Here is a 56,029-nt window from a genome sequence, read left to right on the forward strand (position 1 = left end):
GGTGGCCACCTCCGCGTGCGAGCCGTCCTTGACGCGCCCCTGCTCCCTGGTGAAGGCGTCCCAGGAGGAGGGCCCCCGGCCGTCGGCCGTCGGCGAGCCCTCGATCTGGAAGGCGGAGGCGGAGACCCCCCAGCGGAAGCCGGCCGGAAAACGGGGTACGGGCGGTACGGATGCGCTCATGCGGACTCGCTTAGGTCGGGGACGCGCGGGATCCCCGGCACGGGTGCGGGGACGCGCCGGCGGGCGCGCTGCTCACGGCACTTTCGGGTCCCCGGACCCGCCCTGTCAATGGAAAGTGAACAATTCTCAACTTTTACCGTGCCGCGTCGAGCAGGGCCAGCTGCTCCGAGCCGGCCTCCTCCATCTCCCCGGCGAGCTCCCGCGCCTCCCCGGCCCCGCCCGAGGCCCGTTCGCCCGCGCAGAGCAGCAGGGACTGGGTGAGGTGTGCGCGCAGGGCGGCGGCGTAGACCCGGTCGAATTCCTCCCCCGACAGCGCCCCGGCCCTGCGCACGGTGTCGGCGGTGACCATGCCCGGCATGTCGTGCCCCTCGTGCGGGCGGGTGTCGGGCGCCGCGGACCGCGCCAGGAGCCCGCGCAGATCAGCCAGTTCGGCCCCCTGCCTTTGTGCCGCCCGCTCCGCGAACCGGGCCAGCGCCGGATCCCCGGCCCGCCCCGGCGCCAGATCCGTCAGCAGCCGGGCCCGCTCGTCCATCGGGATCATCAGCTGGATCCAGGAGATGTCGGTGGCGTTGAAGGCCGCTGCCCGCGGCGGCCCGCTCACCGGCTGCGCAGCGCAGCCGGCGAGCAGGAACACCGCGAGCAGGGCCCACGCCGGCCGCCGGGTCAGAACGTACCGGCGGAGTTGCACTTGGCGCTCTGAACGACGCAGTCCTTCACACGCTGCCCGAGGGCCGCGTTGTCCCAGGCGTTGAAGAAGTCGCCGTGGATGGAAGAGGCCATGCCCGAGGCCAGGGAGAGGCCGTCCGGGTTTCCGCCGGTCGGATAGCCGATCACGAAGGAGACCGAGGGGATGGCCACCGGATAGGCGCCCCCGCACTTGCCGTTGTAGGTCGTGAAGGACACGTGCGACTTGTGGTCGGGACTGTCGAGGTGCTTGCCGTCCCAGCAGTCGGGGAAGACGAGCTGGTACACGAGCGTGGCCTTCGGCGCGCACACCGGCCAGTTGCCGTCCGAGCTGCGGCCGATCTCCCCGCCCTCGCCCGCACAGTAGAACTGGTTGACCGAGCCGGCCGGAGTGGGCACCTGTGACTTGGCGTTGCCCGCGATCATCCGGAAGCCCTGGGGGAACGGCACCGTCGCCGTGGGATCGGGCAGCCGGGACCCGTAGTAGACGACCATGCCCTCGGGCTCGACGGCGTTGCCGCGCTCGTACAGGGTCGGAATCCAGTAGCTGGACAGGTCCTTGGCGGGGGTGCAGCTCGTCGCGGTGTGCGACAGCAACGACTCCGTCGTGGTGAACGCGTCCGTGCTGCGGTTGCCGAAAAAGCTGTGCATGTGGGAGGCGCCCGGCAGCCCCGGGGCCACGATCGGGTCGTCGGGCTTGGAGTGGCTGTAGACGCAGGTGGCGTTGAACTCGGGTACCCGGACGGAATTCGCGGGCACCGGCGCGGGGGTCATCGCCCGGAACTGGGCCAGTTGGGCGTCCCACTTCGCCTGGTCGATCGACACCCAGCCCGGCGAGGAACCGGCTCCGAACGAGAACCAGTTGACGTTCACGAAGTCCCCGGCCCCAGTGCTGCGCATGACCGCGAACACCGACTGGGAGCCGGCGGGATGGGTGGCCACGTCGGCGGTCCGCGTGGCCCAGCTCTGCCAGCCACCGGTGGCCGCGATGTCGAACTGTGCGAACAGCGGGCCCGTCGGAGAACCGGTGCGCAGCTCGATGGCGCCGGGACCGCCGATGGCCGAGGCCACCCGCGCCGAGACCGTCAGCGGGCCGGAGGCGCCCAGGTCGACGTTGTCGAAGCGCATCCAGTCGCCGTTCGCGAGGTACGCGGCGTTCTGGCCGCCACCCGTGTCGCCGGTCGTTTCGAGTCCTACACCGGACTGCGCCGCGTAGGACTCGGCCTGGACCAGGACGGTGTCGGCGGCCCGGGCGGGCGCGCTGGTCACCGTGGCACCGAGGCTCGCGGCCAGGGCGGTTGCCAGTGCGCCCGCGAGGAGGGCGTGGAGCGTGAACCGGGGTTTTCGCATGACGATTCCTTGTCTGTCGGTGGGGGAGGGGAAAGGGGCTGCCGATGGTGGCCGGGCAGCCCCGGCGGGTCACTGGTAGACGCGCACGTAGTCGACGAGCATCCGGGCCGGGAACGGCGTGGTGGCATCCGTCGGACCGGGCCAGTCACCGCCCACCGCGAGGTTGAGGATCATGTAGGAGGGGTGGTCGAAGACCCACGGACCGCGGGTGCGTTCCACCGTCTCCTTGTCGAGGGTGAAGACGGTCCGCCCGTCCAGGCTGTAGACGATGCCCTTGCTGTTCCAGTCGGCGGCCCAGACGTGGAAGTCGTCGGAGAAGTCGGCGTCCTGGGGCAGCTTGTACGGGCCGCCGATCCCGCCGCCGCCGTTGTAGGCGGGCGCGTGGACGGTGGAGTACGAGGTCTTCACGTCCTTGCCGAGGACCTCCATGATGTCGACCTCGCCGTTGTACGGCCACGGCCGCCCGGTCAGGAAGTCGCCGCCCATCATCCAGAACGCCGGCCACAGCCCATTGCCCTTGGGGACCTTGATCCGGGCCTCGACGCGCCCGTACGTGAACTGGAAGGTGGCCCCGGTGTTCATCCTGGCGGAGGTGTACTGGCAGGTCGTACTGCCGGTCAGCGGGTCGGGCGGGCAGCCCTTGCCGGGCGTGGCCTCCTTGCGGGCCTCCATGACGAGGTGGCCCGCTCCGTCCATCGCGGCGTTCTGGTGGTCGGTGTAGTACTCCAGCTCGCCGTTCTGCCCGGTGCCCGGGTCCGCCCTCCACTTCGCCTGGTCGGGCTTGCCGGCCGCGGGGCCGTCGAACTCGTCGCTCCACACCAGCCTCGGCGGGTTCGCCGGGTCCGGCGGGAGCGGCGGGGGAGTCACCGGGGCGCCGCCGGTGCCGTACACCTGGAACTCCCACAGGGAGTATCCGTACGGGGTCGCGCGCTCGGTGCCGTACATCCGCACGTACCGTCCGGAGCCCGAGACGGTCAGGGTCTGCTTGAAGCCCGTGCCCGCCGTCGTGGAGTAGACGGACGTCCACGTGTTCCCGTCCGGGGAGACCTGGATCTGGAAGGACTTGGCGTACGCCGGATCCCACTGGAGGGCCACCTTGTGGATCTGCGCGGGCGCGCCGAGGTCCACGGAGATCCAGCCGGGATCCGTCCAGCCGGTGGTCGGGCTGGTCGCCCAACGGGAGGCGGGATCACGGTCGAAGGCCCTGGCGGGCGTGCACTCCCAGCAGTTCCCGTCGGCCTGCGCGGAGGATGCCGCGCCCGTCCTGCCGTAGGAGAGGAGCGCGTCGCCGCCGCCGTCACCGCTGCCGGGGGTTCCGTAGACCTGGAACTCCCAGAGCGAGTAGCCGTATCCGGTGGCGCGCTGGGTTCCGTACATCCGCACGTAGCGGCCGGTTCCGGACACGGCCAGGTTCTGGGCGCCGCCGGCGCCGGAGGTCGTCCCGTAGACCGTGGTCCAGTTCGTGGCGTCGGCCGAGACCTGGATCTGGAGCGCCTTGGCGTAGGCGCCCTCCCAGTTGAGGGAGACCCTGCTGATGGCGGCGGTGGCCCCCAGGTCCACCTGGATCCACTGCGGGTCCGTGAAGGCGCTGGACCAGCGGGTGCCCTGGTTCCCGTCGACGGCGCTCGCGGGGGTGTAGCCGGGCTCGCTGCCGGACACGGTGACCGGCTTGCCCTGCGACAGGAGGGTTTCGGCGGCCCGGGCGGGGGAGGCGGGGAGGGTGCTGAAGGTGAGGAGGGTGAGCGCGACGGCGAGGAATAAGCCGAGGCGGCGCAGCGACGGAGGCACGGCGGCTCCTGAAGGCGAGGGGGGAAGAGTCGAGGGGGGAGGAAGTGATGGGGGAGGAAGTGATGGGGAGGAGACGGAAGGGCGGGGGATCCTGAGGGCGCCGGGGAGCGCTCCCTGAGGGGTGAGGATGGGGCGGCCCCTCAGAGCTGTCAAGGTGTCCCGTCATCGCGTGGAAATACCGGCGGCACCGGTTCGTTGCCTGATGGAGCGTTCTCTCAGTACCCGCACGCCCCACGGTGAACCGGCTGACCAGCGAGAAGCCCGCACAGTCGGCTCCCCGACCTGTGGCTGAAGGCAACACCCGCCAGGCCGCATACTGTTGACAGTCGATCAGGCGCCGGGCCACCATCTCCGGAGAACGCTCCCCCGCGGGCCGGCTGCCCGACCCGCAGGCGCCACCGAACGAACGGGCCGGAATGAGAAGACCCACGCTGGAAGTGGTCGCGGCCCGTGCGGGCGTGTCCAGATCGAGCGTTTCCCGTGTGGTCAACGGCGAGACCACGGTCGCGCCCGAGATCCGCGAGGTCGTCATGCGGGCCGTGCGCGAACTGGGCTACGTGCCCAACGCCGCCGCCCGCAACCTGGTCACCCGCCGCACCCACGCGGTGGCCGTGGTCGTCTCCGACCCTCCCCAGGGAGTGCTCTCCGACGACCCCCTCTTCTCCACCGTCGTGCGCGCCGTCAGCAGGGAGCTGGAGTCCGCCGGAAAACAGGTCGTGCTCATGCTCGCCGAATCCGACCGGAGCCGGTCCCGGGTCGAGGAGTACGTGGCCGGCGGGCACGTGGACGGCGTCATGCTCGTCGCCCTGCACGGCGCGGATCCGCTGCCCGCCGCGCTGGCCAGGACCGGCCTGCCGGTCGCCTCGTTCAACCGCACCTCCGCCCAGGACGTGCCGTACGTGGAACTGGACAACGCGGCCGGCGCCACGCTCGCCGTACGCCACCTCTTGGAGCGGGGCCGGCGCCGGATCGCCACCATCACCGGGCCCCTGGACCTCTTCGAGGCGCGCGAGCGTCTCGACGGCTACCGCGCCGCCCTGCGCGACACCGGCCGCCGGTCCATCGTGGCGCTGGGCGATTTCACCAGGGCCTCCGGGGCCGAGGCCATGCGGCAGCTGCTGGAGGACGACCCTGCGCTGGACGCGGTGTTCGCGGCGAACGACCTGATGGCGATCGGCGCCCTGCGCACCCTGCGACAGGCGGGCCGCCGGGTCCCCGAGGACGTGGCCGTCGTCGGCTTCGACGACATAGAGGCCGCCGCGTACACCGTCCCAGCCCTCACCTCCGTACGCAGCCCCATGGCCGACCAGGCCACGGCCACGGTGCGGCTGCTCCTGGGGCTGATCGAGGGGGGCTCCAGGGAACCGGTGGTCATGCCGAACGCGCTCGTGATCCGCGAATCGACCTGACCGCACGCTCCTCGCGGCCGCCCGGGGGGGCTTGGCCGTACGGTGCGCACGGCCGCACGGCGGGCTTGGCCGTTGCGGGTGCGCGTGGCCGGCGGCTCGCTTCAGGCGGCCGGGATCCGGACCCGTACGGACTTCCCGCACCCGTGGGCCACGACGGAGAGCCGGCCGCCCGTCTCGGCCGCCGAGAGCTGGACGATCAGCAGGCCGCGCCCGTGTTCGGCTTCCGGGTCCGCCGCCTCGGTGCGGAGGTGCGGCAGCCGGGGGAGCGCGGCCGCCCCGTCGGCCACCTCGAGCTCGAGCCAGCCTCCTCGGAGGGAGAGTCCGACGCGCATGAGGGCGGTGGCGGCGGCAGCGTGCAGGACGACGTTTGTGACGAGCTCGCTGACGGCGAGCAGCAGTACCTCGGCGATCTCGGCGGAGACCCGCCAGCCGTCGAGCGCGGCTCGGACGTGGGAGCGCAGGAGCGGAACGCTCGCCGCGTCGGGATCGGCTGTCCAGTGGGCGAAGCCGCAGGCGGGAGGACACGTGGAGGTGAGCATGGGGGACTCCCGTAGGGGAGGGGGAAGGGAGGGGCACGTGTGCGGCGCCCTCGTTCATGGCTCGTGTAACCAGGGGTGAACTCGCACCGCCGATGGTCTTGTGGTTCGCGGAGCCGTGTCGCTAAAGTCGTGATTACACGTGTAACACGTTAGTTCCGGCCGAGGGTCTCACGCAAGCATTTGGGACATGCGTTACGAATCCGTGCCCCTGACGTGCCTCGCCGTCCTCCGCTCCCTCCCCCGAAACCACGCAGAACTGGATGGGCCGCAATGACGCAATCGCCTCCCGCCGCACTCGACCTCGCCGATATGACATGGCCGCCTCCGCCCTATCGGACCCCCGACCCCGCGGTGACGGACGAGCACGGGATCCGGCGCCACGACGGGCTCACGTACGCGACCACGCCGGGCTTCCGCCCCCGGCTGCTCGACGTCCGGGTCCCGGCGGGGGAGGGTCCCTTCCCGGTCGTGATCTGGATCCACGGCGGTGGCTGGCTGGACGGCGACCGCCGCTATCCGCCGCCGACCGTCCCCGTGGAGCTGCTGCACGGATCGGTGCTGGGGGCGGGGCTCGCACTCGTCTCGATCGACTACCGGCACAGCCTGGAGGCGCCCTTCCCGGCCCAGTTGCACGATGTGAAGGCCGCGATCCGCTACGTCCGCAAGTTCGCCGCCGCCCTCGGCCTGGACGGTGACCGGATCGGCGTATGGGGTGAGTCCGCGGGCGGCCATCTGGCGGCCCTCGCAGGCCTGGTGGGCCCGGACAGTCCGGCCCTGGAGGGCACGCAGGGTGTAGGGAGCGGTGACACCGGAGTGCTGGCCGTCGTCGACTGGTACGGGGTGTCCGACCTGATCGCCCTCGCCGACCACCCCATGCCCGAGATGCCCGGCGGGCCGGACTTCCCCGACCCCTACGCGGCCCTCCTCGGCGGCACCGTAGCCGAGCGTCCGGCGCTGGCACGGACCGCGAGCCCGGTCACGCACGCCTGCCTGCCGGGGCTGCCGCCGTTCCTGCTGATCCACGGAACGCAGGACGGCCTGGTCCCGTACAGCCAGAGCGAACAGCTCGCCGAGGCCCTCACCCAGGCCGGGGGCGAGGTCACTCTGCGGCCGGTGGAGGGCGCCGACCACATCTTCCTGGGATCCCCGGACATCGAATCGATCGTCACGGAGAGCGTCACCTTCCTCGGCCGCCACCTGGGCGCGGGCGTCTGAATCAGCGACTGTGCTTCCTGTGCCGCCGGTCGCGGCACAGGAAGCCGCCGGCTCAGACGGAGAAGCCGGTGATCCTCCGCGGAGTCACCCGGACGATCAGCCGGAGGACGTCGTCAGCCTCGGCGATCGGGTCCTCGCCGAGGTACTTCTGCGAGAGCTCGCGCGGAAGGGATTTCTCCCGGTCCTCGATCAGTTCGGCCGTGCCGCGGATGTCCACGGAGTGGTACGGGTTCTCGGCGTCGTAGACGGTCAGGCTGACCCGCGGGTCCCGAGCGAGGTTCCGGGCCTTCTGCCGCCCCGCCGTGGTGGAGAACAGCACCGTGTCCCCGTCCCTTGCCATCCAGACCACCGAGGTGTGTGGCCCGCCGTCCTGGTCGAGCGTCGCGACGGTGGCGAAGTTCCTCCCGTCCAGAAGCTTGCGCGTCTCCTCGTTGAACGCCACGGACATGGCCTCCCCCTTCTGCCTGGCAACCCGGATGGTCACCGCTTGCGTAGAACAGACGCGAGGGCCGGGTACTTCCCGACGCAGGGTCACATGGCAGAAAACCAGGGGCTGTTTCCTTGACGAGCTAGGGACGCCATTCCTGGCGGTGGGGGTCGGTCAGTCGGACGAGGCGATCTCCGTTGGACCGTAGAGGGCCGAGGACTCCCCGGTGATGAAGGACCAGTAACGGTCTCCGAAGGACCAGTGCCACCACTCCGTGGGGTAGTTCACCAGCCCCGCGGCCGTGAGGGCGGCGCCCAGCAGCTTCCGGTTGGCGCGAGTCTCCTCGCTGATGCCGGCGGCATCGGTGTAGCAGACGCCTGTGCTCTCCTCCGGGTCCGCGTTCATCCGTGTGCCGAGGTCCAGCTCGCGACCGTCGGCATCGGCCAGGGTGAGGTCGACGGCCGCGCCGGCGCAGTGCGGAGCGATGTCGGGCGGTGACACGTACCGGCTGGCCGCCGAGTCGATCTGCTCGGTGGACCAATCCGGGTGGATGGCTCGCAGCTGACCGGCGTACTCCTCGAAGTACTCGCGCTGGAGGGAAGGGGGCCGGTACCCCTCGACGAACAGCAGCCGCAAGCCTTGCGGAAGCGTCGCCTGGGCCTTGAGCAGCCGCTCCAAAACGCCTTCCCGCAGGTACGCGAAGGCGTCTGCCGGGTCCTGCTTGCGCACGTCGACCAGCAACGAGCCGCAACGGCGGACATCCACAAGATGTTCACCGCACTCGGCAACAGGTATGGCGGCGACCTCGGGTCCGACATCAACACGATCTCAGTCATGACGTGATCATTCCGCATGGCGCAATCCGGCGAACGTTCCCGGTCAATGCATTGGCCGGGGCCGGGCTGGGTGGTGGTGCCGTGTCGGTGAGGAGGGCATCGCGTCAACACGGTGCCGGTTGGTCATCCCTCGGGCCGATATCGATTCGGCCCGGGCCGCAGTTGGCCCGGAGTGCGATCGGTCGCGTGCGCGCGTGCGCTCCGGATCATGGCGGCTGCCAGCATGCCGGTGCGGGCGACGGAACCAAGCCAGCCGTCGCGTAGGCAGATAGGTGGGAACGTGACTGCTCAGGCGGTGGACGGAGCGACCCGGGTGCTCCCCTCGAGGCAACGCCCGCAGGACGCCGGAGAGGCTCCGCCGGACCCGGGCAGGTCCGAGCAGAGCGACGGCGCGGCCTCGACCGACCGGACCGACATCGCGGAACCCACCGACCGCGCGGATCAAACCGCCCGCACCGACGCCGAACTCCTGCTGGCCGCCTCCGTGCTGCTGGCCGACGCCGCTCTCACGGCGAAGCAGGCGGGTGCCGAGCTGGCGGGTGCGCTCAGCAGCTGGCGGCTCGGGCTGGAGGCATTGCGGCGTCCCGGCTGGGCCCTCGGTACGGCTGTGTCGTGCGCCCGGGCGCTGACCAGCCCTTCGGGGCTCGGCTTCGGCGCCAACGGCGGACTGGGCGGGGAACTGGCCCGGATCGCGGGGAGCATGACGTACCGGCGTCCGGCCGCCGTGGCCATGGCCGTGGACGCCTTCGCCCTGCGGATCAGGGCGATCGCCTCGGACCACCCCAACCTGGACTCGCCCCTCGCCAGGCGGCTGACCGAAGCCGTGGTGGCCGGGAACCGGCTGGAGGCGCTGCGCGCCATGTACGCGCTCGTCGAGCACCTCGGGGTCACCCGCGCCCTCACCACGGTGAGCCCCGTGATCATGGAAATGCTGGCACTGCTGGGCCTGCTCGACGAGAATCCCGTCAACGACGGCTTCTCCTGGGTGACGCTCGCAGGCGGAGTGCCGACCACCGATCCGTTCCTCGGGCTGCCGAGCACCCTGCTGAAATACCTCAACCCCGGCCCCGGTAGGGCCGAGCGGGCGGACGCCGACTCCATCCTGGCCAAGGTGCTGGCCACGTCCGGCAACGACATCGTCAGCTACGTCAACGACATCGGCGCCCTCGGGAACCACGGGCTGGTGCTGCTGCGCCGCGTCGAATGCGCCGACGGCGCCGTCCGGTACGTCCTGCTGCTGCCCGGAACGAGCTTCGGCCTGCTGAGCAACAGCACCCCGCAGGACCTGGTGGGAGCGTTCGACGGGCTGCTGCGCACCGATACGACGTACACCCGCGCCGCACGCAAGGTACTGCTGCGGGCCGGGGTGCCGGCCGGGTCGGAGCTCATGCTCGTCGGTCACAGCCTGGGCGGGCTGACCGCGATGAACCTCGCGGCCGATGTGGAGGTGTCCTCCCGCTACCGGGTCACGCACGTCATCACGCTGGGCTCGCCCATCGACGGCAAACGGCCCGCCGACCACACCACCCGGGTGATCAGCCTGGTCAACAACCACGACGTGATCCCGATGCTCGACGGCCGCGGCCCCGCCTCGCCCAACGACATCCCCGACAGCTGGGTCGAACTGGCCTGGCTGGACGAGTCGTACGACTACCCGCTGTCGCACGCTCCACAGGCCTACTCGGACACCTTGCGGGGTCCCATGGCGCACCACCGGGAGAAGGTCAACGGGCTGATCGGCGCCTACGACGGCCGGATCGCCGGCAACCAGCCCTACATGCTGCGCGACAAGTGACCACGGGAGAGCCTGAGATGACCCCTGACCACGGCGACGGGACGTCCACGACGACGTCGACGACGACGTCCACGACGACGTCGACCGCGACGACGATGCCCGCACCGCGACTCCCCGAGACCGCCTGGGCCCTGGAGAACGCCGTGTTCAGCGCGGCCATGGTCGCCCAGCGGCTGCCGTGGACCGACGCCGCGGCCCGTGTGCTCGGCCTGGACGCGCTGACCCGCGAAGGAGTGACGCGCTCCCTGCTGGAACACCTGCGGCGGACCCGCTCCGGGCGCCCGGTCCGTGTGTGCACGCCCTTCGGGAACTTCCTCGTACCGCTGACCCCCGCGGTGTCCGAGGCGCTCCTCGTCCGGGCCGACGGTGAGGGGGCGCTGGAGGCCGCCGAGGGGCTGACCGCCGGCGGGCACCGGTACGGGCTCTCCCCGCACACGGAGTTGGCCTGGGAGGTCATCGCGCCGGGAGACGAGCTGTCCGCCCGCGTGGCCCGGGACGTGGACGAGGCCGTCGCGGGCCGGAGGGGGGACGGCACCCTGGAGTGGCAGGCCTGGTACGAGGTGATGACACGCTTGGGCCGGTGCCTGGTGGCGGGCGAAGCGGCCGCCGAGGACACCCTGCTGAGCGAGATCGTCTCCCGGGCCGCGGCCGCCGGGAGCCGCAGCGCCCGCGAGGACCTGACGGCCTCCCTGGGGCGCCGGACGGCCCGCTATCTGGAGCGCCCCGACCCCGCCTCCCTGATCGGCCGGCTGGCCGCGGCGGGTACCTGCCCCGACACCGTGGTCGCGGCGGCCGCCCATGTGCTCGCCCTCGTTTCCGAGGCCGCCACCACCACGGTCCTGCAAGCCCTGGCCCTGCACACGCTGGAGCCGCAGGCCGCCCCGGAAGCGGCCGTGGCCCGGGCGTTGCGCCACTATCCGCCGGTGGCCGCCACCGTCCACCGGGTACGGACGCCGTTCGTCTGGGAGGGTCTCGCGATCGGCGCGGGTACGGAGATCCTGTGCGCGCCCGGCTGGCTCTCGCCTCCGAAGGACGGCGCCGCCGGCCCGGGCATCTGGCCGTCGGCGCTGTGCGGAGCGCCCGGCGCGTGCGCGGCGACCCGGTTCGCGGTGCTGGTCGCCGAGGAACTCGTACGCGGGATCCACGCGGTGGCCCGGCCCTTCGTGGTCCACCCGGGGCTGACCGCGGGTCGGCTGCCCGGCACGCTCGACCCGCGCGCGATGCTCTTGGCGCTAGCGGAACCCTCCGGCGGCCCCGGCGACGGGCGGGTGACGGTCGGCAGCCCGGCGGCCGTACCGGTACCGGTACGCGGTTGCACGCCAGCGTCGTACGGGGCCCTCGCGCGGGCCAGCGCGGAGCGGCTGTCGGCGCACGCGCGGAGCCTCGCGGCCTGCGCCGAAGCCGACGGCTGGGACCGGGACGAGGCGGGGGAGAAGTTCCGCATGGTCCTGCTGGACCACGCGCAGCGGTGCGACCACGCGGCCGACGGCGTACGGAGGGCGGCGCACCGGCTGGCGGACTGAGGAGTGAACGGCCCTGCCGTCCCGGTCGGCTCCCGGGACGGCAGGGGGCTACCAGAAGGGCGTCGCACGCCTGCGGCGTTCCCTGTCCACCAGGGACTGCACCGCGTCCTGGGCCTCGCCGCACAGCCGGCGGGCCGCGGCCGACCGGGCGGCGAAGGACTCGGGCCGGGGCGGCGCCGGGATCGGCTCGCCCACGGTGATGAGCCACTTCGAGGGCAGCGGGAAGAGCGTGGTGAGCGGGAAGTAGGGGAGGTCGAACAGGCGGGCCAGGGCCGGGACCTCACCGACCTTGGGACAGGCCTCCTCGGCTCCGATGACGGACACCGGAATGACGGGCGCTCCGGCCTGGACGGCGGTCACGGCGAACCCGGGGCTGAAGGGGCGCAACCGGTAGCGCTCACGGAAGGGCTTCTCCAGGCCGGAGGTTCCCTCGGGGAACACCCCCACGAGTTCCCCGGCGGTCAGGTGTTCCAGTCCGAGCGTCGGATCGAGAGGAATGGCTCCCACTCTCCGGGCGTACGAACCGATGACTGGAAATCGAAAAGTCAGCGATGCGGCCGGAATGCGCAATGGTCGGTTCAGATTGCGGGCAAGCGCTTTGACGAGTACGAACGCGTCGAGTCCCCAGGCCCCCGAATGGTTGGCCACGATCACGGCGGGCCCCTCCGTCGGGATATTCTCCCATCCCGTGATGTCGAGCCGGAAATAGTCGTCCATCAGCCAGTCGAGAAGCCGGTCCCAGGCGCCTCCTCCCGCCTCTTCGAGCCGTTCCTTCACGTACCTGAGTTCGGCGGCGCCCGCCTCGATCACATCATTTACGCTTTCCGACACGAGTATTCTCCTTTACTCCTGGGTCATTGGCGCCACCCTGGCGCAAAGGCCGCACTACCGCAAATGAGAGATGCCATGACGACTTCCGCAACCGAATCCACGATCAACATGATCAGCGAAATCCTCATCGAAATGTTCGAATTTCCCGCCGAGGAGGTCCAGGGCCACACCCGGATGCAGGATCTGCTGACCGACTCGCTCATGGTGGTGGAGATGGCGATCGTCCTTCACGAGCGGCTGGGCCTCAAGGTCGACGAGGAAGAACTCCGCGCCTTGACCCTCGCCGAGTTCGCCGGAGCCCTCGACGCGCGCCGTACCGCTCTCTGACAGGACAGGACAGGACAGGACAGGACAGGACGGGACAGGGCAGGGCAGGACACGGGCCGGTCCTCCGGCCGGTCCTCCGGCCGACCGGAGGACCGGCCGGCCGGAGGCGGCTCCGGCGGTTCCTAGCGGGCGCCCGCCGAGGCGTGGGCCGGCGGGGCGGAAGCCCCGGCCGCCGCCTCGGAGGAGGCGTGCACGGTGTCGAGCTGGGCCTCCATGTCGTCGAGGGCGCCGCGCACCGCCGCGATCCGCAGGAGGAGCTCGTCGGCGGCGTCCGGCGCCGTCTGCTTCGCCGCGAGCAGGGCCCGCTGCTCCACCCGCTCGGCTTCTTCCTCCATCTCCCGAGCCTCCTCGAGGGCGTTGAGGACCACACCGATCAGGACGTTGACCAGTACGAAGGAGCCGAAGAGCACGTAGGAGGCGTAGAAGAGGATGCTGAGCGGCGAGATGGCCAGCCCCGCGTGGACGGCGTCCCCGAGCCCTTCGAGCGTCATCAGCAGGAACAGGGTCAGCCCGGCCCGGCCGATGGACCCGTAGTGCTGGGGGTCGTGACCGGCGAAGCAGATCCAGCCGATCATGGCGTACACGTAGACGATCAGCGCGCCCACGAACAGGAAGCTCACGGTGCCGGGCAGGCTGCGGGCCACCGCGACCAGAAGGATTCGCAGCTGGGGCATGAAGCGGGCGGTCCGCAGGACCCGCGCCAGTCGCAGCAGCCGCAGGAGTGTGGTGTTCTCCCGGAGGAACGGGATGAAGGCCGAGGAGACGACCAGCAGGTCGAAGACGTTCCACGGGTCCCGGAAGAAAGCTTTCGGCCGGTCGGCGTGCGCGCCCAGGCGGATCAGCATCTCCAGGGTGAAGGCGATCACGCAGAAGCGCTCGGTCACCGAAAGGAGGCTGCTGTACTCGGCGGAGAGGCCGCTGTACGTCTCGGCTCCCAGGAGCGCGGCGTTGAAGAGGATCACCGCGAAAACGGTGAGCGAGAACGCGGGCGCCTCACACACGTCACGGCAAGGTGCGGCAATCCTTCCACGCCAAGTGTCCACCGCGGTCGGGTCGGTCATCGTGCTCCCTCGTACGGGCCACCGGCTGCCCCGGCCCGCACGCGCCGGCTGCGCCGCGACGGAAGACGAGGCAGCCGAGGCGATCTTCATGTTCCGGGTCGTGTAACGCCGGAAGGGCGAATTCGAGACGCCCTGAAGCGCGGCATCGCCCGATCGGGGACCCCGCACACCCCCCACGGCCCGCGGCGCGGCGGCAGGATGGGCCCATGACGAGTCGTGACGGTGGGACCGGACAGGCATGGGCCGCGCTGGGCGGCACCGGGGAACTGGCGGGCCGGGTCGGCTACCAGGGGGCGGCCGGCGGGCTGGGGGACGGGCCGTTGCCCGTAAGGGAACTCGCGCGGGCCACGGTGGGCGTGTGCGCGCTCGCCGCGGCGGAACTGGCCGCCGTACGGGCCGGGGGCGGTGCGGACGACGTGGCTCCGCTCATGGTCGACGAAGGGGCCGTGGCCTCGGCGTTCGTCAGCGAGCGGCACCTGTTGGTGGACGGCCGGGCGCCGGTGACGTTCGCGCCGTTGTCCGGCTTCTGGCGGGCCTCCGACGGGTGGGTGCGCACCCATGCCAACTATCCCCACCACGAGGCCGCGTTGGTACGGGTCCTGGCGGCCGGGACCCGGGAAGGCGTGGCCTGGGCGATCGCCCGGCGCCCGGCGGTGGACATCCAGGAGGAGGTCTACGCGGCCGGCGGTCTGGCCGTGGCCGTGACGGAGGAGTACGGCGCGCCGCAACCGCTCGTGGAACGGACGGAGTCGGGGGTGCGCGGGCGGGCCCTCGGGGCGACCGGGGCGGGCCCCGGGCTGCCGATGGCCGGGGTGCGGGTGCTCGACCTGACCCGGGTCATCGCGGGACCGGTGGCCACCAGGACGCTCGGACTGCTCGGCGCGGACGTCCTGCGGATCGACTCCCCGGCGCACCCGGAGTCGGACGACGCGTACGCGGACACCGGCTTCGGGAAGCGGTCCGCCCTCCTCGACCTGGGCGCGGCCGACGACCGGGCGGTGTTCGACGGGCTGCTGGCCGGGGCCGACGTGGTGGTGACGGGGTACCGGCCGGGAGCGCTGGAGCGGTACGGACTGGGAGCCGAGGAACTGCTGGCGCGGCGGCCGGGGCTGGTGGTGGCCGAGCTGTGCGCGTGGGGATGGCGGGGCCCCTGGGCGGGGCGCAGGGGCTTCGACTCGCTCGTGCAGGCGGGGTACGGGATCTCCGCGGTGTGCGGGGAGGGGCGCGGCCCGGGGGTGCTGCCGGCGCAGGCGCTGGACCACGGCACGGGCTACCTGATGGCCGCCGGCGTGCTGCGGGCACTCGCCGAGGGCGGCGGGCAGGCGCTGCGGTTCTCCCTGGCGGGGACGGCGTCGTGGCTGGTCCGAGAGGTCCCCGGGGCCGGCGCCGCCGTGCCGGGGTACGTATCGGAGCCGTGGCTGCGGGAGACCGGATCGGGGTACGGGACGCTGCGGTACGCGGCCTCGCCGCTCGGGGGCCGCGCGTGGGAGCGGGGCCCCTCCCGCTGGGGGACGGACCGGCCGGCCTGGCTCTGAACGGGGCGGGTACAGGGGCAGGGGCCCGGGAAGTCCGCCGCCCGGCCGGGCCGGGGCCGGCCGGGCGCGCCGAAGGCGGGGCCTTGGCCGGGGTGTCGGCCGGGGCCCCGCCGGGTGGTGCCGGCCGCCCCCGGGGTGTGGAGGCGGCGGCATCGGGCCTGGTGGACCGGGTCAGGAGGTCCGGAGGCGGATCAGCGGATCAGAGGAGCGGACTAGAAGTAGACGTTCCAGGTGACGCCGACCGACGAGGACTTGCCCGCGGCGTCGGTCACGGTCAGGGTGCTGGTGCCGAAGCCCCAGGTGCTGGGGGAGCCGGTGATGACGCCGGTGGCCGCGTTGATGCTCAGGCCGGCGGGCAGGCCCGTGGCCTTGAAGGCGTACGGCTGGGTGCCGCCGGTGGCCTGGAGGGCGAGGGTGACGGGCTTGCCGATGTAGGCGATCTGGTTGCCCGGGCTCTTGAGGACGGGGCTCGTGCCGGTGACGGTGCTGACGGTCCAGGAGAAGGCGGCGGACGCGGTCTTGCCCGCGTTGTCGGTGGCCGTGACGGTCACGTTGGATGTCCCGGCCGTGGTGGCGGTACCCGTGATGGTCCCGGTCGTGGAGCCGATGCTCAGGCCGGCGGGCAGGCCCGTCGCGGACCAGGCGTAGGGCGCGGTGCCACCGGCGGCCTTGACGGTGAGGTTGGCGGCGGCGCCGACGGTGGAGCTCTGGCCGCCGGGGTTGGTCACGGACAGGGCCGTACCCGCGGTGGTGATCGTCCAGGAGAAGCCGGTCGAACCGGTCTTGCCTGCGTTGTCGGTGGCGGTGACGGTCACGTTGGAGGTTCCGGCCGAGGTGGGGGTACCGGTGATGGTGCCGGTCGCGGAGGCGATGGCCAGGCCGGCGGGCAGGCCCGTGGCGGACCAGGTGTAGGGGGCCGTGCCGCCCTCGGCGCTGTTCTTCAGCTCGGCTATCCGGGCGCCGATGACGCCGCTTTGGGCCGAGACGGCGGAGACGGTGACGTTGCCGGGCTGCGGGGTGGAGGTGACCAGGGCCAGCTTGAAGGTGGTCAGGGCCTCGATCACGGGCTGGAAGATGGTGAACTTCTCACCGCTGCCCGAGGTGCAGGTGGCGCTGCCGCCGCCGGAGTGGAGGCCGGCCGCCTTGCCGCCGGTCGCCGTGACGTACGAACCGCCCGAGTCGCCGCCCGCGGAGCAGGCGTTGGAGTACGACAGGCCGTTGATCGTGACGTTGCCGTAGTCCACGGTCTGGTCGACCTTGGTGACCTCCCCGCACCGCATGCCGGTGGTCTGCCCGGAGCGGCAGATCGCGGTGCCGACCACGGCGTCGGCCGAGCCGGTGACGGTGACGGCGGCGTGGGACGCGTCGCCCGCGACGGTGGGAGCGAGGTTCCACCCCGACTGGTCCACGTCGACGAGGCCGAAGTCGCCGGCGGGGCCGTTGACGCTGCTCTGGCCGTCCTTGTTGGACGTACCCATGCGGGTGCCGTCCTTGCCGTAGGACGGCTGGTTGACGTCGTTGGTGCAGTGGCCGGCCGTCAGGAACGTCTTGCTGCCTCCGGTGACCCGGGTGGCGGAGAATCCGATGGAACACGGGCTCTCGCTGCCCGGTACCCACTTCTCGCCGCCGGTCACGTCCGCCTGCTGCCGCGGGCTGTCGGAGGTCTCGGTGACGTGGACGATCCCGCCCAGGGCGGCGACGCGGGCCACGAAGGCGTCGGTGGAGGCTTCGCGCGCCGTCCGGTTCACCGTGATGTCGATCCGGTTGTTGCGGACGTCGGGACCCCACGCCACCACGCCCGGCACCCCGGCGCCGACTTCGCGCGAGACGGTCCGGGCGGTGGCGGCCAGTTCGGCCGGGCTGTACCGGGCCTGCCGGGCCACGGCGCCCGCGTCCCGTACCAGCGCCGCGTCCGCGGCGCCGGAGACCGCCGCGGTCAGCCGCCCGGTGGAGGCGTCGAACCACATGCCCGCCACCCGGTCGCCGACCCGGCCCCGGATGAGGGTGGCCGCCCGGCCGGCCGCCGCTTCGTCGGCGACCCGCTCGCGCACCTGGTCGGCGGAGAGGCGGAAATCGCGCTGCATGGCCTGGAGGAGCTGCGGGGACACGGACGGTCCGGGCTGCGCGGTGGCGGTGGCGTGGGCGGGCAGGGCGCCGAGGCCGCCGAGCGCCACGGCGGCCGAGACCGAGGCCGCGGCGACGGAGGCCCAAGTGGACCTGTTTCGCAGATTTCGCACGGAAATCCCTTCATGGAGGGCTGTACCGGAGGGGTAGGCCGGTACGCAGGCACGACCCGTGGGGGAGCACGGGGGCTCTTCTCGTCCCCCGTAGCCCCGCATTCGGCGAGCCGCGGATACGGGCTCCGGGGTGGCCAACAGACTGATCCCGGCCCGGTGTCGGGAGCATCGGAGGAATCCCTTGCTGCCCGCGGGGGCTCCCGGTCGCACCGCCACTGGTCTCCGGCACCGCCACCGGCCCCTCGCAGGCCCGCCCGTGAGCCCGTGCGCCCATGGGCCTATGCGCCCACCCGCCCGCGCCCGCGCCCGCGTCCCCGCCCGCGCCCGCGCTCTCGCCCCAGCCCACCCGCCGGGCGACCCGGCGGCCGAGCCCGCGGGCACCCGGCTACCCCGCGACGGCGCCGGCGCGGGGTACGGCGAGCCGTCCGGGCCGCGTCCCCCGCTCCTCCCGTGGAGGGCCGCGGTGCTCCAGGTCTGCCACCCCGCACCAGGAGCGCGGGCGGCCCGCCGTCGCACCACCATCGCCGGGAGCAACTCCCCTTGGCATCAGGGGAAACCCTTGATCCCCCCGCCCGGCGGCCCCGGCCGTTGTCAGGCCAACCGGCGCCGCCTACGGTGCCTCCTCGTGAGGCCAGACAAGGACTTCGACAGCGCCCCGGCACTCGCGGGGGGCCGGCATGCGGCATCGGGTGCGGCGGCCCACGCCCTCCGCGTACTGATGCGCGAGGGGAGGGTGGCCCTCGCCGGTCCCTGGGGCGCGGGCAAGACCACCGCCCTGGAGGAGGTCCTGCGCGCCCTGTCCGCGGAGCCCCTGTCCACCGAGCCCCCGTCCACGGAGCCCCCGCGCAGGGTGCTGCGGGTGACCACCGTCGAAGAGGACCGCGGGCACGTCTTCGGCGCGCTCGCGCAGATGCTGTCCCACTGCGGTGCGGCCGAATTCGCGCAGCTCTCCACCCGGCAGCAGGAGGTCGTCGACCGGCTCCTGCACCGCGGCGCCGACGAACCCCTCGCCGCGTCCGAGCAGTTGCCCGCCCGGCTCGCGGTGACCGCGCTGCTCGCGGCCGGCCTGTGGATCCTGGCCGTGGACGGCTCCCAATGGCTCGACCCGGCCAGCGCCGACGTCCTCGGCTACGCCCTGCGCACCCTCCCCGCCCCCGGGCTCGCGGCGATCGTCACCGAACGCGTGCAAGGGCGGGCGCAGGCTGCCGCCCGGCTGCTCGGCGGGCACCCCGCCCAGGTCGACGTACTCCCGCTCGACGCCGAGGAGACGGCCGCGCTGCTCGACGCGCACGCACTGCCCACCCGTTGGGCGGGCCCCCTGCAGAGCCACTGCGGCGGACACCGGCTGCTGACGTCCGTGACCTGTACGGAACTCGCACGGCTGCCCGCGGCGCAGCGCCGCCGGCCCGCCCTGCCCGAGCAGACGGTCGACGCGGCTGAGGCCTGGCTGCGCGCCACCCTCGGCGAACCCGCCCGCCACACCCTCATGCTGGCCGCCCTCACGAGCCACCCCGCCCTGCCGCTGCTCCTGCGGGCGGGCCGCTCCGACGCCGAGGAGCACCTGGCCCGGGCCCAGGCCGCCGGAGTGCTGCGCGTGGACCCCGCCAGCGCCGTCCACTTCACGGCGGCGGCCCTGGCCCGGGCAGCCGCCCGCTCCGAGGGCCGGCCCGGGAGGGCGGCGGCCCACCTGACGCTCGCCCGGGCCGTCGGAGACCCGGTCCACGAGGTCCGCCACCGGGCCCTGGCCGCGGACCTGCCCGACCAGGGGCTCGCCGAGGACACCGAGTCCGCCGCGGCCACCGCCCGGGAGGCCGGCGAGCGGGCCCTGGCCGCCGAGCTGTTCCTCCTCGCCGCCGAGATCACCCCGCCGGCCCGGTCCGCCGTGCTCATCCGCAGGCTCTCGTACGCGGCCCAGGAAGCCGCCTGCGCGGGCTCCGTCGACATCGCCCGGCAGGCAGCCGACGCCCTGACCGCCAGCCGGGCCGAGCCCGCCGACCAGGTCACCGCGCTGCTCGCCGTCGTCGACGCACACGGCCAGGCCATCTCCGACCTGGAACCGCTGCTGGCCCGGTGCCGGGAACTCGCGACGGGCCACCCCGGTCTGCTCGCCGCCGTCGAGCTCCGCGCGGCCATCGCCGCCAACATCGCCCACCACGCCCCCGACCGGGCCCTGCGCGCGGCCGGCCGGGCCGCCGAACTCGCCGCCGCCGGCGGCCACCGGCCCCTGCAGGCCGCCGCCCTGACGATGCGCGCCCGGATGGAACGGGTCCTCGGTGCCCCCGACGCGCCGCGCACCCTTGCCGAGGCCCTCGCCCTCGGAGTCCCGGCCCAGCACTCCGGCATCCGCAACAGCGCCCAGTACCTCGCCGCCCGGCATGCCGTCTTCGACGACCGCCTAGCGGAAGCGCGCGAACGGCTCCTGGAACTCCTCGCCCTCGCCGAGCACGAGGGGGAGGCCGAGGACCTGGTCGACATCTGGCGCAGCCTCGCCGAGGTCGACACCCGCCTCGGTGCCTGCGCCCCCGCGCTCGCCTGGGCGGACCAGGCGGTACGGCGGTCCACCGCGGCCGGCCTCTCGATGGGACCCGCCTGGTACACCGCGGCGCTGACGCAGAGCGCCGCCGGATCGTTCGCCGCCGCCCTGCGCACCGCGGCCTGCGGCGCCCGTGCCTCGCAGGAGGAGGGCGACGGCCTGTACGTCTCGCGCAACCTCTGGGTCCTGGGCGCCGTGCAGCTCCACACCGGGGAGGTGGCCGGGGCCGTGGCCTCGCTGACGGCCGTGGCCGAGGCGCAGCGGCACGTCCCGACGGCCGACCCCGGGATGTTCCGCTGGCAGCCGGACGCCGTGGAGGCCTTCACCTGTGCGGGCCGGCTGGACCTGGCCCGGGAGCTGCTGGAGCGCGTACGGCCCGTCGCGGGTCCGCCCGGCGCCGACTCGGGACCCGGGTCGGCGCTGGACCGGGCCCGCGGGATCCTGCTGGCCCGTACCGGGGCCGGGGAGGAGGCGAGCGGTGTGCTCCACGGGGCCGCGGCCGCCTTCGGTCGCATGGGCCTGCCGCTGGAGCAGGGCCGTACGCTCCTCGCCCTGGGCCGGGTGGAACGGGCCCGTCGGCGCCAGGCCGCCGCCCGCTCGGCCTGGGAGGCGGCCCGGGCGGTCTTCGAGGAGACCGGCGCCCGCCCCTGGCAGGAACTCACCCGGGAGCTCCTCGAACGCGCGGGCGGGCCGGCTTCGGCCGCGGGCCCGGCCCCGGGCCCCGGCCGGCTGACCGAATCCGAGGCACGCCTGGCGGACCTCATCTGCCAGGGGGCCACCAATCAGCAGGCGGCCCAGCACATGTTCATCTCGGTCAAGACCGTCGAGGGCATGCTGAGCCGCGTCTACCGCAAGCTGGGGGTCCGCTCGCGCACCCAGCTCGCGGCGGCCCGCGCCGCTGCCGTTCCGGGCCCGGACGTACGGACGCCCCCCGGGTGACCTCGGGTCACTCGGGGGGCGTTCGCCGCATCGGGTACTGCGGGGCTCCGGGGGATCAGACCGCCGGCGCCGGGTAGGTCGGGTACTCGACCCCGGAGACGTACTGGACGACCCGGACGACCTGGCAGGAGTAGCCGAACTCGTTGTCGTACCAGAGGTAGAGGATCGCGTTGTCCCCGTCGACCTTGGTGGCGCCCGCGTCGACGATCGAGGCGTGACGCGAGCCGATGAAGTCGCTGGAGACCGCGTCGGGCGCCGTGGTGAAGTCGATCTGGCGCTTCAGCGGCGAGGTCAGCGACACGTCGCGGAGGTATTCGAGCACCTCGTCGCGGGTGGTCTCGCGGCCGAGCCGCAGGCTGAGGATCGCGATCGAGACGTCCGGCACCGGGACGCGGATCGAGCTGCCGCTGATCGGGGCCTTGAGGTCGGGCAGCGCCTTGGCGACGGCGGAGGCCGCGCCGGTCTCCGTCATGACCATGTTGAGCGGCGCGGAGCGGCCGCGGCGGTCGGCGCTGTGGTAGTTGTCCAGCAGGTTCTGGTCGTTGGTGAACGAGTGGACGGTCTCCACGTGGCCGCGCAGGACGCCGTACTCGTCCGCCATCGCCTTCAGCGGCGGGACGATCGCGTTGGTGGTGCAGGAGGCGCAGGACAGGATCTGCTCGTCCGGCTTGATCGTGTCGTGGTTGACCCCGTGCACGATGTTGGGGACGTCGCCCTTGCCCGGAGCCGTCAGGACGACCTTGTCGATACCGGGGCGCAGGTGCTTGGAGAGCCCCTCGCGGTCGCGCCACTTGCCGGTGTTGTCGATCAGGATGGCGTCCTTGATGCCGTACGCCGTGTAGTCGACCTCGGATGGGTCGTTGGCGTAGATCACCTTGATCTCGTTGCCGTTGGCCACGATCGTGCTGGTCGCCTCGTCCACGGTGATCGTGCCCTGGAACTGGCCGTGGATCGAGTCGCGGCGCAGCAGCGAGGCGCGCTTGACGAGATCCGCCTCGCCGCCTCCGCGGACGACGATGGCGCGCAGGCGCAGGCCGTTGCCGGAGCCGGTCTTCTCGATCAGCAGGCGGGCGACGAGGCGGCCGATGCGGCCGAAGCCGTAGAGGACCACGTCGCGGCCCTCGCCGCGCTCGATCTTGTTGTCACCCGTGGCGCCCGAGACGGCGCCGGCGGTGAACTCCTCCACCGACAGGCCGCGGTCGTCGGCCGCGTACGTGGCGGCGAGCATCCCGAGGTCGATCTGCGAGGGACCGAGGTCGAGCGTGGTGAGTGCCTGCAGGAACGGCATGGTCTCGGTGACCGAGAGCTCCTCGCCGGCTATCTGGCGGGCGAAGCGGTGGGTCTTCAGGATGCTGACCACGGACTTGTTCACCAAGGAGCGGCTGTGGAGCAGGATCGTGACGTCCCGCTCCCGGTGCAGCTTTCCGATGATCGGAATCATCGACTCCGCGATCTTCTCGCGGTTCTTCCAGTTGGTGAACGAGTCGTCATTGACAGTCACAGAATTTATCTTTCGAGCTAGGCGGCGCTCATATGCTAACCCGCCTCCCGAGCGTCCGTTCGGGCACCCCCTGAACAGGCAGTCAGCCCTCGGCCCGCTGGGTCACGGGCGCGTTGCTCTCGTCGCCCAGGAACTCGTACCAGCGGCGCTGGAGGCAGAGGTATCGGGTGTCCGCCTCGGCGAGGGCGAGGAAGGAATCGACGGTGTCGGCCAGCCGTTCGCGCAGGCCCGGGTCGGTCAGCTCGCCGTCCCCGCCGAAGGCCGAGTGCGCCATCGCCAGGCTGAACATGTCGGGGTACACCCGGGTCCCGAGGTGTTCGAGCGGAACGCGCAGCGCCCAGAGTCCGCGGTTCCCGCCGACCAGCGACGGGGAGGCGGACACCAGCAGGGTCTGCTTGTCCTTGAAGGGCTGCGGCCGGAACCGGGACACCCAGTCGACGGCGTTCTTCAGGACGCCGGGCACGGAGGCGTTGTACTCGGGCGAGGCGATGACCAGGGCCTGCGCCGCCAGCAGCCGTTCGCGCAGCGCGATCGCCCCGGCGGGCGGGCCCTCGGCCTCCTCGGCGTCACCGTCGTAGGTGGGCATCACGAAGTCGCCGATCCGGGCGAGGTCCGCGACGGCCCCGGACCGCTCGACCTGACCGGCGACGAGCGCGGCCAGCCGGGCGTTCACGGAGCCCTCGCGGGAGGACCCCGCGAGGACGAGGACCCGTAGCGCGTCGGGTCCGGTGGTGATGTTCAGGTCGTCCGGGCCGGCCGGATCCGTAGGGGGCGTCGGGTTCTCGGGCTGGTTCGCATCGGTCACGTGCGGGACCGTACGGGACCCGCCGGGTGTCCCCATGGCACGGCGCACGGGCTGTCACCCGGACGGGGTCAGTTGGCGCCCCAGCCGCCGTCCAAGGGGAGGGAGGAGCCCGTCATGTAGCCGGTGTGCGGACCGCACAGCCAGACGGCGGCCGCCGCGACCTCCTCGGGCTCGATGAGCCGCTTGATCGGCGACCGGGTCAGCAGTACCTCGGAGAGCACGTCCCCGGCGCCGATGCCGTGCGCGGCGGCCTGGTCCAGGATCTGCCCCTCGACCAGCGGGGTGCGGACGTAGCCGGGGCTGATGCAGTTGCTGGTCACCCCGTACGGGGCCCCCTCGATCGCGGTCACCTTGCTCAGCCCCTCGAGCCCGTGCTTGGCCGCCACGTAGGCCGATTTGTACGCGCTGGCGCGCAGCCCGTGGACGCTGGAGATGTTGACCACCCGGCCCCAGCGGGCGGCGTACATGTGCGGCAGCACGTGGCGCAGCAGCAGGAAGGGCGCCGTCACCATCACCTGCTGGATCAGGGCGAAACGCTCGGGCGGGAACTCGGTGATCGGGGCGACGTGCTGGAGTCCGGCGCTGTTGACCAGGATGTCGACGGCGGCGGGCAGCCTCCCGATCGCGGCGGGATCGGCCAGGTCGGCGACGTGGGCGTGCCCGCCGACGAGGCCGGCGACGGCCTTGGCCGCCGCCGCGTCGATATCGGCCACGTGCACGGTCGCCCCGGCCTCGGCCAGGGCCAGCGCGCACGCCCGGCCGATGCCGCTGCCGCCGCCCGTCACCAGGGCGACCCGATCCCGCAGCAGGTCGGGGGAAGGAAGTTGGCTCGTCATGGCTGGAAGCGTAGGGAGGGCCCCGGGCCGCGCCCACGGTGTCGCACCCCATACTCGGCGACGCCCGTATGGAGCCGGTCACCATGCGGGCCGACGGCGTACGCGACCAGGGGTGACCGCGTACGGAATCAAGGGCGACCGCGTACGGAACCAAGGTCGACCGCGTACGGAACCAAGGGCGGTGGCGCATCACGAGCGGTACGCAACCGCGGGCGTCCTCAGGTGTCGAGCGGGCAACTGGTCAGCAGGGTTTCCGGAGAGGCCGCCGGATCCCGGGGGACGGTGTGGCCGCGCGGCGGCCGCACACCGCGGCCGATCCAGTCCTCCAGCGCGGTGAAGGCGGCGCGGTGGCAGGGGGTGAGGGGGCGCAGCCGGTCGGGGAAGGCGTCGACGAGCGAGTCCACGTGGGTGCCGCCCTCGATCCGGTAGTAGCGCAGCAGCGAGCCCCGGCCGGCCCGGCGGACCATCTCGGCGTAGACGTCGGAGTCCCGGGAGATGGGGAGCAGGACGTCGAGGGTTCCGTGCAGGGTGATCAGCGGTTTGCCGATCCGGCCGGTGAGCGCGACCTTCGCGACGGCGCGGCGGACCGCCGCCGGCCGGTCGGCGTAGACGTAGTCGGCGTCACAGGCCGGGGTGCCGGGCGAGCAGAAGGGGGTCCCGGCCTCGGTGGGGCCGTCGAAGCCGGGATCGAACTCCTCGCGGTAGATCCGCTGGGTGAGGTCCCAGTAGTAGCCGTGGTGGAAGGGCCACAGGAACTCCGAGCCGGCCGGGAAGCCGGCGGCGAGCATCGCTTCGTGCGCCGGGCCGGCCTGCGGGCCGCCGGCCGCGTAGGCGGGGTAGGCGGCCAGCGCCGGGGGCAGGAAGGTGAGGAGGCCGGGTCCGTCGGCCCGCCACAGGGTGCCCTCCCAGTCCACCCCGCCGTCGTAGAGCTCGGGATGGTTCTCCAGCTGCCAGCGCACCAGGTAGCCCCCGTTGGACATGCCGGTGGCGAGCGTCCGGTTCGGGGCCCGGTGGTAGCGCTGCGCGACGACCGCGCGGGCGGCCCGGGTGAGTTCGGTGACGCGGGTGTTCCACTCGGCTACGGCGTCCCCGGGATCCTGCCCGTCGCGGTGGAAGGCGGCCCCGGTGTTGCCCTTGTCGGTGGCGGCGAAGGCGTAACCGCGCGAGAGCACCCAGTCGCCGATGGCACGGTCGTTGGCGTACTGCTCGCGCACGCCGGGGGAGCCGGCGACGACGAGGCCGCCGTTCCAGCGGTCGGGCAGCCGGATGACGAACTGCGCGTCGTGGTTCCAGCCGTGGTTGGTGTTGGGGACGGCGCCGGGCGTGGCGGTGTCTGGGAAGTAGCCGTCGATCTGGATGCCCGGCACGCCGGCGGGCACGGCCAGGCCCTTGGGGGTGAGGCCGGCCCAGTCGGCCGGGTCGGTGTGCCCGGAGGTCACCGTGCCTGCCGTGGTCAACTCATCCAGGCAGTCGGTCTGTTGGTGCTGCGCCCCCGGTACGTGGAGCTGGGCGCGGCGGGCGCAGTGAGCCCCGGCCCCGCCTGCCGCGGCCGGGGGAGCGGGGAGCGCCAGCAGGGCGGTGGCCAGGAGGGCGACGGCTGCGGTCATGGTGGCGGAACGGATGGCCGGTGGCATGGGAAAGCCTCCAGAGGGCTGGTCGGGACGGGGACTGGGCCGGAGGCTACGGCCGGCCGGCGGGGCCCCGACACGGCTGTGCCCGCCATGTTCGCGGGAGCCCCGATGGGGTCCGCAGCCATGGCGGGCGGCCGGGGCGCTGGTCACGGGCTCCGGAAGAGGTGCGCGTGAGGGATGCGCGGGAGGGGCCCCGTCGGGTGGTGGAAGGGCCCCGGAGCGCGGCTTGGGCGGGAGTCGGTGAGTCGGGCTCGGGGCAGCCGGTGAGGGCGGCTCAGGGGCAGCCGGCGTCGGCGATGACGAAGTAGCCGGCGGGCGCTTCCTTCAGGGTGTGCGTGACGAAGAGGTTGTAGAGGCCGAGGTTCTGGCCCGAGCCCCTGGCGTACGCGTAGCTCCCGTCGGTCGTGGCCCGGCCGGCCTGTACCTGCTGGTAGTTGTTCGCCTTCCAGCACGCCGCGGGCGCGCCGGTCGTAGTCGCCGTGACGGGCGTGGAGCGGGCCCCGGCCGTCCCCGCGCCGTCGCGGGCCGCCACGGTCCAGGCGTGCCCCGTGCCGGGGGCGAGCCCGCCGTCCGTGTGCGGAGGGCCGGCCGGGGCGGCGACCTGGATCCCGTCCCGGTAGACGGCGTAGTCGAAGGCGCCCGCCACCCGTCCCCAGGTGAGGGTGACGCTGGTGTCACCGATGGCGGAGACGGTCAGGCCGGTGGGCGCGGGCAGGGTGCCGGGGCCGGTCGGGGAGCCGTCCAGGCCGAAGAACTTCGCGATCCAGTGGCCGGAGCAGATCGAGGCGAGGAAGTACGCCGTCGTGTGCCCGCACTGTCCCGGGCCGGAGCCCGGATCGACCGGGGTGCCGTGCCCGATGCCCGGGACCCGGTCCACCTCGACGGCCACCGTGCCGTCGGCGGCCTGGTACTCCTCCTGCCGAGTCGCGTCCGGCCCGATGGTGGAGGTACGGGTGGGGGTCTGCGGGAGACCGTGCAACGCCGTCCACTGGTCGCGCAGTTCATCGGCGTTGCGGGGTACGACGGTGGTGTCCGCGTCGCCCTGCCAGATCGCCACCCGGGGCCAGGGACCGGTCCACGCCGGATAGGCGTCTCGGACCGACTGGGCCCAGACGGCCGGGGACTTGTCCACCCCGGGGTTCATGCACGTATAGGGGCTGGTCCCCTTGGCGCAGTCGTAGGGGAGCCCGGCGATCACCGCCCCGGCCGCGAACACGTCCGGGTAGGCCGCCAGCATCACCGAGGTCATGGCGCCGCCGGCGGACAGACCGGTGACGAAGGTGCGGGCGGGATCCGTGGAGTAGGCGGAGGCGGCGTGGGCCGCCATCTGCCGGACGGACGCGGCCTCACCCTGGCCGCGCCGGTTGTCCACCGTCTGGAACCAGTTGAAGCACTTGTTGGGGTTGTTCGCGGAGGTGGTCTCCGCGAGGACCAGCAGGAAGCCGTCGCGGTCGGCGAGTTCGGGCAGTCCGGAGTTGTCCGCGTAGGTCTGGGCGTTCTGGGTGCAGCCGTGCAGGGCGATCACCACGGCCGGGTCGGCCGGGAGGGAGGCCGGCCGGTACACGTACATGTTCAACTGCCCCGGATTGGCCCCGAAGGATGCGACCCGCTGGAGGGTGACGGCCGCACGGGCGGGGGAGACGGGACCGGCGAGGACCCCGCCCACGGCCAGCAGCGCCAGCGCGAGCAGCCGTACGAGGGCCCGGCGCGGGCGCCCGTACGGCTGCCCGGCGGCGCGCCGCCGGCCGGCGGCCCGGGTGTCGGATGATCTGCTGCGCAAGGACATGGCGGCTCCTGGAGGGGCGGGCAGGGTGCGGGCCCGTCGTCCGGGGCCCGCGGTGCCCGCCACGGTAGGAGCGGCCCCGGTCGCGGCGGCATGGCGCGGAACGCCATAGTCCGGCGCCCGCTTGACCGGTCCGTGAGGGTTGCGGGGGCTCCGGGCCGCTGCTACCGCGCCCTCTCGCGGCTCAGGCCGTCGCCGTCGCCGCCTCCACCTCGGGCCCGGTCGGCGCCTCCGCCTCCGCGCCCCGCCCCACCGCCAGGCCCGCGTCCGTCGCCGCCCGGACCTCGTCCAGACCGACCCCGGGAGCCAGTTCGCGGAGCAGGAACCCCTCCGGGGTGATGTCGAGGACCGCCAGGTCGGTGATCACCCGGTGGACGACGCCCCGCCCGGTCAACGGCAGCGTGCACCGGTCCACCAGCTTCGGCGTGCCGTCCTTGGCGGTGTGCTCCATGAGGACGATCACCCTGCGCGCACCGTGCACCAGGTCCATGGCGCCGCCCATCCCCTTGACCATCTTCCCGGGGACCATCCAGTTGGCCAGGTCGCCCGAGGCGGACACCTGCATGGCGCCCAGCACGGCCGCGTCCACGTGCCCGCCGCGGATCATGCCGAAGGACAGCGCGGAGTCGAAGCAGGAGGCCCCCGGCCGGACCGTGACCGTCTCCTTCCCCGCGTTGATCAGGTCCGGGTCCACCTCGTCGGCCAACGGGTACGGGCCCACGCCCAGGATGCCGTTCTCCGACTGGAGCAGCACCTCGATCCCCGGCGGCAGATGGCTGGGAATGAGGGTCGGCAAACCGATCCCCAGGTTCACGTACGTACCGTCGGACAGTTCGCGGGCGGCGCGGGCCGCCATCTGCTCACGCGTCAGAGCCATGTCACACGCCGCCTTGCCGTTGGGGGAGGAAAGGAGTCCGGACCGTGCGGCGCTCGACGCGCCGCTCGCCCGCCGGATCGCCGGGATCCACGCGGACCACCCGCTGGACGAAGACGCCCGGCAGGTGGACGGCGTCCGGATCCAGCTCCCCCGGCTCGACCAGCTCCTCCACCTCGGCGATGGTGATCCGTCCCGCCATCGCGGCGAGGGGGTTGAAATTGCGCGCCGAGGAGTGGAAGACGAGGTTGCCGTGCCTGTCCCCGGCCGCCGCCCGCACCAGGGCGAAATCTGTGGTGATGCCCTCCTCCAGGAGGTATTCCCGGCCGCCCCAGCTCCGCAGCTCCTTGGGCGGCGAGGCCACGGCGACGCCCCCGTCGGCGCGGTAGCGCCACGGCAGGCCGCCCTCCGCGACCTGCGTACCGGCCCCGGCCGGGGTGTAGAACGCCGGGATGCCCGTGCCACCGGCCCGCAGCCGCTCGGCGAGGGTGCCCTGCGGGACCAGCTCGACCTCCAGCTCACCGCTCAAGTACTGCCGGGCGAACTCCTTGTTCTCACCCACGTACGAGCTCGTCATCCGGGCGATCCTGCCCGCGCGCAGCAGCAGCCCCAGGCCCCAGTCGTCCACCCCGCAGTTGTTCGAGACCACGTCTAGGCCGTGCAGCTCCGCGCGCTCCAGCAGTGCGCCGATCAGCACGCCCGGCACCCCGCAGAGCCCGAAGCCGCCCACCGCCAGCGAGGCCCCGGCGGGAATGTCCGCCACCGCCTGCGCCGCGCTCGCGACCTCCTTGTCCAACCCCATCGCACACCCTCCTCCACCCCGCCCCGGGCCGCCGGTCCCCGAACGGGCCGACGCGCGGCCGGGCCGGCCCGACCGACCCTAGGAACCCCCGGCCCGCCCTGGCCATGGCGGCCGGGCACACACCGGACCACCCCGCTGTGTGGCCCCGGCGCACCGGGGAACCGGCAGCGCCGGGAGTACGTCACAGCCGTGCCGATCCGGCACCGGACAACGAGGGGGACCGATGATGCGGGGAACCACCGCAAGACACCTGCGGGTTGTGGCGAACGGAGCCGTGACCGCGGCCGTGAGCATGGGCGCCGCCGCCGTGCTGCTCACCGGCTGCGGAAAGACCGTCGTGGCCGGCCAGGCAGGTCACGGCCAGGACCCCGCCCCGCCCGGGACGGCCCAGCCGTGCCCGGTGACCGACCCCGCCGCACCACAGGCCGCGCCCACCCAGATCGACGGCACCCCGGCCAACACCCCCGAGGGAGAACGGCTCTCGCAGGCCATCGGGGACCAGGGCTATGGTGCCTTCGCCGACGTCTACTCCACCCAGATCACCGACCACCCGGCCGGCCGGGTCGCGCTCTGCGTCACCGACCTCGCCCGCGGACGGCTCCTCGTGGCGGCGGCGCACGCGGCGGATCCGCAGGCGGATCCGGCCCGGGCCGACCTGTACCTGAGCACGTACTCCCACAAGACCCTCCAGGCCGCCGGCGACAAGGTCATCGGCCTGGAGGCCGGATTCCCGATCTACACCGTCTCCGGCAGCCACGGCGCGGCGGTGGAGGTCACCACCACCGAGGAGGGCGCCGCATCGCCGGGGTTCAAGGCCCGGCTGGAGAAGGCCACCGGGGGCATTCCCGTCACTGTCACGAAGGGCCCGCAGCCGCTCCCGGCCTTGGACGCACCGAAGACGGCTGCTCCCTGACCGGGCGCGGCCGCGGGCCGGCGACGGCGCCGAGGGCGACCTGCGGATGCCAGTCTGGGGCGGTGAGGCCGCAGAAGCCGGATCACCGGCGCACCGCCCCGGCCAACGCCCCGGCCAGGGCCGCCGCGTAGGGGTGAGGACGGCGCCGGCGCGGTGACAGCAGCCCGATGTGCCGTGCGGGACACGGGGGTTCGACCGGTACGACGCTCACACCGTCGGCGGCCGAGGAGCCGGTTCGGTCCCCGTCCCCCGACGGCAGTGCGATCCGGGGGATCAGCGCGACGCCGACGCCGGCCTCGACGAGGGAGCGGGCGAAGAAGTAGTCCGTGGTGGAAGCCGCCACCCGGAGGCCGAAACCGGCCCGCTCCGCGTACCGGCGCAGGTACGCCTCCGTCTTGAGGCAGCCCAGCACCCAGCGGTCGGAGGCGAGTTCGGCGAGGTCGGCCGACTCGCGCCCCGCGAGCCGGTGACCCGGCGGCAGGACCAGCGCCAGCGGATCCTCCATCAGCGGCAACCAGTCGAGCGCCACCTCCGGCCGCAGCGGCAGCGGTCCGTCGAAGTGGTAGGTCAGCGCGAGATCGGCCGCGCCCGCGCGCACCATGGGCACCGCCTCCTCCGGCTCTGCCTCCAGAACGGTCAGCTCCACCTCCGGATGCGCGGCGACGAAACCGGCGAGCGCGCCCGGCAGCAGCCTCCTGCCACCGCTCACGAAGGTGGCGACCGTCAGTCGCGGCCGCTCGGCGGTGACCCGGTCGATCTCGTGGCGCACCCGGTCGATCTCGGCCGACACCGTCTCCGCCGCCTCCACCAGCAGCCGCCCCGGCTCGGTGAGCGTGACCCCGCGGGTACTGCGCACCGCGACGGGGTGACCCAGGCTGCGCTCCAGCGCCGCGATGTGCTGGGAGACGGCCGAGGGGGTCAGGAGGAGCGCCCCGGCGGCCTTGTTGAAGCTGCCGTGCTCGGCCACGGCGCGCAGGATGCGCAGCCGCTGCACATCGATCATCAGTTTGCCTTACGACGCGGTCAGTATTCCGGTGGTTCCGCTGGCGACGCTACCGCGGCAGAGTCCCCGACATGAAGAGGATTCTGGTCATCGGCGGAAGCCGCTATTTCGGAAAGCACCTGGTCACCCTGGAGCAGGACGCCGGGAACGAGGTGACCGTCCTCAACCGGGGCTCCGCCGCCCCACCCCGGGGTGCCGGTCACCTGATCGCCGACCGAGAGGACGAAAAAGGGCTGCGCGCGGCGCTGGGAGAACGCACCTTCGACGTCGTCTTCGACCAGGTCTGCTACACCCCGCAGCAAGCCGCCGTGGCGCGCCGGGTCTTCGCCGGCCGCACCGGGCGGTACGTGCTGACCTCGACGATGGAGGTCCACGATCCCGCACCGCCCACCCCCGAGGCCCGCGCCTACGCCGAGGGCAAGCGGCGGGCCGAGGCCGTCCTGGGGGCGGAGCCCGCCTTCGGCCATGTGGCCGTCCGCACCGCGCACGTACTCGGCGGCGGCCGGGCGGAGTTCACCGGCCGCCTCGCGCACTACGTGGAGCGGATCGCCGCCGGGAACCCGGTGGCCGTCCACGAAGCCCCGTACCCCACCTCCTTCATCCACCACCACGAGATCGCCCGGTTCCTGCACTGGGCCGGGGAGCAGGACTTCACCGGGCCGGTGAACGCCTCCTCGCACGGGGAACTCGACGTGCTCGGGCTCTGCGAGGCAGTCGCCGAGCGGGTCGGGCGTGCTCCGCGCCTGCGGACCGTCGGGACCGGCGCCGTGGCCTCGCCGTTTTCCTTCGACCGCGCCTACGCGATGGACAACGGCCGGGCCGGCGCGCTCGGGTTCCCCTTCGGGCGGCTCGCGGACTGGCTCCCGCAGGCCATCGCGGAGAGTGCCGCCGCACTCCGGCCGTAGGGGCCCGGGTCGTGGGGAATTGCGACCTGCGCCCGCGCCTGCGCCCTAGCGGTCTCCAGCCCGGCGCTCCAATGCAGTTGCTACTGCCGAGTTGTTCACACTGAAGGTGACGCTGCCTGCCCGGTAGCGGTCGTCGGACCACTCGATGGGGCGGCCCGTCCGAGTCGCGGAGACGTGCCGCTGGCGCAACAGCGGGCTACCGCGGCGGATTTCGAGCAGCCGGGCGTCCTCGCTGCCGGCGGGAAGCGCGTCGATCAGGTGCTCGCCGTAGTGGGCGACGATCCCGGAGTCGTTCGCCAATGCGTCCATCACCGAGCGGCAGTCCTGCGGCATCGACTCGACCGCGGCCGCGACCCAGTCGGCGTAGGCCGTCCGCTCGACCATCGTCGGCTCCCCGTCGAGCAGTCGCAGCCGCAGTACGGCGAGGATCTCCGTACCGGCCGGCAGGGCGAGACGGTCCGCCTCCTCGGTGGTGGCCGGGCGGCGGGTACGCGACAGGAAGCGGCTCGCGGCCTGGTGGCCGACGCCCTCGGCCCACTGCGCGAAGCTGTTGAGCTCGCCGAAGCTGTGCTTGCGCTCGTGGCGCAGGACGATCCTGCGGGCCCCCTGCCGGGAACCGATCAGCCCCTCGGCGGCGAGCGTGGCCACGGCCTGGCGGACGGTCCCGCGGGAGGCCGACCAGTGCGCCGCCAGATCGCTCTCGGAGGGCAGTTGGGCGCCCACCGGGTACGCGCCGGAGAGGATCGACCGGCGCAGCGCCTCGGCGATCTCCAGATACCGCACCGTAGCCATGCTGTCCTGTTCCCCCTCGCGTGGATGTGTGCACACCGGCCCTGCCGCGCTTCGCCTGCTACCTGCCGCCTGCCGCGCTTCGCCCGCAGGGCCGTGCCCGCCCGCAAGCCTAGGCCGTGGCGAGCCCGAAGATCATCTTGAGGGGGGCTGTCCGGCACGGCTGTACCCGGCCGGTCTCCGGTCTTCGTCGAGACGTGCTCCACGGGACGGCCTGCGTTCACCGTCCGTACAGCGTCCCAGGGCGAACTGGAGCCAACTTGTTCAGACAAGTGAACCACTTCATGCAGTTTCGTCTCCGGGAGAGACCGTGCTCAGTTCCTCCGCCCGTCGCGGTGCGGCCGTTCTGCTCAGTGCCGCCGTGCTCACCACGCTCAGCGCGTGCGGCGCCGCACCCGACCAGGCCGCCGGCTCCGCCGGTGGTGACGGCAAGAACAAGACCCAGCCCGGCGTCGCCACCTCGGTCGCCGACTTCGGCGGCCTGGAGGGCCTCGTCGCGGCCGCCGAGAAGGAGGGCCGACTCAACGTCATCGCGCTGCCCGCGGACTGGGCGAACTACGGCGCGATCCAGAAGGCGTTCCAGGCCAAGTACCCCAAGGTCAAGATCAGCGCCGAGAACCCGGACGCCTCCAGCGCCGACGAGATCGCGGCCGTCAAGTCCCGCAAGGGCCAGACCCGCGCCCCCGACGTCCTGGACCTCGGCATCGCCTTCGCCCGCAGCGGCGCCGCCGAGAACCTCTTCGCCCCGTACAAGGTCACCGCCTGGGACAGGATCCCCGCCTCCCAGAAGGACGCGGACGCCCGCTGGTACAACGACTACGGCGGCTACGTCTCCATCGGCTGCGACGCCGCCCGCATCCCGAACTGCCCGCAGTCCTTCGCCGATCTGGCCAAGCCCGAGTACAAGGGCAAGGTCGCCCTCAACGGCAACCCGACCAAGTCCGGCTCCGCCTTCGGCGGCGTCTACGCGGCGGCCCTCGCCAACAAGGGCTCCTTCGCGGACATCCAGCCCGGCATCGACTTCTTCGGGCAGCTGAAGAAGAGCGGGAACTTCATCCCCGTCGAATCCACCCCGGCCACCGTCGAGAAGGGCGAGACCCCCATCTCGATCGACTGGGACTACCTGAACGCCGGCTACGCCGAGCAGTTCAAGGGCAAGGGCGTCGACTGGAAGGTCGCCGTCCCCACCGACGGCGTCTACGCCCAGTACTACTCGCAGGCCATCAACAAGGACGCCCCCCACCCGGCGGCCTCCCGCCTGTGGATGGAGTTCCTGTACAGCACCGAGGGCCAGAACCTGTGGCTGAAGGGCCACGCCCGCCCCGTGCTGCTGCCCGCCATGACCCAGGACGGCACCGTCGACAAGGAAGCCGTCACCAAGCTCCCGCAGGTCAAGGGCGCCCCGGCCTTCCCGGCCTCCACCGAGCTGGACAAGGCGAAGGCCACCCTTGCCGAGAAGTGGGACAAGGCCCTCAGCTGATGTCAGCCTCCACCACCACCCCCCACCCGACGGGGACCGCCGGCGGCGCCACCGGCCGCCGCCGGCGGCGCGGCCCGCGCACCTGGCTCGCCGCCCTCCCGCTCCTCGCCTTCACCGGCCTGTGCTTCGGCGTCCCGCTGGGCGCCATCGCCTTCGGTGCGGTCACCCGCACGGATCCGGTGAGCGGCGCCACCGAGCCGACCGGCGAGCACCTGGCCCGCTCCCTCCAGGGGCCCTACCTCGGCTCGCTGATCGGCAGCGTCCAGCTCTCCGGCCTCACCGCACTCGTGGCCGGGGTGCTCGGCGTCCTCATCGCGCAGGCCGTCGTCACCTCCCCCTCCCGCGCCCTGCGCGGAGCGGCACTGACCGCCTCCGGCGTCCTCGCCAACTTCGGCGGGGTCCCGCTGGCCTTCGCGTTCATCGCCACCGTGGGGATCTCCGGGGTCGTCACCCAGCTCGCCGACCTGACCGGCCTCGGCTGGAACCTGTACTCCTTCACCGGCCTCACCGTGGTCTACCTCTACTTCCTGACCCCGCTCATGGTGCTGGTGACCGTCCCCGCCCTGGACGGACTGCGCCCGCAGTGGCGCGAGGCCGCCCAGAACAGCGGGGCGAGCGGTCGGCAGTTCTGGCGCCATGTCGGCCTGCCCGTCCTCGCACCCTCCCTGCTCGGCGGGTTCGTCCTGCTCTTCGGCACGGCCTTCGCCGCGCACGCCACGGCCGCCGCCCTCGTCGGCGGCTCCGTCCCGCTGGTCACGCTCAAGATCGCGGACGCCCTGTCCGGGAACGTGCTGACCGGCCAGGAGAACGTGGCCCTGGCACTGGGCCTCGACATGATCGTGATCGCCGGCCTGGTCATGGCGGTCTACCTGCCCCTCCAGCGACGGAGCGCCCGATGGCTGCGATGACCCCGACGCCCGCCCCGAACGACGAGGCCGCCCCGACGGCTTCGAATGCCACGGCAGCCACGGCTGCCGCGAGCCCCACGGCCACCGTGGGCCGGCACGGGGAGAGGGACCGGCGGGAACCCCCGCCGCGCGCGCCGCGCCGGTTCCGCTCCCGCCCACGAGTGTGGCGCGGAGCCGTGCTCGCGCTCGCGGGCGCGTACTTCGTCCTCCCGCTCCTCGCCTCCTTCGTGTTCACCGTGCACGTCCCCGGCCAGGGCATCAGCCTCGAGGCGTACACCCAACTGCTCGCCGCCGAAGGGTTCACCAAGAGCCTGCTGCTCTCGCTGGGCCTCGCCGCCGCGACCATCACCGCGTCGCTGCTCCTCGCCGTGCCCGCGCTCGTCGCCGTACGCATCGGCTCACCGCGCCTGCGCCCGGTCGTGGAGGTGATGTGCATGATGCCGTTGGTCGTGCCGCCGATCGCCCTGGTCACCGGTATCACCACCGTGCTGCGCTGGGGTCCCGAACACCTCTCCAGGACCCCGCTCTACCAGACCTTCCTCGCCGTCCAGAACCCGGACTTCCCCCTCGTCCTGGTCCTCGCGTACACCGTGCTCGCCCTGCCGTTCGTCTACCGCTCCCTCGACGCGGGCCTGCGCGCCGTCGACGTCCCGACCCTGGTCGAAGCCGCCCGCAGCTGCGGCGCGAGCTGGCCGTACGTGGTCCTGCGGGTGCTCCTGCCGAACCTGCGGGCCGCTCTCGCCGGAGCCGCCTTCCTCACGCTGGCCCTGGTCCTCGGCGAGTTCACCATCGCCTCGCTGCTCGGCTTCCAGCCCTTCGCCGTGTGGATCGTGTCGATCTCCGGAGCACACGCCCGCATGTCGGTGGCCGTCTCCGTCCTCAGCCTCCTCATCACCTGGCTGCTGCTGCTCCTCCTCTCCCGGGCCGGTACCGCCCCCGCTACCGTGTCACCCGGGCCCTCCCGTACCCCCCGCACCTCCGGCAAGGAGTCCTGACCCGCATGTCCCTCACCCTTCCCGAGGCCAGGAAGTCCACGGAAACCGAAGCGGGCCCCGGTGGTGCGCGCGTCGAATTCCGCGGCCTGCGCCGGGCATTCGGCTCCACCGTCGCCCTCGACGGACTCGACCTCACCATTGAGCCCGGCGAACTCGTCGCCCTGCTCGGCCCGTCGGGCTGCGGGAAGACCACCGCACTGCGCGTGGTCGCCGGCTTCGAGCAGCCCGACTCCGGCGAAGTCCTCCTCGACGGAAAGGACATCACCCGCGTCCCGGCCAACCGCCGAGACGCCGGAATGGTGTTCCAGTCGTACAGCCTCTTCCCGAACCTCAGCGCCCGCGACAACGTCGCCTTCGGCCTGCGCGTCCGCAAGGCCGGCGCGGCCGAACGCCGCGAGCGCGCCGCCGAACTCCTCGACCTGGTCGGCCTGCCCGACCACGGCGACCACTATCCGCACCAGATGTCCGGCGGCCAGCAGCAGCGCGTCGCGCTCGCCCGCGCCCTCGCCCTGCGCCCCCGGGTCCTGCTGCTCGACGAACCGCTCTCCGCGCTCGACGCGAAGGTCCGGAGCGGACTGCGCGAGGAGATCCGCCGGCTCCAGCTCTCCCTGGGCATCACCACCGTGTTCGTCACGCACGACCAGGAGGAGGCCCTGTCCATGGCCGACCGGGTCGCCGTGCTCAACGCGGGCCGCCTGGAGCAGTGCGCCGCCCCCGCCGAGCTGTACGAGCGGCCCGCGACCCCGTTCGTCGCCGAGTTCGTCGGCACCATGAACCGGCTCCCCGGGCGGCTGTCCGGCTCCGGGACGGTGGAAGTGGCCGGCTCCCGGCTGCCGGTGGACGGCCCGGTGCCCCCGGCCCGGAACGTCGAGGTCCTCGTACGCCCCGAGAACATCACGGTTGCGGCGGACGCGGAGGGTGCGGCCACCGTCGTATCGGCCTCGTTCTTCGGGTCGGTGACCCGGCTCCACCTGGATCTGCCCGACGGCACCCGGGTCAAGGCCGACCTGCCCTCGCGCGATGCGGGAGACCTCGTACCGGGCGCGCGGGCGGCCGTACGCCTGGCCGAACGCCACGTCCTCGTCGTCGCCCCCACCTCCACCCCGACTACCGCTGGGAACCCCTCATGACCGGACTCGCCGCCGTCCTCTTCGACATGGACGGAACCCTCGTCGACACCGAGGTCCTGTGGTGGCGGACCACCGAGGCGATCGCCGCGGACCTCGGGTACGCGCTGACCGATGCCGATGCGCCCGAGGTGGTCGGCCGGGCGGTCGAGGACACCGCGGCGCACCTCGTACGGGCCGCCCGTGCGGGGGACGCGTACGAGGTGGCACGGGCCCTGACCGGGAGCTTCTTCAGCCAGGTCGAGGCGGGCGCGCCGATGCGCCCGGGCGCGCAGCGGCTGCTGTCCGCCCTGGAGGCCGAGGGACTGCCGTTCGCGCTGGTCAGTGCCTCGCCGCGGGTGGTCGTGGACTCGGTGGTGGGCGGCTCGCTGGCCCACGTCCCCTTTGCCTTCACCCTGTCCGCCGACGACACGCCCCGCACGAAGCCGCACCCGGACCCCTACCGGGCCGCCGCCGCGCGCATCGGCGCGGAGCCGTGGAGTTGCGTGGCCGTCGAGGACTCCCCGGACGGCGCGGCCTCGGCGGAGGCCGCCGGCTGCGGAGTGCTGGTGGTTCCGTCCCTGCTGGCGGTCCCCCCGTCGCCGGTACGCACCTTCGCGCCCTCCCTCAGCGAGGTCACCCCGGCCACCCTGCGGGCCTGCCTGGAAGCCGCGTCGAGGGTCTGACGGAGCCGGCCCGGCCGCGGAGCGCCGGGAGGCGCCGCCCGGAACTCCGGGAAGGCCGGCCGTCGCCGCGGCCCGATCCGGCCCGAGCCGAAATACGCGCGCTAGAGCGCCAGGTCGAGCAGCCGCAGGATGCCCTCCGCGTAGGCGGCCGATACGGAGCCAGGGGAGCGGGCCGCCGTATCGCGGAGGCCGGGCAGGCCCGTACGGATGTGGGCGGCGCACTGGCCGTACAGGCCCGCTTCGTGCGAGCCTCCGTCGTCCTCCGTGCCGAGCAGCCGCAGCAGCGCCCACAGCAGCCCCTCGCGGGTCGCCTGCCGGGGCGGGCCCGCGGACCACACGGCCATCAGGACCCCGCACACCGCCGGGGCCGGAGCCAGCAGCCGGGTCGCGCGGAAGGCGTGGCCCTCCAGTGCGTGCACCGCGGCCGGATGGCCTTCGGCCGCGTCCCACATGGTGTCCACGAGATGCCCCGCCGGGCGGCCGCAGCCGCATTCGACGGAGTCCCAGTCGTGCCGGGCGATCTCCCGGGCTACCGAGTCGGGCACCAAGGGGCTGCTGCGCGGCTGCTTGTCCGCGCGCTTCGCCGTCTGCTTATCCGTCGTTCTCACGGGAGAAGTATGGGATCAGGCCAACGGCCGGTCCAGAGCCGCCCCGCCGCCACGCTCCACCGGCCCGGACCCGAGGGGACCTCCAGGTCAGTGGCTGCGACCCTGGCAGCCGCAGCCCCGCGCCGTGCCGCGCGGCAGACCCTCGGTGAACTCGCCCTGAGAGAACACCGCCAGGACCGTCGCCGGCTCGGTGACGTGGTTGGCCAGGGTGATCTCCTTGCCGGCCGGCAGCATCGCGAAGGCGCCGGGGCTCACCGTCTTGGCGCCGCACCCGCACGAGGCCTCCACGGTCCCGGCGACGCCGGTGAGCAGCAGTTCGGACGCCCCGTGCCCGTGGGCCGGGACCGCCCCGCCGGCCGGCACCTGGATCCGGACGGCCGCGAGCTCGCGGAACGGACCGCCCTCGGGGTCGAGGCGCAGCACCGGACGGCCGGCGGAGTCGGGGGTGGTGTCGATGGTCATGCCGCACATGGTCGGTTCCACTACGTGTTGGGGTGCGGCTCCCGCCGTGCGGGCCGGGCCACGGCCGCCGGTCCGTCCGGTCACGGCTCGAATTCAGACGACGTACATCATCTCAATACCGGGTGAAACGTCCCGACCTCCCGGGCCTTTGGCCTCACCCTGCCCACCGGCCCCACGGGCCCGTCCACCCCGGCCCCGCCCGTCCGCCCGCCTTCCGGCCCGTCCGCTCGTTCGCCCGCCTTCCGGCCCGTGCCCCGAGCGCCGCGACCGGCACCCGCAGGGTGGCCGGAACCGGATCGCGGCTCCGGCCGTCTGAGACCCCGGACGGACAGGCCCGCGGGTGAGGGAGTGACCCGCGGGCGGATGAGCGAAGAGTGTGGGGGAGACCGTGCGGACGGCATCGTGGATCAGGCGAAGGGTCGGACTCCTGCTGTTCGCCCTGCTCGCGACCCAGCTGGGGTCGCTCATCAGCCCGGCCTACGCCTGCGGCTGCGGGGCCATGGTCCCCGACGGCACCTCCCGGATCGGAGTCTCCCGGGAGGCCTCCGTGATCCGCTGGGACGGCAAGGCCGAGCAGGTGGCGATGCGGTTCACGGTCGGCGGAGACGCCAAACGGGCCGCGTGGATCATGCCGGTGCCGGGGCGGGCCACGGTGCGGCTCGGCGACCCCGGGCTGTTCCCGGAGCTCGCGGACCTGACCGGACCCGAATACCGCACAAGGGGCTACTTCTGGCCGCGCCGCGGAGACTGGCCGCTGGACTCCGGCCGGGGGGACATGGCCGGAGCGGCACCGCCCGGCAGCGCAGAGCCGCAGGTCGGGGTCATCGGCCGGGAGCGGCTCGGCGACTTCGACGTCGCCCGCCTGACCGCGACCGACCCCGAGGCGCTGGGCGGCTGGCTCCGGGCCAACGGCTTCGTACTCCCCGACCGCCTCTCCGCCGAGTTGAAGCCCTACGTGGACCAGCGCTGGGAGTACGTGGCCGTACGGCTCGCCCCCCGGGAGCCGTACGGCACGCTGAGCGGCACCCTGGATCCGCTCCTGATCCGCTTCGAGAGCGACCGGCTGGTCTACCCGATGCGGCTGTCGCGGCTGGCGGGCACCGCCCAGTCCTTGGGGCTGTACGTGCTGGCCGAACACCGTATGGAGCCCGTCTCCGCGATCGGAGGCAACGCGCCCGAGGTGACCTTCGCCGGGCAGATCACCCCGACGGGAGCGGTCGCCGCATTCGCGGGCGCGGCGCCGGTGTTCCTGACGGCGATCGACCAGAGCTTCCCGGTCCCGTCCCGGATCGACGGCGACCACGAACTGCGCGCATCCGCGGGGGACTCCCCGTACCGCCGGGTCGAGTACACGGACGAACTGCTCACGGCCGGCGGGATCCCGGTGTGGATCCTCACCGTTGGGGGCGCGCTCGCGGCGGTGGCCCTGGCCGCCGTCCTGACCGCGCTGCGGCTGCGCCGCGGCCGGACGCCGCTGCCGGGGCGCCCGCACGTGTAACGGCGGCCGCGCGGGACCACTGAGCCATCGGCGGTCAGCCGGCGGGGGAGTCGGTTTCCGCCGCCCGCCGGTGGCGGCGCGTACGCTCCGCCCTTCGCCCGGCCTCCCGGGCCAGCATCGGGGCGCAGAGCCACCAGGCGATCAGCCCGGCCCCCGCACCGGCCACCGCCCCGGCGGCCGTGTCGCTGAGCCAGTGGGCGTGCAGCCAGGTGCGGCTCCACATCATCGCCGCGGTGAACACCGTGCCGCCGATCCACCAGGCCCGGCGCCGGGCCGCCGGGACGAGGATCGCCCCAACGATGACGACCAGCAGCGCCGCGCCGGCCGCATGTCCGGAGGGGAAAGAGCCGTGGTCGACCCTGACCAGCGGATTCTCCGGGCGCGGCCGGTCCACCAGGTGCTTGAGGCCCTGGACGACGAGCATGTTGCCAGCCATGTACACGGTGAAGAGGAAGCCCGCCGACACCCAGTGCCGCCGAAGGAGCAGGAAGAGCAGCAGCGCGAGCGGGACGACGCTGCCCGCCGGGCCCCCGAACCAGTTCAGCGCCGCGGCGACGGCGGAGGGGAAGCCCTGGTGCGGTCCGCCCATCCACGACAGCCAGCGGTCGTCGAGGCCCTGGAAGGGCGGCCGCGTGACGTCCCTCCGTACGGCGAGCGCGAGCGCGGCGGCGGCCGCGAGCAAGGTGATTCCGAGGCCGAGAGCGCCGTTGCGCCGGTCGCCCGGGGTCGTGGTGGACATGCGGGCGCCGGCTTCGAGGGGTGGGTCGAGGGGGATCGTGGACATGGCTGTGCTGCCTATCGCGGAGGGTGGGAAACGAGGGGGACGAGAGGTGAGGGGAGGGCGAACGGGTGCAGAGGGCGTGCCGGCGGTGACGGTGTGGCTGGATCCTGTGCTTACACGTGTAATCAGGGAATGTAGCCATGCCCTCCCCGCACCACAAGCCCTGTGCGCCCAGCGGCCCGCTCAGTTCCGCGTGGCGGCCCACGGCCGGATGATCGTGATTCCGGGTCCCGGCGCCGTCCCCATCGCTGCGAGCGCGGCCGGCGCCGCGTCGAGCGGGATCGTGGAGGTGACCAGCAGGTCCGGCCGCAGGGCGCCGGAGCGGACCAGTTCCAGCATCGGCGGGTAGGCGTGCGCCGCCATTCCGTGGCTGCCGAGGATCTCCAGCTCCCACCCGATGACCCGCTCCATCGGCAGCGCGGCGGCCCCGCGCGCGGCGGGCAGCAGCCCGACCTGTACGTGGCGCCCGCGCCTGCGCAGCCCGGCCACCGACGCCACGGCCGTAGCAGCCGAGCCCAGCGCGTCGAGCGACAGGTGCGCACCGCCGCGCGTCAGCTCCCGTACGGCCCCGGCCGGATCGTCCCGCCCCGGATCCACGCAGTGCGCGGCCCCGAAGGCCCGCGCCAGCTCCAGCGCCCCCGGCGCGGTGTCCACGGCCACCACCCGGGCCCCCGCCGCCACCGCGATCATCACGGCGGACAGCCCCACCCCGCCGCAGCCGTGTACGGCGACCCACTCGCCCGGCGCCACCCGCCCCCGCGCGACGACGGCCCGGAAGGCCGTCGCGAACCGGCAGCCCAGCCCGGCCGCGGTGTCGTACGAGATCTCCTCGGGCACGGCCACCAGGTTGACATCGGCGTGCTCCAGGGCCACGTACTCGGCGAAGGAACCCCAGTGCGTGAATCCCGGCTGCGTCTGCCGGGCGCACACCTGGTGCTGGCCGGCGGCGCACTCGGCGCAGCTTCCGCACGCGCAGACGAACGGGACCGTCACCCGCTGCCCGGTACGCCAGTTGGCGACTCCGGAGCCCACCGACTCGACCACGCCGGCCAGTTCGTGTCCGGGCACGTGCGGGAGCGTGATGTCCGGGTCGTGCCCCATCCATCCGTGCCAGTCGCTGCGGCACAGCCCCGTGGCCTCGACCCGGACGACCACCCCACCGGCAGCCGGTACCGGATCGGCCACTTCCCGTACCTCGCCGGGCTCCCCGTACCGCTCGAACACCACTGCGCGCACACCGACCGCCTCCACTCGCCCGACCCGCTTGTCCGCCCCGGGCCCGGATGCCGGGACGACCACCGCACACCATCAGGGGGAAACCATGACCCGCAAGCGCGCCACGGCCGCCGCCGTGTCCGTCCTGTTCGCCCTCATCGTCATGGCGCTCGGTGCGGGTTCCCCGGCGTACGCGGCCGCGGGCGAGAAGAAGGCCGAGGTCATCAAGTAGCCGGACCATCCGCCGCGCGTGCACGCGTACGTGGCGTGCGTGCCGCAGGCCCCGGCCGTCCGGCCCGGCCCCGCCCCGCCCCGCCCGGCGCGGTCCGGTCCGGACCGGACCGGTCCGAGTTCGCGCCGGGTGCGCTGCCGGGTGGTCTCCGTACACTGGTGGGCATGGTAAGCCGCATTAGTGAACTGGTCATCGACTGCGCCGACCCCGAGAAGCTCGCCGCGTTCTGGAGCGGGGCCCTCGGCTATGTGGAACTCTCCCGGGAGGACGACGGGAGCATCGAGATCGGGCCGGCCGGCGCGGGCTTCGGCGGTCCGCAGCCCACCCTCTTCCTGAGCCCGAGCAGCGACCCGCGGGCCGGGAAGCTCCGCCTGCACATCGACGTCAACCCCGTCGACCGCGATCAGGACGCGGAACTGGAGCGGCTGCTCGCCCTGGGCGCCAGACCTGTGGACGTAGGCCAGAGCGGCGCCGAGAGCTGGCACACCCTGGCCGACCCGGAGGGCAACGAGTTCTGCCTCCTGCGCACCCGGCTCCAGCCCCTCTGAGCCCACCACGCACGCCCCTGCGGCGGCGTCGCACGCGCCGTCGGCCTCACCGGTTCCCTGATCCGGCGGAGGCCGACCCGCCCTTGGCCCGGCGCAGGGCCAGTTCCGCCAGGGCTTCGGGGGCGCCCGGCTGTTCGCGGATGCCGGGGAAGGCGTTGACGTCCACGATCAGGGGGCTGCCGTCGGCGGTGGCGATGATGTCCACGCCGTAGACGTCCAGGGAGTAGACCTCGCCCACCCGGCGGGTCAGGTCGGCCCATTCCGACGGGAGCCGGGGCAGCGGCAGAGTGGGGCCGAGTCCCTCCGGGGAGAGTTCGGAACGGCGCAGGGCCGCGAAGACCCGGTCGCCGATCGCCCACAGTTTGTGGTCCCAGCCGCTGTTCCGGGCGAACTCCTGCACCACCACCGGCTCGTCGGGCCAGAGGTCCGCCAACTCCCGAAGGTACGCGGTGTCGTCGACCCGGGTCACGAGGTCCTCACGGCGGCTGTGCCGGCTCTTGACGACCACGGGGGAGTCCAGGCGGAACCCGGCCGCCCACCGCGCGAGCGTGCCGACGGTACGGGTTCCCGCGAACGGCAGCCCGGCCCGGACCGCCAGCTCCGCCATCAGGGTGCGGTCCTGGCAGAGCGTGGTCGCCGCGGCGGAGTTCATCACCGGCGCCCCGCGCCGCTCCAGGCGCCGGGCCAGTTCGAGTCCGTGCGGGGTGTGTGCCTTGAGGAGGTACACGTCGGCCGGTACTCCGGCGGCTGCCTCCCCCACCGAGCCGGGGTCCAGCAGTTCCACCCCGTGCCCGGCATCCCGCAGCAGACCGGCCGCCGCCGAGAGCAGCGGATGTCCGGGCTTGTCCGTGATCAGGCCGATCCTCATACGGTCTCTCCCGCAGGGGCGGCAGGGGTGATGGCAGTGGTTGCCGGGACGGCCGCGGTGTTTGCCGGGACGACGGTGGCCACCGGGACGGCAGCGGCCACCGGAACCGCGAGGGTCGTGGCCGGGGCCGCCTGGAGCGGGATCGAGATCGCCGGCCCGGACCGGCGCGGGAGAGCGGCCCCGGCGCCGCCGCCGGGCTTCGAACCGCCGCACCGCGCGAGGTCGAGTACCGCACGGGCCACCCGGGCCGCCGCGTCCGGGACCTGACGGAAGCTCGGGAAGTCGTTCACGTCCACGACCACCGGCCCGTCGGGCCCCAGCAGCACGTCCACCCCGTACAGGTCGAGCCCGTACACCTCCCCGACCCGCGCGCCGATCTCCGCTATCTCGGCGGACAGCGGGACCAGGCGCTCCGGGACGGAGGTGTCCGGATGCAGGGGAGAGCGGCGCTCGGTGGCGAAGAACTCACCGCCGACCGCGTACACCTTGATGTCGGTGCCCGAGTTCGGGACGTACGGCTGGGCGACGAGCATGCCCTCACCGGCCAGTTCGGGCAGGATCGCGGTCAGCCGCTCCGGCGTGGCCACCAGGTGCACGGCCCGCCCGGAGCTGCCGTCGGCGGGTTTGACGACGAGCGGGTATTCGCAGGCCGGGATCTCGGCCAGCAGCTCCGGCCGGGCCGCCGCGTACGTCGGCGGCAACGGCAGTCCCCGGCCGCGACCGATGGCGGCGGCCAGCGCCTTGTCCCGTACGCCCCGGATCGAGCGGGCGTCGTTGACGGTGGTCGCCCCGGCCGCGGCGGCGGCTTCCAGCAGGGTCAGCCCCGGCCCGCCGGACACCGTCTTCAGGACCCAGGCGTCATGGGCGCCGGCATCCACCGCCTCGCTCATCCGCAGCAGCGAACCCCCGGGCCGCAGCACCTCCACCCGGTGGCCCCACGAGGTCAGTTGCCGGATCACCTCGTTCGGCATGCCGTCGTGGCGGTAATGCTCCTCCACCAGGAAGCAGAGCCTCATGGAACTTCCCCGTCTTCCCGGACGCCCGCCGATCCCGTCCGGCGAGTTGTGACGTCACAGGATGTCATGGACCGCAATGTGATGATCGGTCCGAGTAGGGCGGAGTCGGCAACGCGGCCGGGTGCCGGGTTTCCGGCGGGGCGGACGCCGAGGAGCTCGGGAATTCCCTTCACTTCAAAACACCACAGAAAGAGCTTTACCGGTCAGGAGTGACTGAAAAATTTGTCAGAGGCTGCCCAAAGCGATCAACAACTCTCCTATAGTGATGCCTCGTTGCCAGGAACCTTCTCCTCCATTTACGCCCGGTATGAGGCTCTGATTGATGACGGCGTCGCCCTCCCCCCTTCGCCCCTCCGCGCTGGCCCTGCTGATCACCGCAGTCGCCGGCGGCGCGCTCACCACGGCGGCGGTGGCCGCGGCCCCGTCGTCCGTCAGAACTCCCCTCGGCTGGTTCGCCGGTGCGGGCGTCCTGCTGCTCGCGGTCGCGGCCTTCGCCGTGACCTGGTGCGCGCGCACCGCCCGGATCCAGCGCGGCCGGATCTCCGGCCTGACCGCCGAAGTGGTCGCCCGTGACGGGCACATCGCCCGGCTGATCGCCGACGCGACACGCGACGCGGCCGCACACACCTCAGACCGCTCCCGTCTCGCCGGCGAACACGCCGCGGTGCTGGAGCGGCTGGCGGGTGAGCACACCCTGACGCTGGAACACCTGGTGGGCGTGCACGCCGCCGAGCTCGACGGGCTGGCCGCCGCCCAGAACGCGTCGCGCGAGCGGCTCGGCGGAGAACTGCGCCGCGCCGAGTCGGGCCGGGCCGCCGCCATGGCCGCGGCCGCCAACGCCGCCGGCCGGATGCAGGCCCTGGCCACCGGGATGCTCGCCGACCTGCGCGACATGGAGCACCGGCACGCCGACGAGGACGTCCTCGGCGACCTGCTCCACCTCGACCACCGCACCGCCCAGGCCGGCCGCCTCGCCGACTCCATCGCCGTCCTGACCGGAGCCCGCTCGGGCCGCCGCTGGGCCAAGCCGATCGTCATGGAATCGATCCTGCGCGGCGCCATGGGCCGCATCGGCGGCTACCAGCGGATCCGGCTCCACTCCACCAGCGACGCCGCCGTCGCCGGGCACGCGGCCGAGGGCGTCATGCACGCACTGGCGGAACTCCTCGACAACGCGGCCAACTTCTCCCCGCCGACCGCCGAGGTCCACGTCTACGTGGAGGAGGTGCCGTCCGGGATCGTCATCACCGTCGAGGACAGCGGCCTCGTCATGAGCGAGGTCCAGCTGCGCCGCGCCCAACAGGCCGTGACCGCCGAATCCCTGGACCTGGCCGGACTCTCTGGAACCCGGCTCGGCCTCGCCGTCGTGGGCCGGCTCGCCCGCAAGCACGGGCTGACCGTCTCCTTCCGGCCCTCCGCGCGCGGCGGTACGGGCGCGCTGATGATGCTCCCGCAGGAGCTGATCAGCCGCACCTCCGCCGAAGCCCCCGCCGCGCCGCTCGCCATCCCGGCGCAGCCGTCCGCGCGGGCCGCACTGGAGGTGCCCGCAGCGTCCGGTGCTCCCACCGCGCCCGGGGCCGAAGCCGAAGCCGAGCCCGAGGCGGTGCACCACACCGCCGCCGGGCAGGACGGCGCCGTCCGCACGCAGGACCGTACGACGGACGGAACGGCCACGGACCGTACGGCCACGGACGGTACGACGGCGGGCGGTACGCCGCAGGACCGCGAAGCCGCAGCCGTCGACGACACCGAAGCCGAATCCACCGGCGAGCACCCGCACTTCGGGGACAGCGGCCTGCCCCAGCGCCGCCGCGGCCGGACCCTGGCCGCGGCCCACCCCGAGGGCACGGACGGCGCGGGCACCGAGACCCGTACGGCCTCCGCGCCCGGCGGGGCGTCCCGGTCGGCCGCGCGCTTCGGCAGCTTCCGCCAGGCCGTCCGCGGCGCGGGCGCACCAGGCGGAGCAGCTTCAGGCGGCCCCGGCGACGAGCAGCAGCCCGCGCACACCCCAGACTCGGAAGGCAACACGCGATCATGACCGGCTTCACCACCGACGAGACGCTCAACTGGCTCCTGGAAGGCCTCCTGGAGCGCACACCGGGCGCCCGCCACGCCCTCGTGCTCTCCCGTGACGGCCTCAAGCTGTGCCGCACCCCCGAGCTCTCCGTCGACCAGGCCGACCAGCTCGCCGCGATCGCCGCCGGCATCCAGAGCCTGTCCCACGGGGCGTCCATCGAGTTCGGCGACGGCACCGGCGGAGTCCGCTCGGCGATGACCGAGTTCTACGGCGGGATCCTCTTCATCGTCGAGGCCGGCGAGGGAGCGCACCTCGCGCTCGTCGCCGCCGAGGACGCCGACGCCGGACTCGTCGGCCACAACATGTCCGAACTGGTGGAGCAGCTCGGCGAACACCTCATCGCCAGGCCCCGGGGATGAGTCGGACCCGGCCGGGCCGGGACGACTCCCCGGACCGGCTCTACACCCTCACCGGTGGCCGCAGCCGCTCCGGCTCGGACGTCTTCGACCTGGTCACCCTCGTCGTCGCCGAGTGCGACCCGGTGCCCGGCATGCAGTCCGAGCACGCGGTGATCCTGCGGATGTGCCAGTTCCCGACGGCCGTCGTGGAGATCGCGGCCGAGCTCGGACTGCCGGTGTCGATCGTACGGATCCTGCTGGCCGACCTGCTCGCAACCGGACGGATCCGCGCCCGGCACCCGCGTACGGCGAACTCGGCGTACAGCCTTCCCGACCCCGACATCCTGGAGCAGGTGCTCGTTGGACTCCGCAATCTCTGACGCGACGATCCCCGAAGCCGCGTCCACGTACACGGCCGAACCGCTCCGGCCCCGCCAGGCACTGCGCAGCACGGCCGACAACGGACTGAAGATCGTCATCGTGGGCGGTTTCGGCGTCGGCAAGACCACGATGGTCCGCTCGGTCAGCGAGATCCGCCCACTGAACACCGAAGAGACCATGACCAAGGCCGGCGAGGCCGTGGACGACGTCGCCGGGGTCGCCGGGAAGAACGCCACCACCGTGGCCTTCGACTTCGGGCGCATCACCCTGGACGCCCGCAACGTGCTCTACCTGTTCGGGGCCCCCGGCCAGGAGCGGTTCTGGTTCCTGTGGGACCGGCTCTTCTCCGGCACCCTCGGCGCCGTCGTCCTCGTCGACACGCGGCGGCTGGCGGACTCCTGGTACGCCATCGACCGTCTCGAACACCACGGCACGCCCTTCGTCGTGGCCTGCAACGACTTCGGCGGCCCCGCGCACACCCCGGAGCAGATCCGCGCCGCCCTCGACCTGCCGGACGGCATTCCGCTGGTGTTCTGCGACGCCCGCTCCCGGGAGTCCAGCAAGCACGTCCTGATCTCCCTCGTCCAGCACCTCCAGACGGCCGCCGCGTCCGGCCCCCCGTCCCAGACCCCGGAGTCCACCCCGTGACCTGCCCCGCCGCCCCCGAGCACCAGCCCGTCTACCTCGGCGGGCCCCGGTTCCAGATCGACCCCGTCGAGCTGTACCGCGAGATGCGCCGCGACCACGGCGCCGTCGCCCCGGTCGTCCTCGACGGAGACGTACCGGCCTGGCTGGTCCTCGGCTACCGCGAACTGCACCAGGTCACCAGCGACCCGGTGCTCTTCTCCCGGGACTCCGAACTGTGGAACCAGTGGGACCGCGTCCCCGCCGACTGGCCGCTGCTCCCGATGATCGGCCGCCGGCAGCCGTCCATCCTCTACACCGTCGGCGAACGCCACCGGGAGCGGGCCGGCGTCATCTCCGACGCACTGGAAGCCGTAGACCCCTTCGAACTCAAGGGGCACGCCGAGCGGTTCGCGGACGAGCTGATCGACCAGCTGTGCGGCAAGGGCTCCTGCGACATCGTCGGCGAGTACGCCATGCTGCTGCCGCTGCGCGTCCTCGCCCGCCTCTACGGGTTCTCCGACGCGCAGGGCCCCGGCCTCGTCGCCGCCATGAACGACATGATCAACGGGCGGGAGGGCGCCCTGGAAGGCCAACGCCACTTGGCCGAGTCGATGATCGCGCTGCTGTCCGCCAAGCTCGCCGAACCAGGCCCCGACGTGGTCTCCCGGATGCTCGCCAACCGGGCCGGGTTCACCGTCGAGGAAGTCGCCCAGGACCTCATGGTCATGATGGCCGCGGGCCACCAGCCCACCGCCGACTGGATCGGCAACTCCCTGCGCCTCATGCTCACCGACGACCGCTTCGCCGCCTCTCTCGCGGGCGGCCGGCACAGCGTCGGCGAGGCCATGAACGAGGTGCTGTGGGAGGACACCCCCACCCAGAACGTGGCCGGCCGCTGGGCCTCCCGCGACACCCACCTGGGCGCCCAGCGCATCGGCCGGGGCGACCTCGTCCTGCTCGGCATCGCCGCCGCCAACGCGGACCCGCACGTACGCACCGACGCCGGCGCGCTGACCGGCGGCAACAACGCCTTCTTCTCCTTCGGACACGGCGACCACCGCTGCCCCTTCCCCGCCCAGGAAGTCGCCGAGGTCATCGCGCGCACCGGCATCGAGGTGCTCCTGGACCGGCTGCCCGACGTGGACCTCGCCGTGCACGCCGACGACCTGGCCCGCCGCCCCTCGCCCTGGCTGCGCGGCCTCACCGCCCTTCCCGTGACCTACACCCCGACCCCCGCCCTTGGAGCCACCCGATGACGTGCCCGATCGACCACACCGGCCCCGCGGCCATCACGCTGGACCCCTTCGTCGCCGATCTCGACGCGGAGAGCGCCGCGCTGCGCGCCGCCGGGCCGCTCGTCCAGGTGGTCCTTCCCGGCGATGTGGGCGTGTACGCCGTCACCCGCCACGCGGAGGCCCGCAAGCTGCTCACCGATCCCCGGATCGTCAAGGACATCAACGTGTGGGGCGCCTGGCAGCGCGGCGAGATCCCGATGGACTGGCCGCTGATCGGCCTCGCCAACCCCGGCCGCTCGATGCTCACCGTGGACGGCGAGGACCACCGCCGCCTGCGCACCCTGGTCGCGCAGGCCCTGACCGTACGCCGGGTGGAGAAGCTGCGCACCGGCATCGAGGCGCTGACCACGGGCATGCTGGACAAGCTGGCCGCGCTGCCGGCCGGTGAGACGGTCGACCTCAAGGCGGGGTTCGCCTACCCGCTGCCGATGAACGTCATCAGCGACCTGATGGGTGTCTCCGCAGAGGAACACCCGCGGCTGAAGGCCCTGTTCGAGAAGTTCTTCTCGACTCAGACGCTGCCCGAGGAGGTGCCGCAGATGATGGCGGACCTCGGCGCGCTGTTCTCCCGCATCGTCGAGTCCAAGCGCGAGAACCTGGGCGACGACCTCACCAGCGCCCTCATCGAGGCCTCGGAGGACGGCGACCACCTCACCACCGAGGAGATCACCAACACCCTCCAGCTGATCGTGGCCGCCGGCCACGAGACCACCATCAGCCTGATAGTCAACGCGGTCGTCGCCCTGGAGACCCACCCCGAGCAGCGCGCCCTCGTCCTGAAGGGCGAGGTCTCCTGGGAGAGCGTCATCGAGGAGACCCTGCGCTGGTCGAGCCCCACCTCGCACGTGCTGATCCGCTTCGCCACCGAGGACGTGGAGGTCGGTGACCGGATCCTTCCCAAGGGCGAGGGCCTGATCGTCTCGTTCGGGGCGCTCGGCCGCGACGAGGCGCAGTTCGGTGAGACGGCGGGCGAGTTCGACATCACCCGCACGCCGAACCGGCACATCTCCTTCGGCCACGGCCCCCACGTGTGCCCCGGCGCGGCCCTGTCCCGCCTGGAAGCCCTGGTAGCCCTCCCGGCCCTGTACGCCCGCTTCCCGCAGCTCACCCTCGCCGTGGACCCGGCCGACCTCCGCAACAAGCCGATCCTCACCCAGAACGACCTCTTCGACCTCCCCGTCCGCCTGGGCTGACATTCCCTGCCCTGCCCCGTCCTTTCCTCATGGGAGGAGGGGCGGGGCGGCCGGTTTAATCGGATGTGCTTACCGCGCACGGTTGTTAGGTTCACCGTGTGCCGAAGCTGAATCAGATCATCGCAGTCGAAAAGGGCGTCAAGTCCAAGGCCCTCCAGGAGCTCACCCAGGCTCACCAGGACGTGCAGAAGCCCGCCCTGCTGGCCGGGATCTCCCGGACCTACCAGCCGAAGGACGAGGAGGGCGAGCAGCTCCCGCCCGAGTCCACCCGGGTCCAGATCAAGGCCGAGGACGCCCTGCGGGCGACGGCCGCGACCCTGACCCGGCTCTTCGACGTGACCGCGACGAAGGACTGGGCGAACCGGTCCGCGGTCGCCGACGTGGTGGTCGACGGCACGGTCCTGCTGGCGCAGGTCCCCGTCCCGTACCTGTTGTTCCTGGAGAAGCAGCTCACCGACCTGCACACCTTCGTGCGCAAGCTGCCGGTGCTCGACGCCTCCGAGTCGTGGAACCTGGACCCCTCGGCGGACGCGTGGAGGACGGACCCGGTGCGGACCATCCGTACGAAGAAGGTCCCGCGCAACCACGTGAAGGCCGAGGCCACGGAGAAGCACCCCGCGCAGGTCGAGGTGTACTACGAGGACGTGGCGGTCGGCTACTGGACCACCGTGAAGTTCTCCGGCGCACTGCCCGCCCGGCGGGTCAACGAGATCCTCGACCGGGTCGAGAAGCTCCAGCAGTCCGTCAAGTTCGCCCGCGAGGAGGCGAACAACACCGAGGTCACCGACCAGCGCATCGGCGACGCGGTATTCGGCTACCTCTTCAGGTAGCCCCACATTCGCCCTCCGTCGCGAGCGGAGGGTGCGCGATGAGCGCAAGCTGAAACTGATGTTGAAGCTGATGAAGGGGTGTCAGTTGGGGGTTCGAATCCCTCCCCCCGCACCACGTGCGGGGGTGGCCCAAGCCTGGCAGAGGCGGCCCCGTCAATCTCAGATTCTCGCTCCAGTCTCAGTATTCGCCGCCGAACACCGGATCGACCGAGCGCGGGCGAACATCGACGGATGGGGGTTCAAGTCCCCCCGGCGCCTCTTTCGTGGCGCTGTAGTTCAAAGGCAGAACACGTCGATCTCAATATGACCCGCGGTTCTTAAACGCCGCCGGTGTGCGCAAATGGGTGGCAAGCTGGAGCCCGGGAGCTGGACATGCTCCCGGGCTCCGTCACGTTTCGTGACTTTCGGCGTGCGGCTACGCGGGCACCGGTACGGACACGAACGCCCGCCCCGACTCGTTCTCCACCAGGACCGCACGGACGTCCGCCGGGTCCACCGCCGCCGAGCCGTCCAGCGCCGCACCCTTGCCCTCGCCGTGTTCCGCGGTACCCACCACCCAGCCGCCCGCCGTGGTGCGCGTACCGTCCCGGGACACCACGACGATCCGGCAGCGCTCGCCCGCCGCGATCCCCGTCACCGCGGCGCGCACCCGTACCCACTTGGCCACGGGCGTCACCTGTACGGTCATCCGCGCGCCCGTACCCGCGTCGGTCGCGGAGGCCACCTTGGTCCCGGCCGCCGGCGGCGACGGCTCGGCCGAGACCGTGGGCGTCGGCCGCGGCAGGGCCCGCTCCGTGGTTCCGTCGCCGCCCAGTTGGGCCCCGGCCCAGAAGACGGCCGTCAGCGAGGCCGCCACGGCCAGTCCCGCGACCGCCGTCCGTCGCCGGCGGGCCCCGGCGGCCTCCCGGCGCATCTGGCGCAGCGTGCGCTGCAGCAGCAGGTCCCCGCCCCGCGGTGGGCCGTCGAGGAACGCCTCGGCGGGGACCTCGCCCAGTACCGTCTCCATCTCGCGCAACGCCGTCACCTCCTGACGGCACTGAACGCAGCCGTCCACGTGCTCCTCGACCCGGCGGACGTCCGCGACGTCGAGGACGCCGAGAACGTACGGGCCGAGCAGTTCCTCCTCGTGCCGCTGCCGGTTCATGCCACCACCTCCTGCAGTCCGCCGGGCCGCGGAGACGGGCTGCCCGTGCGTGTACTTTCCCTGAAGACTTCACGGAGTGCCTTGAGCGCGTAGTGCGAGCGCGATTTCACCGTGCCGGCCGGGATGCCGAGGGTGTCCGCGGCCTCGGCGACGCTCTGCTGGCGGTAGTACAACTCCGTCAGCACGTCGCGGTGTTCCGGCGACAGCCGGTCCAGGGCACCCAGTACGGTCATCGTGTCCACCACCGCGTCGGCATGGTCCGCCTCCACCGGCGGACGGTCCGGCGATCCGGACACCTCCGGCGGCCGGGCCGCCTTCGCGCGGTGCCGGTCGGTGATGATGTTGCGGGCCACCGTGAGCAGCCAGCCGCGTACCGATCCCTTCCCGTTCACCAGTACCTCGGAGTGGCGCCAGGCCCTGATCAGGGTCTCCTGGACGACGTCCTCGGCCGCGGCCCGGTCCCCGGTCAGCCGGGTGGCGTACGCGAGCAGGGCGTGGCCGTGCTCCTCGTACACGGACTTGATCAGTGCCTCTTCGGTCGAGCCCCGCCGAGTGCGGGGCCACAGTGGTCCGGCCATCTCACCCTCTCCGTCTCCTCGCGTACTTGCTGCGGTTACCACACGCCGCGCGGGGACGCCGGGTTCACGTGACCCGCGTCACGCGGGAGCCGCCGCTTCCCGAACCGGTCACGCCGGGCAGGTACGGCCCTGGTTGAGGCAGTCCACGACCTCGGCCATCCGCGGGCCGGTCATCACGTTCACGAACATTCCGTGGTCCGTCCTGGGGCTGTGCCGCTGCTCGGGAAAGGAGTCGATTGCGATCGGGGTCCCCGCGGGCACGTCGTAGGCGAGGGAGATCCGCAACCGCGGAACGGGGAAGGTGTCCTGCGGGCAGACCCCGTTCGCAGCCGGGAAGAGCAGGTGCGAGCGGTGCCCGGGGACGGCGGTGTCCAGACCGTTCCAGCAGCTGGGGAAGGTGAGCGTACGGGTGAGGCGTTCGCCGGCCGGACAGTGCGGATACCGGGTGGTGGACCGGCCGGGGGAGCCCGAACAGCCCCAGCGGGCCCGCACGTCCCGGTCGGAGTCCGCGGTGCCGGCCACCGCGTCGCCGGTCATCGCACGGAGGAATCGCGGCATCGCCACCACCTTGCTCACCGGACTGCCGAGGAATTCCACCGACACCGCCGCCTCAGGCAGGATCGAGCCCGCGTTGCCGTGGCCCGCGGACCCCTCGTGGGGGTGGCCGCCCGGCCGGTCGGTGCGGCGCAGCACCGGCCAGTAGTACGTGGAACGGTCCCCGCCCGCACAGCTGGTGGCGGCCGCGTCCAGGGAGGCGTCGGTGGAGAAGGCGTCCGTGGACAGGTTCCCGACGTAGGCGTGCGTGTGGTGGGCGCCGGCGCGCAGTCCCGGTGAGACCACCAGGTTGTCCTCGTTGTAGTGGCCCTCCGCATTGCGGCCGCAATCCACGGAGACCCGGCCCGTGGAAGCCTGCGGACCGCCTGCGGTCGCCTCGGCGGGCCGGACCGGGACCTCCTCGATGTCCACGAAATCGGCCGCTACGGGACCGGCCCCGGCCGCCGGCCCGCGCGGCCCGGCCCCGCGTCCGGCCCCCAGTACGGCGGCGGTCACCCCGGTGCCCAGCACCAGGCAGATCAGCAGCGTGAGCAGTCGGCGTTCGTTCCGCATGCGGGCCACGGTTGCCGCCCACCCCCGCCCGGGTCAACGGGGCGTCCGCGCTCAGGCCAGAGGTTCGGCGTCGAGCTCGATCACCTCCGCGGGTCCCGCGCGGAACGCGGGGCTCGCCGCGTCCGCCTCGATCATGTGCGGGGTGACGTCGTGCGCGGCGAGGGCCGCCCGCGAGGACCACTCCTCCACGAGGACGAACCGCTCCTGCTCTCCGCTCACTTGGTGCATGTCGTACCGGACGCAACCCTCCTCGGCCCGCACCACTGGCGCGAGGCGCTCGTAGGCGGCGATCTGCTCCCGGCCGCGGCCCGGGAGGGTGGTGATGAGGATCAGGCGTCGAACTGGCGATGGCATGAGCCGAAGACCAGATCGACGGGCCCGGGCGGCGGAAAGCCTTTCCGCCCCGGCCGGGAGCCGGGTGGTCGCCCCGCCGCACCTGTCCTGGCCTGGCGTGGCCGCCGACCCTGGCATGGCCGCCGCACGAGGTTCGGCCTGGCCGCCGCACCCGGTCCGGCCCGGCCGGACCGCCCCGGATGGCCGGTCCGGTCCTTGCCCCGGCCCTGGACGGTCGCGCAGAGTAGGCCGGTATGACACCCGAAGAGCTCCTCCAGGCCTTCGCCCGTACCCGCGCTTCCCTCGACGGAACCGAGGTCACCTTCTGGTGGACGGGCGACGTGTACTCCTGGGCTCCCGGCGAGCCCTACCAGCGCCTCTTCGGATTCGAAGGCCTCAACGTGGCCCGCCTGGTGCAGGAAGAGGCCCCAGGGGCCTACCAGCTCCTCACCCGCGAGGCGGCGTTCTACCTGGACCCGGTGACCCGCGAGATCCAGGAGACCTGGCAGGACAAGCCCGTGGTCCACGTCTGGAACGACCCCGCGAACCAGAAGTGGCGCCCCTTCCCCGTCCCCATGACCGAACTGGGCGACCAGGTCTGCTTCAGCCTGGAGATCCCGCTCGCCTACCCCTCCCCGCTGCCCGTCGCGCAGTACCCGGACAACTCGGCCG

General features: G+C 72.9%; 54 protein-coding genes and 1 pseudogene (2 of these 55 running past the window's edge). 26 read left to right on the forward strand and 29 right to left on the reverse strand.

Annotated features, from left to right (window positions below; all coding sequences use genetic code 11):
- From OTB20_RS04200 to OTB20_RS04215, 4 genes are all read right to left on the reverse strand, one after another.
- Positions 1–180, reverse strand: partial view of a GH1 family beta-glucosidase gene (locus OTB20_RS04200; protein WP_267815235.1) — the start only. 1,197 nt of this gene lie to the left of the window's left edge; only the first 180 of its 1,377 coding nucleotides appear in the window; it begins with the start codon at positions 178–180; its stop codon lies off the left edge, out of view.
- A gap of 133 nt (positions 181–313) precedes the next feature.
- A complete protein-coding gene (locus OTB20_RS04205; RefSeq protein WP_267815236.1) occupies positions 314–868 on the reverse strand; it encodes a DUF305 domain-containing protein in 555 nt (184 codons plus the stop codon).
- Entirely contained in the window at positions 844–2,214 is a 1,371-nt protein-coding gene (locus OTB20_RS04210; protein WP_267815237.1) for a DUF1996 domain-containing protein, read from the reverse strand. The genes OTB20_RS04205 and OTB20_RS04210 overlap by 25 nt, the downstream gene beginning before the upstream one ends.
- 69 nt (positions 2,215–2,283) lie before the next feature.
- Positions 2,284–4,002 carry a discoidin domain-containing protein gene (locus tag OTB20_RS04215; protein ID WP_267815238.1) on the reverse strand — a complete coding sequence of 573 codons (1,719 nt, stop codon included), beginning with the start codon at positions 4,000–4,002 and terminating at the stop codon, positions 2,284–2,286.
- Positions 4,003–4,418: 416 nt separating this feature from the next.
- Here OTB20_RS04215 and OTB20_RS04220 point away from each other — a divergent pair, with 416 nt between their 5' ends.
- The gene (locus tag OTB20_RS04220) at positions 4,419–5,411 is read left to right on the forward strand and encodes a LacI family DNA-binding transcriptional regulator (RefSeq protein ID WP_267815239.1); all 993 of its coding nucleotides are present in this window, start codon (positions 4,419–4,421) and stop codon (positions 5,409–5,411) included.
- A 101-nt stretch (positions 5,412–5,512) separates the two neighbouring features.
- On the opposite strand, the gene OTB20_RS04225 is transcribed toward OTB20_RS04220, so the two are convergent.
- Positions 5,513–5,950, reverse strand: coding sequence for an ATP-binding protein (locus OTB20_RS04225; RefSeq protein WP_267815240.1), 438 nt, complete (start codon positions 5,948–5,950; stop codon positions 5,513–5,515).
- A 270-nt stretch (positions 5,951–6,220) separates the two neighbouring features.
- Here OTB20_RS04225 and OTB20_RS04230 point away from each other — a divergent pair, with 270 nt between their 5' ends.
- Positions 6,221–7,165: an alpha/beta hydrolase gene (locus OTB20_RS04230; protein WP_267815241.1), complete on the forward strand. Its 945-nt coding sequence runs from the start codon at positions 6,221–6,223 to the stop codon at positions 7,163–7,165.
- 52 nt (positions 7,166–7,217) lie between these two features.
- On the opposite strand, the gene OTB20_RS04235 is transcribed toward OTB20_RS04230, so the two are convergent.
- Both OTB20_RS04235 and OTB20_RS04240 read right to left on the reverse strand, forming a co-directional pair.
- Positions 7,218–7,613, reverse strand: a complete 396-nt coding sequence (locus tag OTB20_RS04235; RefSeq protein ID WP_267815242.1) for a PPOX class F420-dependent oxidoreductase — start codon at positions 7,611–7,613, stop codon at positions 7,218–7,220.
- 153 nt (positions 7,614–7,766) lie between these two features.
- Positions 7,767–8,428: pseudogene (locus tag OTB20_RS04240) on the reverse strand (M15 family metallopeptidase).
- 280 nt (positions 8,429–8,708) lie between these two features.
- On the opposite strand from OTB20_RS04240, the gene OTB20_RS04245 reads away from it, so the two are divergent.
- Positions 8,709–10,223: a lipase family protein gene (locus OTB20_RS04245; RefSeq protein ID WP_267815243.1), complete on the forward strand. Its 1,515-nt coding sequence runs from the start codon at positions 8,709–8,711 to the stop codon at positions 10,221–10,223.
- A 17-nt stretch (positions 10,224–10,240) separates the two neighbouring features.
- Positions 10,241–11,746: a hypothetical protein gene (locus tag OTB20_RS04250; protein ID WP_267815244.1), complete on the forward strand. Its 1,506-nt coding sequence runs from the start codon at positions 10,241–10,243 to the stop codon at positions 11,744–11,746.
- A gap of 48 nt (positions 11,747–11,794) precedes the next feature.
- Here OTB20_RS04250 and OTB20_RS04255 read toward each other — a convergent pair whose 3' ends face one another.
- Positions 11,795–12,577, reverse strand: coding sequence for a lysophospholipid acyltransferase family protein (locus tag OTB20_RS04255; protein ID WP_267815245.1), 783 nt, complete (start codon positions 12,575–12,577; stop codon positions 11,795–11,797).
- Between the two features lie 75 nt (positions 12,578–12,652).
- Here OTB20_RS04255 and OTB20_RS04260 point away from each other — a divergent pair, with 75 nt between their 5' ends.
- Positions 12,653–12,904 carry an acyl carrier protein gene (locus OTB20_RS04260; RefSeq protein ID WP_267815246.1) on the forward strand — a complete coding sequence of 84 codons (252 nt, stop codon included), beginning with the start codon at positions 12,653–12,655 and terminating at the stop codon, positions 12,902–12,904.
- A 122-nt stretch (positions 12,905–13,026) separates the two neighbouring features.
- Here OTB20_RS04260 and OTB20_RS04265 read toward each other — a convergent pair whose 3' ends face one another.
- On the reverse strand, positions 13,027–13,965 hold the full coding sequence (locus tag OTB20_RS04265) for an ion transporter (protein WP_267815247.1): 939 nt from the start codon (positions 13,963–13,965) through the stop codon (positions 13,027–13,029).
- Between OTB20_RS04265 and OTB20_RS04270 the strand changes: the two genes are divergently transcribed.
- Both OTB20_RS04270 and OTB20_RS04275 read left to right on the forward strand, forming a co-directional pair.
- The gene (locus OTB20_RS04270; protein ID WP_267815374.1) at positions 13,940–14,071 is read left to right on the forward strand and encodes a hypothetical protein; all 132 of its coding nucleotides are present in this window, start codon (positions 13,940–13,942) and stop codon (positions 14,069–14,071) included. The genes OTB20_RS04265 and OTB20_RS04270 overlap by 26 nt on opposite strands.
- A gap of 100 nt (positions 14,072–14,171) precedes the next feature.
- A complete protein-coding gene (locus OTB20_RS04275; protein WP_267815248.1) occupies positions 14,172–15,500 on the forward strand; it encodes a CoA transferase in 1,329 nt (442 codons plus the stop codon).
- Between the two features lie 212 nt (positions 15,501–15,712).
- On the opposite strand, the gene OTB20_RS04280 is transcribed toward OTB20_RS04275, so the two are convergent.
- Positions 15,713–17,737, reverse strand: a complete 2,025-nt coding sequence (locus OTB20_RS04280; protein ID WP_267815249.1) for a putative Ig domain-containing protein — start codon at positions 17,735–17,737, stop codon at positions 15,713–15,715.
- Between the two features lie 625 nt (positions 17,738–18,362).
- Here OTB20_RS04280 and OTB20_RS04285 point away from each other — a divergent pair.
- Entirely contained in the window at positions 18,363–21,209 is a 2,847-nt protein-coding gene (locus OTB20_RS04285; protein WP_267815250.1) for a helix-turn-helix transcriptional regulator, read from the forward strand.
- A gap of 55 nt (positions 21,210–21,264) precedes the next feature.
- On the opposite strand, the gene OTB20_RS04290 is transcribed toward OTB20_RS04285, so the two are convergent.
- The 7 genes from OTB20_RS04290 to OTB20_RS04320 all read right to left on the reverse strand — a co-directional run bounded on the left by OTB20_RS04290 (position 21,265) and on the right by OTB20_RS04320 (position 29,441).
- Positions 21,265–22,710, reverse strand: coding sequence for a glyceraldehyde-3-phosphate dehydrogenase (locus OTB20_RS04290; RefSeq protein ID WP_267815251.1), 1,446 nt, complete (start codon positions 22,708–22,710; stop codon positions 21,265–21,267).
- An 82-nt stretch (positions 22,711–22,792) separates the two neighbouring features.
- Positions 22,793–23,452: an NADPH-dependent FMN reductase gene (locus tag OTB20_RS04295; protein ID WP_267815363.1), complete on the reverse strand. Its 660-nt coding sequence runs from the start codon at positions 23,450–23,452 to the stop codon at positions 22,793–22,795.
- A gap of 131 nt (positions 23,453–23,583) precedes the next feature.
- On the reverse strand, positions 23,584–24,351 hold the full coding sequence (locus OTB20_RS04300) for a 3-hydroxybutyrate dehydrogenase (protein WP_267815252.1): 768 nt from the start codon (positions 24,349–24,351) through the stop codon (positions 23,584–23,586).
- 218 nt (positions 24,352–24,569) lie between these two features.
- The gene (locus OTB20_RS04305; RefSeq protein WP_267815253.1) at positions 24,570–25,985 is read right to left on the reverse strand and encodes a tannase/feruloyl esterase family alpha/beta hydrolase; all 1,416 of its coding nucleotides are present in this window, start codon (positions 25,983–25,985) and stop codon (positions 24,570–24,572) included.
- Positions 25,986–26,256: 271 nt separating this feature from the next.
- Positions 26,257–27,768, reverse strand: a complete 1,512-nt coding sequence (locus OTB20_RS04310; RefSeq protein WP_267815254.1) for an alpha/beta hydrolase family esterase — start codon at positions 27,766–27,768, stop codon at positions 26,257–26,259.
- A 181-nt stretch (positions 27,769–27,949) separates the two neighbouring features.
- The gene (locus tag OTB20_RS04315; protein ID WP_267815255.1) at positions 27,950–28,642 is read right to left on the reverse strand and encodes a CoA transferase subunit B; all 693 of its coding nucleotides are present in this window, start codon (positions 28,640–28,642) and stop codon (positions 27,950–27,952) included.
- Between the two features lies 1 nt (position 28,643).
- Positions 28,644–29,441, reverse strand: a complete 798-nt coding sequence (locus tag OTB20_RS04320) for a CoA transferase subunit A (RefSeq protein WP_267815256.1) — start codon at positions 29,439–29,441, stop codon at positions 28,644–28,646.
- Positions 29,442–29,715: 274 nt separating this feature from the next.
- On the opposite strand from OTB20_RS04320, the gene OTB20_RS04325 reads away from it, so the two are divergent.
- Positions 29,716–30,354, forward strand: coding sequence for a hypothetical protein (locus OTB20_RS04325; RefSeq protein ID WP_267815257.1), 639 nt, complete (start codon positions 29,716–29,718; stop codon positions 30,352–30,354).
- Positions 30,355–30,436: 82 nt separating this feature from the next.
- Here the strand turns inward: OTB20_RS04325 and OTB20_RS04330 are convergent, their stop codons facing one another.
- Positions 30,437–31,357 carry a LysR family transcriptional regulator gene (locus tag OTB20_RS04330; RefSeq protein WP_267815258.1) on the reverse strand — a complete coding sequence of 307 codons (921 nt, stop codon included), beginning with the start codon at positions 31,355–31,357 and terminating at the stop codon, positions 30,437–30,439.
- A gap of 71 nt (positions 31,358–31,428) precedes the next feature.
- On the opposite strand from OTB20_RS04330, the gene OTB20_RS04335 reads away from it, so the two are divergent.
- Positions 31,429–32,262 (forward strand): reductase, encoded by an 834-nt coding sequence (locus OTB20_RS04335; RefSeq protein WP_267815259.1) that lies wholly within the window; start codon positions 31,429–31,431, stop codon positions 32,260–32,262.
- A gap of 45 nt (positions 32,263–32,307) precedes the next feature.
- Here the strand turns inward: OTB20_RS04335 and OTB20_RS04340 are convergent, their stop codons facing one another.
- Entirely contained in the window at positions 32,308–33,054 is a 747-nt protein-coding gene (locus OTB20_RS04340) for a GntR family transcriptional regulator (protein ID WP_267815260.1), read from the reverse strand.
- Positions 33,055–33,361: 307 nt separating this feature from the next.
- Here OTB20_RS04340 and OTB20_RS04345 point away from each other — a divergent pair, with 307 nt between their 5' ends.
- From OTB20_RS04345 to OTB20_RS04365, 5 genes are read left to right on the forward strand one after another with little or no spacing between them, the layout of a single operon-like run.
- A complete protein-coding gene (locus tag OTB20_RS04345; RefSeq protein WP_420716324.1) occupies positions 33,362–34,531 on the forward strand; it encodes an ABC transporter substrate-binding protein in 1,170 nt (389 codons plus the stop codon).
- Positions 34,531–35,439, forward strand: a complete 909-nt coding sequence (locus OTB20_RS04350) for an ABC transporter permease (protein ID WP_267815261.1) — start codon at positions 34,531–34,533, stop codon at positions 35,437–35,439. Before OTB20_RS04345 ends, OTB20_RS04350 begins: the two co-directional genes overlap by 1 nt.
- Entirely contained in the window at positions 35,427–36,434 is a 1,008-nt protein-coding gene (locus OTB20_RS04355; RefSeq protein WP_324290332.1) for an ABC transporter permease, read from the forward strand. Before OTB20_RS04350 ends, OTB20_RS04355 begins: the two co-directional genes overlap by 13 nt.
- A gap of 5 nt (positions 36,435–36,439) precedes the next feature.
- On the forward strand, positions 36,440–37,564 hold the full coding sequence (locus OTB20_RS04360) for an ABC transporter ATP-binding protein (RefSeq protein ID WP_267815262.1): 1,125 nt from the start codon (positions 36,440–36,442) through the stop codon (positions 37,562–37,564).
- Positions 37,561–38,226: an HAD family hydrolase gene (locus tag OTB20_RS04365; RefSeq protein WP_267815263.1), complete on the forward strand. Its 666-nt coding sequence runs from the start codon at positions 37,561–37,563 to the stop codon at positions 38,224–38,226. Before OTB20_RS04360 ends, OTB20_RS04365 begins: the two co-directional genes overlap by 4 nt.
- A gap of 101 nt (positions 38,227–38,327) precedes the next feature.
- On the opposite strand, the gene OTB20_RS04370 is transcribed toward OTB20_RS04365, so the two are convergent.
- Together OTB20_RS04370 and OTB20_RS04375 are read right to left on the reverse strand one after the other, a co-directional pair.
- Positions 38,328–38,834 (reverse strand): hypothetical protein, encoded by a 507-nt coding sequence (locus OTB20_RS04370; RefSeq protein WP_267815264.1) that lies wholly within the window; start codon positions 38,832–38,834, stop codon positions 38,328–38,330.
- Positions 38,835–38,921: 87 nt separating this feature from the next.
- The gene (locus tag OTB20_RS04375) at positions 38,922–39,296 is read right to left on the reverse strand and encodes a cupin domain-containing protein (RefSeq protein ID WP_267815265.1); all 375 of its coding nucleotides are present in this window, start codon (positions 39,294–39,296) and stop codon (positions 38,922–38,924) included.
- A 388-nt stretch (positions 39,297–39,684) separates the two neighbouring features.
- Here OTB20_RS04375 and OTB20_RS04380 point away from each other — a divergent pair, with 388 nt between their 5' ends.
- Complete coding sequence (locus OTB20_RS04380; RefSeq protein ID WP_267815266.1) at positions 39,685–40,794, forward strand: DUF2330 domain-containing protein; 1,110 nt, start codon at positions 39,685–39,687, stop codon at positions 40,792–40,794.
- A gap of 34 nt (positions 40,795–40,828) precedes the next feature.
- On the opposite strand, the gene OTB20_RS04385 is transcribed toward OTB20_RS04380, so the two are convergent.
- Together OTB20_RS04385 and OTB20_RS04390 are read right to left on the reverse strand one after the other, a co-directional pair.
- Complete coding sequence (locus OTB20_RS04385; protein WP_267815267.1) at positions 40,829–41,578, reverse strand: phosphatase PAP2 family protein; 750 nt, start codon at positions 41,576–41,578, stop codon at positions 40,829–40,831.
- Positions 41,579–41,758: 180 nt separating this feature from the next.
- Entirely contained in the window at positions 41,759–42,811 is a 1,053-nt protein-coding gene (locus OTB20_RS04390) for a zinc-dependent alcohol dehydrogenase family protein (protein WP_267815268.1), read from the reverse strand.
- 85 nt (positions 42,812–42,896) lie between these two features.
- On the opposite strand from OTB20_RS04390, the gene OTB20_RS04395 reads away from it, so the two are divergent.
- A complete protein-coding gene (locus OTB20_RS04395) occupies positions 42,897–43,022 on the forward strand; it encodes a hypothetical protein (protein WP_267815269.1) in 126 nt (41 codons plus the stop codon).
- A 164-nt stretch (positions 43,023–43,186) separates the two neighbouring features.
- Complete coding sequence (locus OTB20_RS04400; RefSeq protein WP_267815270.1) at positions 43,187–43,570, forward strand: VOC family protein; 384 nt, start codon at positions 43,187–43,189, stop codon at positions 43,568–43,570.
- A 46-nt stretch (positions 43,571–43,616) separates the two neighbouring features.
- Here the strand turns inward: OTB20_RS04400 and OTB20_RS04405 are convergent, their stop codons facing one another.
- Positions 43,617–44,438: an ATP-grasp domain-containing protein gene (locus tag OTB20_RS04405; protein WP_267815271.1), complete on the reverse strand. Its 822-nt coding sequence runs from the start codon at positions 44,436–44,438 to the stop codon at positions 43,617–43,619.
- Positions 44,435–45,454: an ATP-grasp domain-containing protein gene (locus OTB20_RS04410; protein ID WP_267815272.1), complete on the reverse strand. Its 1,020-nt coding sequence runs from the start codon at positions 45,452–45,454 to the stop codon at positions 44,435–44,437. Before OTB20_RS04410 ends, OTB20_RS04405 begins: the two co-directional genes overlap by 4 nt.
- Before the next feature lie 322 nt (positions 45,455–45,776).
- Here OTB20_RS04410 and OTB20_RS04415 point away from each other — a divergent pair, with 322 nt between their 5' ends.
- The 7 genes from OTB20_RS04415 (at position 45,777) to OTB20_RS04445 (ending at position 52,195) form a co-directional block, all read left to right on the forward strand.
- Positions 45,777–47,492, forward strand: a complete 1,716-nt coding sequence (locus OTB20_RS04415) for a sensor histidine kinase (protein WP_267815273.1) — start codon at positions 45,777–45,779, stop codon at positions 47,490–47,492.
- Positions 47,489–47,890, forward strand: a complete 402-nt coding sequence (locus OTB20_RS04420) for a roadblock/LC7 domain-containing protein (protein ID WP_267815274.1) — start codon at positions 47,489–47,491, stop codon at positions 47,888–47,890. The genes OTB20_RS04415 and OTB20_RS04420 overlap by 4 nt, the downstream gene beginning before the upstream one ends.
- Positions 47,887–48,249: a DUF742 domain-containing protein gene (locus OTB20_RS04425; protein ID WP_267815275.1), complete on the forward strand. Its 363-nt coding sequence runs from the start codon at positions 47,887–47,889 to the stop codon at positions 48,247–48,249. The genes OTB20_RS04420 and OTB20_RS04425 overlap by 4 nt, the downstream gene beginning before the upstream one ends.
- Positions 48,230–48,898, forward strand: coding sequence for a GTP-binding protein (locus OTB20_RS04430; protein ID WP_267815276.1), 669 nt, complete (start codon positions 48,230–48,232; stop codon positions 48,896–48,898). Before OTB20_RS04425 ends, OTB20_RS04430 begins: the two co-directional genes overlap by 20 nt.
- On the forward strand, positions 48,895–50,133 hold the full coding sequence (locus tag OTB20_RS04435; RefSeq protein WP_267815277.1) for a cytochrome P450: 1,239 nt from the start codon (positions 48,895–48,897) through the stop codon (positions 50,131–50,133). The genes OTB20_RS04430 and OTB20_RS04435 overlap by 4 nt, the downstream gene beginning before the upstream one ends.
- On the forward strand, positions 50,130–51,365 hold the full coding sequence (locus tag OTB20_RS04440) for a cytochrome P450 family protein (protein WP_267815278.1): 1,236 nt from the start codon (positions 50,130–50,132) through the stop codon (positions 51,363–51,365). Before OTB20_RS04435 ends, OTB20_RS04440 begins: the two co-directional genes overlap by 4 nt.
- 98 nt (positions 51,366–51,463) lie before the next feature.
- A complete protein-coding gene (locus tag OTB20_RS04445) occupies positions 51,464–52,195 on the forward strand; it encodes a hypothetical protein (RefSeq protein ID WP_267815279.1) in 732 nt (243 codons plus the stop codon).
- A 415-nt stretch (positions 52,196–52,610) separates the two neighbouring features.
- Here OTB20_RS04445 and OTB20_RS04450 read toward each other — a convergent pair whose 3' ends face one another.
- The 4 genes from OTB20_RS04450 to OTB20_RS04465 form a co-directional block, all read right to left on the reverse strand.
- Positions 52,611–53,339 carry an anti-sigma factor gene (locus OTB20_RS04450; protein WP_267815280.1) on the reverse strand — a complete coding sequence of 243 codons (729 nt, stop codon included), beginning with the start codon at positions 53,337–53,339 and terminating at the stop codon, positions 52,611–52,613.
- Complete coding sequence (locus tag OTB20_RS04455; RefSeq protein ID WP_267815281.1) at positions 53,336–53,917, reverse strand: sigma-70 family RNA polymerase sigma factor; 582 nt, start codon at positions 53,915–53,917, stop codon at positions 53,336–53,338. The genes OTB20_RS04450 and OTB20_RS04455 overlap by 4 nt, the downstream gene beginning before the upstream one ends.
- Before the next feature lie 108 nt (positions 53,918–54,025).
- A complete protein-coding gene (locus OTB20_RS04460) occupies positions 54,026–55,024 on the reverse strand; it encodes a DUF1996 domain-containing protein (protein WP_267815282.1) in 999 nt (332 codons plus the stop codon).
- Between the two features lie 51 nt (positions 55,025–55,075).
- Positions 55,076–55,378: a putative quinol monooxygenase gene (locus tag OTB20_RS04465; RefSeq protein ID WP_267815283.1), complete on the reverse strand. Its 303-nt coding sequence runs from the start codon at positions 55,376–55,378 to the stop codon at positions 55,076–55,078.
- Positions 55,379–55,611: 233 nt separating this feature from the next.
- On the opposite strand from OTB20_RS04465, the gene OTB20_RS04470 reads away from it, so the two are divergent.
- Positions 55,612–56,029 carry the 5' portion of a DUF1838 family protein gene (locus OTB20_RS04470; RefSeq protein WP_267815284.1) on the forward strand. 335 nt of this gene lie beyond the right edge of the window, so 418 of the gene's 753 nt are visible here — the first part of the coding sequence; it begins with the start codon at positions 55,612–55,614; the stop codon falls past the right edge of the window.

The organism is Streptomyces sp. H27-H1 (assembly GCF_026627445.1).
Lineage (GTDB): Bacteria > Actinomycetota > Actinomycetes > Streptomycetales > Streptomycetaceae > Streptomyces.

Bases quoted from the DNA above. Each gene is read 5' to 3' on its own strand.
- OTB20_RS04210 (WP_267815237.1), bottom strand. From the start codon at position 2,214: ATGCGAAAACCCCGGTTCACGCTCCACGCCCTCCTCGCGGGCGCACTG.
- OTB20_RS04220 (WP_267815239.1), top strand. From the start codon at position 4,419: ATGAGAAGACCCACGCTGGAAGTGGTCGCGGCCCGTGCGGGCGTGTCC.
- OTB20_RS04225 (WP_267815240.1), bottom strand. From the start codon at position 5,950: ATGCTCACCTCCACGTGTCCTCCCGCCTGCGGCTTCGCCCACTGGACA.
- OTB20_RS04230 (WP_267815241.1), top strand. From the start codon at position 6,221: ATGACGCAATCGCCTCCCGCCGCACTCGACCTCGCCGATATGACATGG.
- OTB20_RS04235 (WP_267815242.1), bottom strand. From the start codon at position 7,613: ATGTCCGTGGCGTTCAACGAGGAGACGCGCAAGCTTCTGGACGGGAGG.
- OTB20_RS04250 (WP_267815244.1), top strand. From the start codon at position 10,241: ATGACCCCTGACCACGGCGACGGGACGTCCACGACGACGTCGACGACG.
- OTB20_RS04260 (WP_267815246.1), top strand. From the start codon at position 12,653: ATGACGACTTCCGCAACCGAATCCACGATCAACATGATCAGCGAAATC.
- OTB20_RS04265 (WP_267815247.1), bottom strand. From the start codon at position 13,965: ATGACCGACCCGACCGCGGTGGACACTTGGCGTGGAAGGATTGCCGCA.
- OTB20_RS04275 (WP_267815248.1), top strand. From the start codon at position 14,172: ATGACGAGTCGTGACGGTGGGACCGGACAGGCATGGGCCGCGCTGGGC.
- OTB20_RS04300 (WP_267815252.1), bottom strand. From the start codon at position 24,351: ATGACGAGCCAACTTCCTTCCCCCGACCTGCTGCGGGATCGGGTCGCC.
- OTB20_RS04305 (WP_267815253.1), bottom strand. From the start codon at position 25,985: ATGCCACCGGCCATCCGTTCCGCCACCATGACCGCAGCCGTCGCCCTC.
- OTB20_RS04310 (WP_267815254.1), bottom strand. From the start codon at position 27,768: ATGTCCTTGCGCAGCAGATCATCCGACACCCGGGCCGCCGGCCGGCGG.
- OTB20_RS04315 (WP_267815255.1), bottom strand. From the start codon at position 28,642: ATGGCTCTGACGCGTGAGCAGATGGCGGCCCGCGCCGCCCGCGAACTG.
- OTB20_RS04320 (WP_267815256.1), bottom strand. From the start codon at position 29,441: ATGGGGTTGGACAAGGAGGTCGCGAGCGCGGCGCAGGCGGTGGCGGAC.
- OTB20_RS04330 (WP_267815258.1), bottom strand. From the start codon at position 31,357: ATGATCGATGTGCAGCGGCTGCGCATCCTGCGCGCCGTGGCCGAGCAC.
- OTB20_RS04335 (WP_267815259.1), top strand. From the start codon at position 31,429: ATGAAGAGGATTCTGGTCATCGGCGGAAGCCGCTATTTCGGAAAGCAC.
- OTB20_RS04340 (WP_267815260.1), bottom strand. From the start codon at position 33,054: ATGGCTACGGTGCGGTATCTGGAGATCGCCGAGGCGCTGCGCCGGTCG.
- OTB20_RS04350 (WP_267815261.1), top strand. From the start codon at position 34,531: ATGTCAGCCTCCACCACCACCCCCCACCCGACGGGGACCGCCGGCGGC.
- OTB20_RS04355 (WP_324290332.1), top strand. From the start codon at position 35,427: ATGGCTGCGATGACCCCGACGCCCGCCCCGAACGACGAGGCCGCCCCG.
- OTB20_RS04360 (WP_267815262.1), top strand. From the start codon at position 36,440: ATGTCCCTCACCCTTCCCGAGGCCAGGAAGTCCACGGAAACCGAAGCG.
- OTB20_RS04365 (WP_267815263.1), top strand. From the start codon at position 37,561: ATGACCGGACTCGCCGCCGTCCTCTTCGACATGGACGGAACCCTCGTC.
- OTB20_RS04375 (WP_267815265.1), bottom strand. From the start codon at position 39,296: ATGACCATCGACACCACCCCCGACTCCGCCGGCCGTCCGGTGCTGCGC.
- OTB20_RS04385 (WP_267815267.1), bottom strand. From the start codon at position 41,578: ATGTCCACGATCCCCCTCGACCCACCCCTCGAAGCCGGCGCCCGCATG.
- OTB20_RS04395 (WP_267815269.1), top strand. From the start codon at position 42,897: ATGACCCGCAAGCGCGCCACGGCCGCCGCCGTGTCCGTCCTGTTCGCC.
- OTB20_RS04400 (WP_267815270.1), top strand. From the start codon at position 43,187: ATGGTAAGCCGCATTAGTGAACTGGTCATCGACTGCGCCGACCCCGAG.
- OTB20_RS04405 (WP_267815271.1), bottom strand. From the start codon at position 44,438: ATGAGGATCGGCCTGATCACGGACAAGCCCGGACATCCGCTGCTCTCG.
- OTB20_RS04410 (WP_267815272.1), bottom strand. From the start codon at position 45,454: ATGAGGCTCTGCTTCCTGGTGGAGGAGCATTACCGCCACGACGGCATG.
- OTB20_RS04415 (WP_267815273.1), top strand. From the start codon at position 45,777: ATGACGGCGTCGCCCTCCCCCCTTCGCCCCTCCGCGCTGGCCCTGCTG.
- OTB20_RS04420 (WP_267815274.1), top strand. From the start codon at position 47,489: ATGACCGGCTTCACCACCGACGAGACGCTCAACTGGCTCCTGGAAGGC.
- OTB20_RS04425 (WP_267815275.1), top strand. From the start codon at position 47,887: ATGAGTCGGACCCGGCCGGGCCGGGACGACTCCCCGGACCGGCTCTAC.
- OTB20_RS04440 (WP_267815278.1), top strand. From the start codon at position 50,130: ATGACGTGCCCGATCGACCACACCGGCCCCGCGGCCATCACGCTGGAC.
- OTB20_RS04450 (WP_267815280.1), bottom strand. From the start codon at position 53,339: ATGAACCGGCAGCGGCACGAGGAGGAACTGCTCGGCCCGTACGTTCTC.
- OTB20_RS04455 (WP_267815281.1), bottom strand. From the start codon at position 53,917: ATGGCCGGACCACTGTGGCCCCGCACTCGGCGGGGCTCGACCGAAGAG.
- OTB20_RS04460 (WP_267815282.1), bottom strand. From the start codon at position 55,024: ATGCGGAACGAACGCCGACTGCTCACGCTGCTGATCTGCCTGGTGCTG.
- OTB20_RS04465 (WP_267815283.1), bottom strand. From the start codon at position 55,378: ATGCCATCGCCAGTTCGACGCCTGATCCTCATCACCACCCTCCCGGGC.